Consider the following 56,655-nt stretch of genomic DNA (forward strand, 5'->3'; position numbering starts at 1 on the left):
TCCGGATGATGGTCCGATATTCCAGATGACATTCCGATATTCCGGATGATGGTCCGATATTCCAGATGACATTCCGATATTCCGGATGATGGTCCGATGTTCCAGATGACATTCCGATATTCCGGATGACTGATATTCCGATTATATTCCGATATTCCGGATGCATTGCGTGAGACGCACCCGGACGTACTGAATTTTTGCCGACTGTATCTATCCAGCCGCTACTTTTGTCATCGTGTGCTCTAACGAAAATCCGACAAGCTTGCCATTTGTTTCGAGGATACGCTTGCGAACTTCGTCACTGTTGGCTATGCCCATTTCAAGATCTCTGTAAATGCACAGCAATTGCATTGTAGTCATCAGTGCTAGATTTTTCTTGTGGGCAAAATCGGCTAGAGCATCCGAGTAGTCAGGCTCGCTGCGCTCGGAAGGTGGTTTGTCGGCCCATGTGCAGGAAACAAGGACTCCTTTCGGTTCCACTTCGTGTTCGCCCCAGAAAGTGATCACCGATTGCGCCAATTGAGCAATGTCAGAACTCTTAGGTTGAGAATTTGTTCTCAGAACTCTGACTATCGCTTCCGGCCGATCAGCTGATAACAGAAGTTCACTTGCAACGGGAGAATTAGGTCCTGCGCTCCAGCCTAAACGTTTGAAGACAAGCGCTGTAGCTTTCGTCAGCTCTTCACCCTCGGCGGCTAATAGTGCGTTTTTGAGCCCGTCTAGCTGCGAAATTTTGGTATCGATGGAGGATATTTTTTCTTGTGCTTGTTTGATCGAGTCAACTAATGCGGACTTTTCTCGACGCAGATCATCTAAATCTGAAAACGAGTATTCCGCACACCAACCAGACGGAGCCGTTTTTGTCATTTCTTCCATCTTCTTCATGAGATCCTTTGCTTCAGGTGTTTCTGTTTCGTGATTGTTGTTGCCAGATTCATAGCTGGCAGCCTTTACAGGTTGTGCTGGTTCCGGTTTGCTCACCTGCGGTGTTGCTGACGGTGCCGAAGTTTTCGCATCAGAACCGGGCCCTCTGGTATTCGTTACGCCAGCATTAGTTGCCGCAATTTTAGGGGGTTCAGCAGCGGCTGCCGGCGGCTCTGCGATACCGAATTTGTAACCGGGATCGCCAACGTTAGTGCTTTCAGCAGCGAATTTGTAGTTAGAGAAATCGGTGCTTGACTTGTCTGAAATCCCTTCCACGGCTGGGGGCTCAGATTTCGATTCGACTGGTCCGGCAAGATTTTCCATCTCCTGGAGAAGATTTCTTGAACCTTCCTCGGCTCCTTCATCGTCTTTGCTTTCTTCAGCTGAAGATCCTTTTGTGCCTACCGATTCCAATTCCTTGAGCAGGTCAGCAGCGCTCGGGACGCCAGCTGCGTCTACATTTTGCTGAGGCTGAGTGGTGAAATTCGGAGCGATATCGGCAGTCGTGCGCTCATTGAATGGTTGCCGCTCAGTTGCCTCGGCTACTTCTGCTTGGGCAGAAACAGACTCGAGAATCTCTTCTGCAGTCATTTTCTTTTTGGCACTGTCTGTGTCAGAAGGACCGTGCGGTTGACTGCGCGAAACTCTGGCATCGAATTTTTGAACTGGGGGCAGACCGGTGCGCGAGGTTGTGGGATTTTGGGATGGCAGTCCGGTTCTCGATGAGTTTGGTGAACCAACTGTGGCTTCCTGTATCTCCGTTCTAGGAGACGATGGTGAAAGAGTGGACGCTGGCATACCAGTTCTCGAAGTGCCCGGTGCTTCTACACCTGGAGCTGCTCCACTTCTGGCAGCTGTCGGCACTGCCGTGTCGATTGCCGAAGCTCCCGGCGATGCCGAGACTGCTTTTGCAGCAGAGACCTCTGGTTGAGTTATGGGCTGAGCTGTAGCAGCGGTTGCATTCGATACGACATGGCTCGGAGATGGCGTTGCGGCCGCTGTTCCGGCGCCTACATCAGCTGCAACGGCTGCGCTGCCGGCTGTCACCGCGCTGCCAGCTGCTTGAGCAGATCCGACTGAAGCCGGTGATGGAGCTGGTTTCGATGGTGTTTGCTTTTCGATTGTCGGCGTTTGCTCTGGCTTCAGGAATGAAGTGTCGGGTTGTGGAAACTTCTGCGCGCTGCCGGAATTTTCGGCTACTTCAGGCACAGATTCTCCATTGCGTTTGTTGTACCAGCTATTTACGCAATCCATTAAAGTACGATCGAAATCCGGGGAGTAAGGCGCCGGAAGAAATACGATCCTTCCTCCATTGTCGCCGGCTATCAGATGTGCCGCGATACACTTGCGCGGACCGGCAGTGGCAAGCACGATGTAGCCTTCGGTGAGGAAATCAGTTCGAATGATTGTGTTCCATTCCAAACCGGTCTGTTGGAAATAACTGGCAAACTCTGTTTTTTCGGCTTGTTCTGTCGGTTCGATCGTTCGCCCGTGCGAGACTGCGCTCATATGCCGAACATTGTTCTCTACTGGCGTGTCTGGTGCCAGGCTCTCCAACCAGAAGTAGTTGTCCATCGAAAGTGATGAGCCCTGCAATAGAAATGGTCTGCAGAGGTAGTAGACGAGCAGCCCGCCACGTTCTAGAAAGCTGACGAGTTCGAAAATTCGTTTCTTCAGGTCCGATTCCAGTGCTTGCAGCAGCGAATCGTTTTTTAACGTAAACGACGTCAGCCCTTCGTCGAGCTTGCCATTAATTTCCTTCAAGACCTCAGGATCGCGATCGAAGAGATGCAAGATGCTTACCGGATTGGCAATTATGACATCATAGTTGTCGAGCGGTTTCGCCTTACCGATGGTGAGATATGACTCCTCACCAAACCCGGGGCAGTTCAGCCTGAGAACCTGCTCCCTGTGAATACTCTTCATAGTCCGTACTTACCTTCTTGAATTATCAAATTAGTAATCTGCTCCGAAGTGGTTATACCCACAATCTTGCTGCAATTTAGTCGCTTGAATCAAATATTCGTTGTCAAGGCAACCGATGAGCTCGATTATTCAGAGTTATCAGAAGCTGGTTTGAGCCAGTCATCTAGATTCAGGGACTCCAGTGTACCTAAGATTTTGTCAGCTTTTGTGTGATCTTGATGTCGCGTGGTCGGACATGGAATCGCGATGCACTTCATACCAGCTGCTTTTGCAGCCAAAACTCCGTTGAAGGAGTCTTCCACAACTAAACAGTTTATCGGTAAAACTCCAATTCTTTTGGCAGCCAACAGATAAACATCTGGCGCTGGCTTTCCATGAGGCACTTCATCTCCGGAAGTTAACGTTTGGAAATATGCTGCGATGTCGAGCTTTTCAACAATCAGTTCGATCGTGGGTAAAGTGGCAGATGAAGCAACAGCGCAGGGAAGTGATAGTTCTCTCGCTTTTTTCAATACATTCAAAACGCCGGGCATGGGCTCGATGCTTGTTGAAAACAATCGAGCCAGGTTTTCTTCCTTCCGGGCAACAAGCTGCCAAGCGTCCATGGACAGTTGATGTTTACATATTAAATGTTCGGCAAGTTCCAGATCAGTGCGACCCAGGAATGGATGATTGTCGTCTTCAGTAAAAGTGATACCAAAAGTTTGGAGAAGCTCCTGATAAGCCTGCAAATGGAGTGGTTCAGAATCCAAAAGGACACCATCCATATCGAAAATCAGACCCTGAATCTGAAGCATTATCTAAGCCCCTATTTGTCTGCAGTGTTGGAGTCATTTATCGTTCATTCAATGGGAAGCGCCAACTCCTGTGAGAGGCGTTGGCGCTTGGAATGACTCGACTAACGATTGTATTTTCTTTAGTGCTCTTCGAGCTTTTCAGCGAGGCTGAGAGATTCTAGACTGAACGGCTTATCAACACCCTGCTGAATAGCGTTAGTGCCGCCCATGTAGACACCTTCAGCTGAGCCTACGATTAATCCGTAAGGCATTCCAACTACTGATGCAAAAATCACAGGTGGTGCACTTGTGTGTCCACCGATTTTGTCGGCGAAGCTGTTTGTATATTCGATCATGCGGTTGGATGCACGACGAGTGACGGCCATAGGAACGCCCACGACCAGTCCAGTTGCCACGCCGGCAGCTCGCAGAGGCAATCTGACAGTCTGACGTGCGGCGTCTCTCAGTCCATCCTCACCGGCTTGTGCAGCGGTCATCGGTGCCACGGTGAGAACCGCAAGTGAAAGCGCAATCGCTTGAAGTTTGTTCATTTGTTCCTCCAGGTGAACTTGGCGAACCGATGGTTTGCTCTGTTTTAGTTCTTGGTAACTAGGATCCATAGTAAGCTCAGCACCGCAATAATATCACCGAGTATTCAGGTATTGCCTTCGCAACTTGGTAAAATCGATTGATGCGGATGCAAAGTGAGTCGCAGGAAAAATGAACAATTCTAATTATCATCGCAAGGGCTTTGGTCTCAAGGACGAAGTGCAGGGAGATTTGAAGTCCGCCTATGAGTCAGATCTAATCGGCAATCTGCGAAGTAATGGCAATACGCTGACAAAAAACGACATCACGATAAAGTTAGCTGAAGCGTTTGGATTCTGTTGGGGCGTTGATCGAGCTGTGTCTATGGCTTATGAGACTCGCAAGCACTTTCCCGACAGGCAGATTTGGATTACCAACGAGATTATTCACAACCCGGTTGTGAACAGTAATTTGCGGGATATGAATATCGCCTTTGTACCAGTCCAAAGCGATGGAAGCAAAGATTTTAGCGGCATTAAGAAGGGCGAGGTAGTTATCTTGCCCGCTTTTGGTGCGAGCGTACAAGAAATGCAGTTGCTTGAGTCGAAAGAATGCGAGATCGTAGATACAACGTGTCCCTGGGTATCCCGAGTCTGGAATCGTGTCGTCAAGTACGAAAGAAGTGACTTTACGGCAATTATTCACGGTAAATACAATCACGAAGAAACTGTTGCTACATCTTCGCGCTCGAAGCATTACCTGATTGTCCAAAATCTGGCGGAAGCAGAATGGGTTTGCAATTTTATTCTCGAAGGCGGAGACCCGAAGCAGTTTTTGCAGAAGTTCAAACAGTCTTGTTCCAACGGTTTTGATCCTCTCCGTAACCTCGAGCGCGTCGGTATTGCCAATCAGACGACGATGCTCAAAGGCGAGACGGAGATGATTGGCAAACTCTTTGAAAAAACAATGCTGCGTAAGTATGGACCTGAAAAGATCGACGAGCATTTTCTCAGTCCTGGTGACACCATATGCGATGCCACTCAGGAGCGGCAGGATGCTATGCTCAAATTGGTTGACGACCCACTCAACTTGATCCTCGTGATCGGTGGTTTCAATTCGTCTAACACCGGACATCTTCAGGAGATTGCTCAGAGCCGCGGTTTGCGCTCGTATCACATTGACGGTCCTGATTGTCTCGGACCTGGCAATGTGATTCGACATCTCGAAGATGGCCAGATGCACGTTACGAGCGATTGGTTGCCATCTGGAGAGATCGTAATCGGTGTGACGGCCGGCGCCTCGACTCCCGATCAGGTTGTGGCTGAGGTGCTTGAGAAAGTATTTTCTAGTAGGCTTGCACCAAGCCAGATCGGACCTGCGTGATCCGCGAAGCGAAAGCGTCAGCAGTATAGGTTTTGAACGCCGTCCTCTGGATTTCAACTGATATCAGCTTAACTTCTACCTTTTAGTGTTGAAAAGCTATCAGTTTAGCTTTTTGACGGAGCCTTCAAACAATGTTCGAATATGGGCCGCTGCCATGGTCCCGTGTCCAGCCGCGACTGCTATGCGCGGATATCCCGGGTTCGTCAGATCGCCAACTGCAAATACTCCCGGCACATTAGTTTGGCAGTTTTGATCAATGAATATGTGACCGCTGCTATCCATGTTTACCTGTCCCCGGAATGGTTCTGTGTTCGGCATGTAACCAATCTTGATCAGTAAGCATTCAGCCTCGATATCTCTGACCTCACCGCTGCGACTGGATATTACTTGTAGACCAGCCAGCCTTTTCTGTCCAATTAACGAGTCGACTTCTGTCTCGAGCAAGAGGTTGATTTTGGGATTACTGCGCACGGCGGTGACCAGGTCCGGTCTTGCTTTTAATTTGCTAGTGCGATGGATTAGATGAACCTGCGGCGAGCGCTGTGATAGTTCAAGGCATTGAATAAGGGCCGAGTCACCGCCACCTATGACAGCAACTTTTTTTCCGGCGAACTCTGCTTCCTTTCCAGCAGTGCGATAGAAGACTGAGTCGCTGAAAATTGAAGTCCCGGGTAGCGGCAGTTCTTTTAGCCTGCAGCCCGTTGCGATGACGATGTATTTAGCCTTGTGCCGGTGCCCATTTACTACAACTGTTTTGAGTTTCAAATCTACCTGTTCGACATTGGCGTTGAATTCAACATTGGCCTTCATCACATCGGCGAGGTCGACCAGTCGTTGTGCTGTCAGTTCCCCACCGGGGCTGTAGCCGCCAACGAAATTACGAACAGAACTTTTCATGTCCCAGAGTTGTCCACCGACGCGGCTGCTTTTCTCGAAGACGATGTAACCAATCTTGCAGTCTTGCAGTTCTAATGCGCAACTAAGCCCAGCGGGCCCGGCGCCGATGATGATCGTTTCCAAGGAATCCATAGGTTTGCTTCAGGTGCGCACTTGAGGTTGCTGTCTGGGTTTTGTCTGGACCGTGATCGTAGCACGAGGTCGCTTCGCCCGTGGCTGAATTGCCCATACAGTGCTGCTTGGGGCCGCTTAGACCTGAAAAGTACTGAATTTAAACCGATATCAGTTTAAAAAACAGCCAATGCACTTAAAAGTGTATCTGGTGCAAGGATTCGCTTGTTACTGCCGACCGTAAGTAGCAAAGCAAGAGGTCGTTTCCCACAACGTTACTTTGGTGACAGGGAATCCATTCTCTGCAACAACGTCGAAAATTAACCTGGCAATGTTTTCAGCAGTTGGATTGGCTTTCATCACAAAGACAGGCTCGTTCTGTTGTCGAAGTAGTGGCAGCAAAGGATCCTCTTCCATGAGAATCATTCGGTGATCCAGGTTGTCATCTATCCACTGCGAGACTACGGCTTTTATATCTGAAAAGTCGATTACCATACCCAAACCATCGAGTTCTTCAGACTCTATTGTGATCACGGCCACGCCGTTGTGCCCATGCAGATTTTTGCACTTACCTGAGTAGTTGAGTAGTCTGTGACCGTAGCAGAAGTGTATTTCTCGAGTGACTTGATACATAGATTCGCAGATCCCTTTTAGTGTGCTTAAGCATACACTGCTCAAATTGCCCGAGCTTGCGCCAAAATTCGCAAAAGTTGTTCAAGACAAGCCAAATGTCGCAGAGCTAGTGATTTTCCGTGATAGGATTTCGTTTGCTGCCACCTTTTGGTTTTTTTGTTGATGCCTACTGAGCACAATAAATCATGTTCTACGGTTTCTGCTTCACTTCAACAGACCGACCCTTTGTTTTTACGTGCTTGTCGGCGTCAGACGGTCGACAGAACTCCGGTCTGGTTAATGCGTCAAGCCGGTCGCTTTCAGAGCGAATATAGAGCGATCAGGGAGAAAGTAAGCTTTCTAGAATTGTGCGGAACGCCCGAGCTGGCTGCACAGGTTACAGTTTTTGCAGTTGATCAGCTGAAAGTCGATGCCGCAATTATATTTGCCGACATACTTTTACCACTGGTTCCGCTTGGTGTTGGTCTCAAATTCGAACGTGGAGATGGGCCCGTCATTGAGCGGCCCATTGCTTGTTGTGCTGACGTTGATAACCTGAAAGAGTTTGATGTGCTAGATGAGCTTGGTTATGTAATGGAAGCAATCAGGTTAGTCGTAAAGGAGCTCAAGCCTGATATCCCGTTGATTGGCTTTGCTGGAGCCGCTTTTACGTTGGCTTCCTACATGATAGAAGGTGGTTCATCTCGAAACTTTGAGAAGACAAAGACCTTCATGTATACGCAGGAAACCGCCTGGCATAAGTTAATGGGCGTGCTTGCCACTATGACCGCAAATTATTTGAACGCTCAGATTGCTGCTGGCGCGCGCGCGGTTCAGTTGTTTGATAGTTGGGTCGGATGTCTGAGTCCTGATGATTATCGGCGCTTTGTTGCACCACATATGAAGGCAACAATTGGTGGCATAACACCTGGCGTGCCGGTCATTCATTTCGGTACGGGAACTGCAACGCTGCTTGACGCGATGAAAGATGCCGGTGGCGATGTGATTGGTCTCGATTGGCGTTGTGAACTCGGACGTACGTGGGAAGGTCTAGGAGATGTAGCTGTGCAAGGCAATCTGGATCCGGTTGTTTTACTTGCCGAGCCGAAACAAATTCGCCATCACGTCGAACGTATCGTAAACGAGGCAGCTGGTAGACCGGGGCATATATTCAATCTCGGTCACGGAATTTTGCCGATGACGCCAGTTGAAAATGTGAAATACCTCGTCGAGCTAGTTAAAGAACTTACCAGCACGCCCTCTGAGTAATGCAATAAGGATGTCTCATGCAACAAAGCCATGAACTCGAGCCGACCAGAATAGTGTTTTAAAAGCTTTAGCGAGGAGAGGGGCTTACCAAATGAAAGTTGTGATTGTCGGCAGTGGAATATCGGGATTAACTACCGCATTTTCCCTTCTGCGTAATAATCCTGACCTCGATGTGAAGATTCTCGAGGCCGACAATCGCATTGGTGGGACCATCTCAACGCGTCTTGAGAGTGGTTGTGTGATCGAGGAAGGTCCAGACTCTTTTTTAACTACGAAACCCTGGGCTCTCGAGCTTTGTAATTTGCTAAATCTGCAAGGTCAAATACTGCAAACTAATGATGCGAATCGTCGGGCCTTGATCGCTCTTAATGATGAGTTGTTGCCTCTTCCAGAGGGCTTTATGTTGCTGGCTCCAACTAAAATATACCCGTTTCTCGATTCGAAAATTCTCTCTTTGAACAGTAAGCTCAATGGCGCCATGGAAATCTTCAAGGCGCCCGCAAAGGACATCGGCGATGAGACGCTAAAGGAGTTTGCTGTGCGTCGATTCGGACAGGAGATGTTCGAGCGCATAATTCAGCCTATGGTGGCAGGTATTTATACCGGGGATCCCGATAAATTGAGTGCAGCTGCTACTATTCCTCAATTTGTCGAGATGGAAAAGAACTTCGGCAGTGTCGGGAAAGCATTTTTAAATAATGCTGTTTCAAAATCATCCGATAGTGGTGCCAGATACAGTGCATTTATTACTTTGAAGTCCGGCTTGCAGACCCTTGTAGAGGCTCTTACTGCAGCTATCGGTAGTGAAAGAATAGAATTGGGATGCCGGGTTGAAAAACTGACTCCTGCCGATGGAAAGTGGAAAGTCAATTGTAGTGATGGGCGTCATTTCGATGCTGATGCAGTTGTTTTGGCAGCCTCCGCCAGGGCGTTGAGCGCAATTATTCGATCAACAGATGATGCACTGGCTGAGGCCCTCGGTCGGGTTGAATATAGTTCGTGCGCGGTTCTCAACATGCTATTTGATGCATGTCATATCGGGCGAGCTCTCGACGGATTCGGTCTGGTCGTACCTGAGATCGAGAAGAAGAAAATAATTGCCTGTAGTTTCGCCAGTACAAAGTTTGCCGGGCGAGCGCCTGCTGGAATGGCGTTAGTGCGAGTTTTCTTGGGTGGCGAGCTGCATCCTGAAATATTTGCTTTGAGTGATGGCGATATGATTCAAGCCGCTTTGCATGACTTGAGGACTTACTTGAAGATCAGTCACTTCCCTCGCAAGATTTGGATAAAGCGATGGACTAAGGCCATGCCACAGTATACGGTGGGTCATCTAGCGCTGGTAGAGAGACTGAAGGCACGGTTTGGTCAACATCAAGGACTTGTCTGGACGGGCAGTGCCCTCAGTGGAGTAGGCATCCCTGATTGTGTGCGTGCAGGCTTCGACGCGGCCGTTTCTGTGCAAGAATTGACCAAGAATAGTCAGAAGTCGCCAGCTTTGGTCTAATACCGATAACTGCTCCGAGGAGACGTATGCCTAGAGATTTGCCGGTCGGAAACGGTACGGTGCTGGTGAATTTTGATGCCGATTATAATCTTCGAGATATCTACTTTCCATTTGTAGGTAAAGAAAATCAGACTGTTGGACATCTCAATCGTTTTGGTGTCTGGGTGGATGGTGTATTTTCCTGGATCGGGCGGGATTGGATCATCGATCGTAGGTACGTGGACGAATCACTGGTAACCAATGTTGTACTTAGAAACGACAATTTGGGGTTGGAGATTACCGTTAATGACGCAGTAGAATTTTTCCTCTATGTTTTCTTACGTCAGATTTCAGTCAGAGATCTGCGCGGAACAAACCGGGAAGTGCGGCTGTTTTTTCATCACGATTTTCATCTTTATGAACACGAGGTTGGAGACACCGCATTTTATGATCCTCGCACTCAGTCTGTAATCCACTATAAAGGAAGCCGCTATCTCTTGATCAATGGTGGCACCGAAGGTCGTTCGGCAGTAGATCAATGGGCTGTCGGGCAAAAAGAGATGCAGGGGATGGAAGGCACATGGCGTGATGCCGAGGACGGCATATTGAGCGGCAACTCTATCGCTCAGGGCTCTGTAGATTCAACAGTTGGCATATCAATTACTGTCCCCGCCCATGGTGCGCGGTCTGTATATGTGTGGATTTGTTTTGGATATGCATACGAGAAAGTCGTAAAGCTGAATCGCATAGTGAGCGAACGTTCCCCCGCTAAGTTGCTGCAGCGCACGCAGAACTATTGGAAGCTATGGGTTAATAAGGAGAGTTCAGATTTTCAAAATCTTCCTGAGTCTGTGGTTAAGCTGTACAAGCAAAGCCTTTTGATTATTCGCAGTCAAATTGACGATCATGGCGCGGTCATTGCGGCAAACGACCAGGACATTGCTCAGTTTGCGCGTGATACTTATTCCTATATGTGGCCGCGCGATGGTTCGCTTGTTACGTATGCGCTCGTAAAAGCAGGCTATCGTGAGGTGGGTCATTCGTTTTTCAAATTCTGTCTTGACGTAATTGGCGAAGACGGGTATTTCCTGCATAAGTACAATCCCGATAAAACTCTGGCATCGAGCTGGCATCCCTGGGTGCGGGACGGTAATTTTGATTTACCGATTCAGGAAGATGAAACGGCGCTTGTCCTCTGGGCGCTGTGGCAGTACTTTGCTAAATTCAGAGATGTTGAGTTCATTAGACCGTTATATCGTCGTTTGATTTCTAACGCCGGTGACTTTATGTGCCAGCATCGGGACCGTGAGACACACCTGCCTTTGCCTTCCTGGGACCTTTGGGAAGAGAGGTACGGCGTGCACCTGTTTACAGTTGGAGCGGTAGTGGGTGGATTGCAGGCCGCAGCCAACTTTGCCAGAGCCTTTGGCGAACAGGAACAAGCGTCCACCTATGAGAAGGCGGTTGATGAAATTAGAGTTGGCATGAAGCAACATTTGTGGAATGCTGACGAGAAACGTTTCTGTAGGATGGCCACACGCACAGAGACTGGCTATCATCTCGATATGACACTGGATGCGTCTATGTATGGTGTTTTCGCCTTTGGCGCGATGCCCGTAGATGATGACATGGTTGTCCAAACCATGAGTGCTATGAAGGAGCGGCTCTGGGTGCGGACCGAAGTCGGCGGTCTGGCTAGATACGAAAATGACTACTATCAGCAAGTATCCAGAGATATTGAGAACGTTCCTGGAAATCCCTGGTTTGTCTGCACTTTATGGCTGGCTCAATACTATATTGCTAAAGCTAAAAGTTTAGGAGAACTGGAGCAGGCACTGCAGATCCTCGTTTGGGTAACCGAGCATGCATTACCTTCGGGCGTGTTGGCTGAGCAGGTAGATCCATACAGCGATGCACCACTTTCGGTGTCGCCTTTGACGTGGAGCCATGCCTCATTTGTTGCGTGTGTATGTGAGTATCTCGAGGCTAGAACTCGATTGCTAGCCTGATTGCTTCTTTGCACTAGCCGGCGGGGCTATTCACAATTGTTTTGCATCTTTGTTTTGCGAGGTCTGGTTCAATAAGTATCAAATCCGATATTGCTAAAGTGTCGACTCGTTGCAATCTTTGCAATGCGGATGATTTTCAGTTGGTGACCTTCGGACAGGAACATGAATACGACAACACAACATCTGATCAGTTTCGCGTAGTGAAGTGCAATCAGTGTGGATTGGTTTACTTGAACCCCCGGCCTGATAGTTCCGAGTTATCTACCATTTATCCGCCAAATTACTACTCCTACAACCAGAAAGCATTGCGAGATCAGGCTAATCCCAACTCGATTCTCCACAAGCTCAGATATAAGGGGTTTACCGCAAAAATTCAAAAATCTTTGCAGCTGTGTGGTGCAGGAGCCAGTCAGTATGACGTGTTGGATATTGGCTGTGGAGACGGGCACACTCTCGACTTATATCAGCGGCACGTTGGTGTAAAAACTTACGGGGTTGATTTCAATTTAGAGGCTCTTAAAATTGCCAGAGCCAACGGACACATCTGTTATGAAGGCGCATTTGAGAGCGCCCAATTACCTGTCGAAAAATTCGATCTGGTGACGGCGACGCATGTTATCGAGCACGTTGCCGATCCTCGGCAGTTTCTTGTTAAGGTACACTCGGTGCTTCGTTCTGATGGTATTTTGTGGCTGGAAACGCCGAACATCGACTCAGTAGAGGCTCAGTGGTTTCGGCAGAAACATTGGGGCGCCTACCACTTCCCTCGCCATTGGTATTTCTTTTCTCGAGCGTCGTTGACGAAATTAGCCGCCGGTGCTGGCTTTACGCCTGTATTTGTTGATTTCGTTCCAAACGCTATTTTTTGGTTCTGGACGTTTCACTCGATGTTGATTGAAAAATTTCCTCGGTCCCGAAAATTTATCGATATGCTTCTTCCTCCTATAGATTTTCAAAGAGACACCTTTGCCAACTTTGTTCGAATCTGCTTCTTCTGCATTATCGATGTAATCATCAAGAAGGTGACGGGCGAAACCTCCAATATGATTATTGCGTTTAAAAAAGTTGAGATTCCAATTCCTACTCCTCAGTCAGACTTTGAAGAGTCATCCGCAGTCTGATTGCTTTATTTGATAGCGACCCGAAGCTATCACATCTGGCCCGGGAGATCCGGTCCGATGTTTGTTGGGGCATTGCGTCACCTGCCTCGGCGCCACTTCCACAATCTCTTGAGTGTCCAAAATGTGCCTGGCAGTGGTTCTAATTTGGAATTTCCTGTTCGTTCAAAATAATCGATTGCTATTTCTTTGAACTTGAAGCCCTGAGAAACTGGTCCTACGAGTAGTTCAACCGGAAGAGCCATACCATGGGGATCGTAGTTGAATGCATTCAGCAGCGACTTTCTGTAGGCTCGCATACCAGTGTGCACGTCTGTTGTTTTGACACCGCATATAATGTCGGCTAGTTTGGCAAAAATCGTGTTTGCCAGGTAATTCGGCCAGGGCATCGCCCTCGGTCTGTGGATCATCCTGGATGCAGAGACAATGTCATAGCCATCAGTAATTAATTGCCAGAGGATTGGGATAGCTTCAGTTGGATAGGTGTTATCGCAGTCAATTGTGACAATAACATCTCCGACTGCTTCTTTGAGAGCAAGAGCTAAGGCGGGTCCATAACCCTGAGGGGGAAATTGCCGTATGACTCGACATCCAAGCGCTGCAGCCCTGTCGGCTGTATTGTCTGTGCTGCTGTCGACGACGAGAATTTCCAGTGGTTTTGCTACGGCATTGATATTATTGACGACCGAACTTATTGACTCCTCTTCGTTGAGGGTAATCATCACCACTGATAGTGCAAAAGGTTTTGTCAACTGGCAAGTCCTGGCTTTGTTTAGTCATCATAAGTCAGTTTTGGAAGTAAAATAGCTGTGGTAAGACAGATCTATCAAAATTTAGTGAAATAATCGGCGGTGCTGACATGACTATGAAATGGGAAACCTTGAGTAAGCAGGCTGAGACCTCGTATCAACAAGGAAACTTTGCAGACGCTGAATCTATGTGGCTGGCAGCACTGGAAGAGACCAGAAATATGGCTGCTGACGATTTGAGAGTGGCTTTGACCGTTGATTGTCTAGCCGATGTCATGACACGTCAGTCAAAAATCGTCATAGCGGAGCTGTTTTATAAGCAGTCTGTGCACCTGAGAACGCAGATTCTTGGAGCTGATCACCTGGCAGTAGCTGCAAGTTTAAATAATCTTGCTAAATCCTATTATTTGCAGGGGAAGTTTAATTTGGCGGAGCCGCTTACACTCCGCTTTGTACAAATTTACGAAGAAAAACTCGGTGAGAAGCATACGGATGTCGCCACCGGATTGCATAATCTTGCCACGCTTTACCATATGCAGGGCAAGTATCGTGAGGCTGAGCCCGTCTACAAGAAAGCTCTGAAAATCAGACAGAAAGCTCTTGGTGAAGATCATCCGGACACGATAAAGTTGATGAAAAATCTTGCCAGTCTGATGCAATCAACTCGTCGTGCCGCTGAGGCCGAAGATTTAAACGCCAAAGCCGTCGGACTAATTTCGGGAAGTTGGAAGGCCCTTCCTCCTCCCGATGAGAGTGAAAATTTGATGCGTAATGAATAGTGGCGTCAAGCCGATCTCTGTTTCAGACAACTTTTGCAGAGGTCATTTCTGAGAGCGCCTTTTGAATAGCGGCTTTAGAGGTCAATTGCGGTTTCCAGCCGAGTTCTCTGAGTTTTGAAGTGTCCATCCTGATTGTCGGTACGTCGCCAATCCAACCGACTATTCCACCTGTGTAAGCCAGGCTCACATCCTTTAAATTCAGGAAATCTATCACTGTCTGAGCAATGCAGTTCACATCGATCAGGTCTGCGGATGCTACGTTGACGAGGCGTACTGATTCATTCTGATTGGTCAGTGCTACTTCAATCGCTTCAACTAAATCATCAATGTGTAAGTACGATTTCTTTTGTTGTCCGTTACCGAGTACTTCTAAGCGCTGATGATCACGTTTTAGCTTGCGTACAAAATCGAAAAGGACTCCATGAGTTTGTCCTCCACCCACAATGTTGGCGGGACGAAGTATAGTGGCATGCATGTTGAACATACTGGCAAAAGCGCTAATGAGTCCCTCTGCTGCAAGTTTGCTGGCCCCATAAAGACTAACGGGAAGAAGTGGACCTGAGTCTTCTCTGGCGATTTTGTTACCGATATTTCCGTAAACCCCTGAGCCAGAGAGAAAGAGAATCGATCGAATATCATTTACACGCATTGCTTCTAGAACGTTGTATGTGGACATCGTGGTCATCTGCAAATCGAGAGAGGTGTTTTGAAACCCCATTGAAATGTCAGCATTCGCTGCAAAATGATAAACAATATCGACGTCGACAATGGAAGCTTTTACTTTTTCCAGGTCAAGTAGATCACCTTCGATGTACTTGCATGATTTTATCGACTTATCGCAAGGCGGACGTTTATCGAAGATTGTCACGTCGAAATTCTTTTTTGAGAGACGCTGGGTTACAGCCGTACCAATGAACCCAGAACCTCCAGTAATTAGAGCTCTCATAGTGCCTCAAATCTTGACGCGCATACGATACGAGACGATAGCATGTTTTTTCCGGTTCAAACAAAATTGGGTTTGTAAATCATTAATTCTATGTGCCCGGGTGTTTGCTTGTCTGTATGCGATCCAATGCACTGCACGTGGTGCATCGCGTTTTGATTGATCTCCTTAAAGTCCTTGTATATGGGGCTTTTGAATTGCCTGTTCAGGTTTTGAACCGATATCAGTTTAACGTTTGCGTGCATGTTTTAAGGCGATATCAGTCAAAGATCTGTCTGGCTTCTCAAAATTGGCAATGCCTGGACGTTTCGTCAATAAACTTTCTATTTTTTCGTTCGATTGAACTTTTTCGCTACTAATTACGTTCTTAAAGTTAGGTGCGTCCAAGGAGGGTCAATTGAAAGTTCAAAAGCAAATCCAAAAGGCGCCGGTTCATTACTTGCTTGCACTTGCTGCGGTAGATGAGGTCGATCGGCTTTATCCAACTGAAAAAGCCTGTATGAGACAAATTTGGAGACGTATTCGTAAGGAGAAGCGCTGTCAATTTTGCAGTAGCAGAAAGTTGAAGCTTACTGATTGCCGCACTGGCAATTGCGGGTCCTGCGGAAAAATGTTTTGGCTTACCGCTGGTACAACATTTGATCGGATACGGTCTGCGCGACCCTATTTGATAGCGATCCACCTCGTTGAAAAATGTATTCCATTTAGTGCCCGTATGCTGAGCCGACTTTGTTCAATTGCCTATGCTTCGGCGCTGGCAATTTTCAAAAAGATAATGGGGGCGGTATGGCTGGCCATGCCGTCCTCTGTTGCTTTAGTTTCCTCGTTTGAGTTCGATGATGCGATTTGCAAGCGCAGCTTTGAGACTGAGGCGAGAAAACATCCAATCAGTGAACAGGAAAATCTGTTGGTTGATTCTTTGTCGTTGTCCGGCTTAAATGCGTCAATTCTCGAGTCGGGGCTGCCGTCTATGAGTCGCATTGCGACCGCCGAAGATGGTCTAGAGACTGATGTGACTGAAGAAGTGAAAGTCGACAGTGGACTTGTTCAGTTTGAAGCAGCTCAGTTTGCCCCATCAACTGGATGTGAAACTTCTGCTTTGCCGGCGAGCAGATCGCAAGACCACACAAATTCAGTTGAAGAGATAGTCTACAATGTGCTCACTTATGAAGCTCAAACAATTGATTCACTTGTGTCGGCGACGAGGCTGAATTCGTCTGTGGTTCTCGGTGCACTCTCAATACTTCGATTGACTGGGCTGGTCTGTATGGTCGATGGTAATAGAGTTGCACTCTCCCTTGAACATTTGAAGGCATCTCCCATGCCCCTACCTCCGGCTGTTCAAGAGTCAGTGAGGCGAACAATCAAGTTCATCAAAAAGATTTTCCACGGTGTTAGCAGGAGATACATACAGATCTATTTGGCAGCTTACTGGTGCTTCTTTGATAGAGACAGATGGACGTCAGAGGAGGTGTTCAGACAGTGCTGTCGGACTAAGTTTCAGCTCCGTAACTTTGTTTCTCCCTTGCAATTGAAGCTCTGGAGTATGTAGTGAAAATCTAAAGCTGTCGGGAGCAAATAGGTAAAAATAAAAGAAGGGCTCTGGAGGTCTGCTGTGCCAGCTGACCAACCTTCACCCTTTTGAGCCCCGACTATCAGGGGCAAAGCCACGCAAACCAGAAACCGATCTTGACTGCTATCTTTATGCCCGCCTCCAGTTATCCTAAACCGAATCAACATTAACCTCTGGTAATGAGCAGGGGTAGTCGGACTTTGAAACAGTACTTCTTCAGCTTGGATTCGGTTTACGCAGCAAAATAGACATGTTCGACGTTTTTCGAGTAAATGTCTGTTGCAGTATGTCCAGGAGAGTGAACAATGATACAGCACACAGATTTTTCAAATTGTTTTGCTGAAAATCGGCGGGAGGGAAAAGGTAGTCCACTAGCCCTTTATACGGTAATTTGTCCACTAGCAGTGAGTGGAATGACCAGTTCCAGAATGCAGGAGCCGGATGATAACGAATTTCGATGATGTCGAAGCCCAATTCCTTCATCAGATTTGTAATTGTATCGGCGTCGTAGAAAACCCAATGGCGAGGGAAGTGGTATCCGCCCCAGTGTCTATGGCGAAACAACATGGCATCAAAAGAATTGATGTTTGGAGTTTCCAAAAGTAAAATTCCGCCGGGCTTTATCACATCCAGGGCGCGTTTGGCGAAGGCTTTTGGGTTTGCGACGTGTTCAATTACGTGAGTTGCGACGGCCATATCAAAGAAGTTTTGTGGAATTTGTGCTTCTTCAAAAAGACCTTCGTATATCGTGTGGCCAGCCTCGCGTGCCTTTTGTACGGCGATGGGATCAAAATCGACACCAAAAGTTCTGACATTTTTTGATTCGATTTTTTTATACCAGTTAAGAGCGCGTCCATCGGCGCATCCTATGTCGAGTACTTTCAATTCCTCGTTTGCGAGGCAGTGAGAAAGAGCTTTTTCAAGACGATTGAGGTAAACAAATTTGCGTGCGCGATAAAGTAGAGAGTCTCGATTTTCGCTTTCAACATTTTTCGTTTGGAGGTGGTACGCGTAGTATTCGGCTGGGTAGATTGTCTCGAGTTCAGATACGTCTGGTCTGGGATTCAAGTAATGCAAATTGCAGTGCTTGCACTTGACCACAGTAAATTCGTCTTTGGTGGTGTTGTCATATTCATGTTCAACCCCGGTTGTGACAAATTCCGAGTCGGGTGAACCACAATTGTTGCAACATACTACAACTTTCTTGATGTCGTTTTTCATTACCTGAATCGCTTCCCAAGCTTCTGTTCTAAATTATATGCACGCTTGCCCTGCAAGCATCCTCGGCAGCTTACAATTTAGAAGTCGTCGAGATGCTCAAATGCAAAGTCGGAAGATCAATAAACCAAGAAGTAAGCGCACCGGGTCTTGGGTCCGTGTCAGAGGCGGTCCGGTTTTCGCCTGTATAGACATGGGAACGAACTCCTTTCATATGGTTGTGTGTCAGGCCACTCCGGAGCGAGACCACTTTGAAGTAATTATCAAAGTCAAGGAAGCTGTGCCCTTTTTCAGAAGGGCTTTATCGGCTCATTACATAGACGATGTGGCCATGCGTTCAGCGTTGCGTATTCTCAAGGATATGCTTAAGAAAGCGAACGAACATGATGCTACTAGCGTTGTTGCGGTAGCAACTTCTGCCGTTCGTGAATCTAAAAATGGCGAGGAGGTTCTGCAACGTATACGCCAGGAGCTGAAACTCGACGCCAAAATGATTTCCGGCAAAGAGGAAGCTCGTTTGATCTACTTGGGCGTACTCTGGAGCATGCCCGACCTGGACGATACTTTTGCCATAGTCGATATTGGCGGTGGTAGCACAGAAGTCATTGTTGGCAATCGCGCGCAAACGTTGTTCACTGAATCTTATAAATTGGGTGCCGCCCGTCTGACCCAGCGCTTTTTTAAGAAGGGCGAACCAACTGAAGACAGCGTCCGTGAGCTGCACGACGAAGTTCGCGGCGTGCTGCGACCAGCGGCAGCGAGGGTTGACTCAGTCGGAGGTTTTAAGACCCTGATCGGCACATCGGGAACTGTTCAGGCATTAGCCAAGATCGACCGAGAGCGTATGAAGAAACCCTATGCCGAGCTTCATGGATGGACTCTGAGTATTGAACGCCTGCAGAGTATCGTTCATTACCTGGAAGAAGCGTCGCTCCGAGGAGATCGAATCAAGGGCGTAAGCGCCGACCGCAATCAGACCGTTCTAGCAGGTGCGGTTGTGCTATTGGAAGCGATGCGTTCCTTGCAGGCGAAAGAGACGATCGTTTGCTCCGCAGCACTCAGAGAGGGCGTTATTGTCGACCGCTTTCTGCAGACAGGATGGCTAAATGCTGGGCTTGAGCAGCACAGGGATCCACGTTCGGCCAGCGTGCATGCGTTGCTTGATAAGTATCATGGGAGTTTTGACCACGCGGAGCAAGTTGCTCGACTTTCAAGCGAAATTTTCTTGCAAACAAGAGGCATATTGCACGACTATTCGGAGGATGTTGGACACTTGTTGTGGTCGGCTGCCATGCTCCACGACGTCGGAATGTTTATCGGCAGAAATGGACACCATAAGCATTCCTACTATCTAATTAGGCATGGTGGCATGCTTGGTCATTCGGAAGAGGAAGTGTCCGTAATCGCGAGCATAGCTCGCTATCATCGCGGCAGCGAACCCAAGGACTCTCACGAAGCCTATTTCACAATCGCCCCGGAAGAGCGCAAGATTATGTGGGATATGGCTGCCATTCTGCGTCTGGCTGAGTCTTTAGATCGTAGCCATCGGCAAGTCGTTAGGAATTTGCTTGTAACCTTTGACGATTCAAACGGTTCAGGACCCCCACAAACTATGCGCTTAAGCCTAAATATTGCACCGGGAGAAAATGCCCATTCTGAGGTCTGGGCACTTAATGAGAAGAAAAGCTTTTTTGAAGATTGCTTTCACGTAAAGCTTGAATTGAGTGTGGGGACTGAAAAAGTATCAGCCCGCTAGGGTGGCTGAATTCGCTACATTCTGACCGTTTTAAACTGATATCGTTTAAAACTCTCGACTGTAATTTAAAGCTGATATCAGTTTAAAACGTGATACCAGCAATTTGAGTTCTTCGTAGCTCAGTCCTATTCGGTCTTCGTGCCAGACGCAGCTACCTTGGAATGTACGCCTTCAGCCATCTCTTTGATGTGCGCAAGACGTTTATCTAATTTCTTTTGGGTCAAATTGTTGAAGATCAATTTTGGCACAGGCACACCCATATCTAGATGGGTCGATAACTCCAGGATTGTTGCTTTGCCATTTTCGGCTGGTGTGAAGGTCCAGCTGCCCTCCATGGCTTTGAAGTGGTCAGACTTGAGAAGCTTGTAGTCGATCCGCTGGTTTGGCACCTCTGTATGGTGCATGACGCAAGTGGCTGAGCCTATTACTGGAAGCAAACAGAACTTTTGCTCTAGTTTCTGTTCATTAACTCCTTGCTCGAGGACTTTGCTGTACGCGATATCAGGGTCGTGTTTTCGTTCTTCGTGCACCGAGTACCAAACTACTTCAGGTGGCGCCTTAATCAGAATTTTCGAAGCAATTCTCTTTTTCTCTGAGGCGGGTTTGTCCGGCACATCCAGCAGCTTCGGAGCTTCCTCTCCTTTAGCGCCAGTTTGCTGAGCTTGAACTGCGTCTGATTTCTGTCCTGGAAGTTTGAATGCTTGACCAGGAGTTTGAGCGCTCAGGGATACCAGAAGCACTAAGTACGAAAGCACGGTTGCTCGGATCTTTGCTGAACGAATGGGATGCTGGTTCAAGTTCTCTCCAATGCTGACAAAACTAGCTCGGCGTCAGCTTTTCCTTTTGCTTGATAACTAGACTACGATAGCGCAAGAATGCCCTGTTTTATTGACCGGACCATTAGAAAAAACTGAGGTTGGCAAGTGGTTGGCCGTAGAAATTCCGAATTCTCAGTCATCTGCGTTTTTGGTTCGTATAACAAAAAGGTAATCTTTTAAGTTGTGGTGCTCAAGTTGAACTGTCTGGATGCTGCTTGGATGCGGCAGCCTCACGTCTCATCAGCTGCCTCATGCCGGCAGCTAGCCTGTCGAACAGATGAGTGCGGCGAGTCTGCCGCCCACATCATATCCTTTCAGCCAGACAGCTGAGCGAAGGCACAAGCGTCTCAGAGCCAAACGTTTGAGACTTCTCTCGCTAGACTCCAATGGGGAAGAAGCGGGGAACCAAACGTCGCCACTTCATGTTTTCAGCATAATCTTTGTAGCTCTGTCCGAGATTTTCTATCAGTAGCTGCTCCTCGTACTTCGCTCGACGAAGCCACAGTGGAGCCACTACGAACAGTGTAAAGAGTGCTGCGGGCACTGAAGTTGCTGCAAGTGATGAACCTAGCAGCGACTGGATGATACCCGAGTATGCTGGATGCATTACCAGGCTTAATAGACCTGTGTCGCGTACGGAATGATTATCCATGACTTCCGCGTCTGTGGAGAACATCTCGCCCAATGAATACCAGCCGCCAATCATAAAGATCAAACCGCTCAGGAGTACAACGCAACCAGTCCAGGACATCACCGTCACAAGTCCGCTTGGCTCTCCAGACACCAGGGCGAAGAATGGCACCAGACTTGGCGGTAGCACACCCATGTAAGTTAAAAAGCCCACTGAAATTATGCCGATGTTGGCTAGTGACATCAGCTGCGGTGCTCGCTGAATGAGGAAGTTCTGTTCGTATTTGACGCCCGTTCCTCGGCGCGTAAATCCTTTGAATAACACCGGAGCGGAAATCAGCGCGCCTAGTCCCAGCAGGCTGAGTGCCACCAGCGAAGGTGTGTTAATTGCCACTTATTTGTCCCCCTTCATCATAAATACGTCATCTGATAGATTTGTTGCCTTGAAGTTGCTCCAAGTGCTGTGAGCCCACAAGTTTCCGTCTCTATAGTCCCACCATTCAACTGGTAGATTTGAGTCGGGGTCAAATAGCGCTCGTTTGAATATCGGTCCATTCGGACCACCCTTATAGAGTTCGAAAATGTGCAGTTTTTCTGCGTGACCAGGCACCTGGACAGGCGTCTCAGTCATTTTAGGCACATCGCCGTTTTTGATGTATCCTTCGACGGCCTCAGCCAGAGATACAAAGTCTGACTTGACCATTGGCCATCCGTTTGCAGAGAGCAACATGTTGCTATCTGGAGACAGCGTGGCTGTGAAGAACTTGAATGCGCCGCCTGGATGCGCTCGCACCTTGCCGTCGCTTTGCAGGACCGCTACCGAGCCCTTCTTAGGACCGCCTGTCTGTTCGATACGCAGCAGACGTTTTTTCTTGAAGAACAGATTGCCCGTGTCTGTGACCGTGCCGTCGCTCTTGTAGCAAGTCATTTGATAGTTGAATTGATAGCTGTTCAGCGAGTCCGATGACTTCAGCCAATTGTCGATAAGTTCTTTACCGTCTTTCGTGGCGTTAGCGAAATTCTCTCGCGATAAGCCGGCTGCGTTACCCAGCAATTCTTTCTTGGCGCGAGCAACTGCGCTCTGGGAAAGCGTTCCGGACAACGCCATCACGCATAGTGCCACTGTCAAGATTTTTGTGCTGACGGATTTACCGCTCATTTTCTAGTTCCTATCCTCGTTACTTCTTAGCCAGACTGAGATCTTTTTTCGTCGATATTTCTTGAGAAGGGCACCCTAAAAATGCGAAAACCGCATGCAGCACTACTTCTACTTGCTCGGGCAGCTGATCTGATTTTTGTTGCTCCAGATCCTCGAGCATTCGCTTCAGCCAGAGTGCATGCTTTGTATGCGGCTTGGTATGCAGGTGAAGCCACTCCAACCCTTCCTCAATTTCCTTTTCTGAATACGAGTTGCCGCAGGCTGCGAAATATTTCTCAAAAAGCGGTAATGCCGAGCGGCAGAAGGCCGTGGCTGCCAGTTCAGCAGTGACGATTGCCAGAATGCCATCTTGATAATTTCCACTTTGACAAAAGGTGCGCATTACTTCGCAGAGGTTCTGAGTAGAGGGACTTGGAACTTCTAACGCAAGTTCCTGGGGATTTAGGCGGGCTAATTGACATTGCTTAATGAACAATTTTTGATAAATGCGCTCGTCGTCTGCCAGTTCACTGAGCAAAAGCCGGGCCGCGTCCATGTGAGGGGGCAGAGCATCGCGCACCGAGGCAATGTTGGACGGGAGTTCTTGTATGAAATGCCATAACTGGCGGCAGCAAGCACGTCCCGATTGAAATGTCTCGATTGAGTCTTCTTGAGATTCGAAGATGGAGCTATTGGTGCAACCCCAGTTGATCTGGCGAAGTAAGCTCGGCATCCAGCCCGGCAGCCGCCGCATAGTGAATATCCTCTAATTTAGTCGCACAATCCAGATGAATACTTTACTACGTGTGCCGCTTGACGATGTTTCATGACGCTAATGTTCAGTGCATTTTCCTCATAATGCTAATGATTCGTAATCTACAGCCACCGCCGGAAGCAAAGAGGTGTTAAACTCAAGCGAGGCGCACCCGTTCGCGATTGTTGTGCTGTCCAGCTGGCAATAAATTTGCAGCTTTGCTGAACTCGGCAACATTCTCCGATATTGTGGACTTTACAGGTACAGGGTAGAGGGTAAGACGAAACGGTGGCCAACGATTCGCTGTCTATTCTCACGGATAAGAGCAGTCACCAGGTCAGATTCGTAGCCGGTAGTGATGGGCAGCCGCTCGCTTGTCGCGTCTGGTTGGGTCGGGAAGAACTGCCGGTGGCCGTCTATCTGCATGGCATCGAAGGGCACAGCCAGTGGTTTCAAAACACCGCTAACGTCCTTTCCCAACGGGGAATCGCCGTTTATGCGCCAGACCGACGCGGAGCTGGGTTGAACCAGGGTGAACGCGGACATCTCCAAAAGTGCCAAGAGCTGCTTGCCGACATTGAAATAATCTTACGACTGGTGGCAGCTGAGAATGTTGGAAGACCGATTGTGTTGGTCGGTAATTGCTGGGGCGGTAAGCTTGCTTCAGTTTTGGCTCGTGTTGATTATCGCTGCACTGACGCAAAATTCCTTCCTCCGCTAGCTGGCCTGATTCTCATTTGTCCGGCGATTCATACTAAAGTAGATTTTGATTGGCGCATTAAACTGGATATCGGTTTATCTGTGTTGAAAGGCGATGTTCCGTCACGTGCACAATTAGAAATTCCCATAGAACCCACGATGTTTACCCAAGATCCGATGTACCTGGACTTTATCAAAAACGACCCTTTGCGCTTGATCAGTGCCAGCAAGAAGTTTTTCTTCGAACAATTCTTTCTTACAGTTCGAGCCAAACGCTCGGCCGGCAAGTTGACTTTGCCGACTTTGTTGATTGAGTCTGGACGCGATGAGATTGTCGATGTGTCGCTGCTCGATCGCTGGTTTGCAAATGTGCCAGCGCCGGACAAAACCAAGAAGTTGTTTGCCGAGGCCGCTCACAGCATTGAATTTGATCCTCTCTGGTTCGAACAATACTGTCAGCTTCTGGTCGAATGGATCATTGCTCGTGCACCAGGAGCAGTGGCATGAAAATTAGTTCCATAGACTCTTTTTTGATTACATTGCCTTTTCGGTTCTCGTTTAAGCATAGTCTTGCTTCTCGAGATCGTTCAGAGAACCTGGTCGTCAGGGTGACGATTGAACACAACGGTAGAACGTATGTCGGGTTTGGTGAAGGCATACCGAGAGATTACGTGACTGGGGAAAATCCAGCCGGTGCACTAGCTGCGGTTGCTAACCAGTACGCTCCGCTGCTGCTTGGCCAACAGTTCCCCGGTGCGGACGAACTGATCGCAGGTTTAGGTGAAGTCTGGAACCAACTCCGTCTGAGCAGCCGACCGCAGGGTGCTTCGTTCTGTGCTCTTGAGTTGGCTCTTTTAGACGCTGCCGGAAAGTGTGTTGGTAAGACCGTTTCGGAGTTGGTCGCTTGTCCAACTGCGCCCCTCCCTGATGCTATTACATATGGTGCAGTAGTTCCGTTTGGCGGTTCGAAAGCTTTGTCTGCCGTGCTCTGGTTCTATAAAGCCTACGGATTTAAAACAGTAAAGCTCAAAGTTGGTAAGGACCTGGAATTTGATTTGCATCGACTTAAGGTGGCGCGCAATCTGCTCGGTCGAGACGTCAATATTAGAGTCGATGCTAACTGTGCCTGGACGTATGACGAAGCTGTAAGGGCTGCGGAACAGATGCGAGCTTTCGGCGTCAAATCTTACGAGCAGCCACTTCCTGCCGATCGCTTTGATGAGTTGGCTGCTCTTACGAAAGTGTTACCCGAGCAAATTCTGGCGGATGAATCATTGTGCACTGTAGATGATGCGCACCACCTGGCTGAAAATAAGATTTGCAGCGCCTTCAACATTCGTATCTCGAAGGTGGGTGGAATTATGGCCGCTCGCCAGATTGCGGCGATTGCTCGTCAGTTCGGAATTGCCTGTCATATGGGGGCGCAGGTTGGTGAAAGCGGTATCCTGAGCGCTGCCGGGCGAGCGTTTGCCGCTATTGAGCCGCCGTTCGATAATTACGAGGGCTCAAACAACTTCTTTCTGCTCAAGCAAGACATTACAGATGAGAATTTAAATGTCGGATGGGGAGGACAGGGAAAAATCCTAAAAAATCACGGACTGGGAGTTAACGTGAGAAATCAACGTTTACAGCAGTACCTTAATTCCGAAACTTTAAGTAATCTCCAGCCACCGCTAGTTCCCGAGCGTATTGTGTGAGGCAATAAGTTGTTAAAGAACCTCGATATTTCAGTTGGCCAGTTGTTCCGTGCCTCTACGCATGTCAGACGTTTCAAGTCAGCTATGAACGATCCGCGTTCGGCGCAGGAACAGAAACTTCTTCAGATTATCAGGGCTAACGAGAATACCGCCTTCGGCAAGAAACATCACTTCGATAAGATCAATTCCATTGCGGATTATCAGAACCGTGTCGGCGCCAACAAATATGAAAATTTGCATCCGTACATCGAGGCTTTAAAAAATGGTGAGAAGAATCAGTTAACCGCCGAATCTCCGTTCATGTTTGCCACTACTAGTGGTACTACGGCTCAGCCAAAGTTTATTCCGATCACAAACTCGCATCTGAAAGATTATACGCATGCTTTCCAGATTCATAATTATCAAATGATTGTCGATCACCCTGAGTGCTCGGTTGGAAAGTTTTTGATCATAACCAGCAATGACGAAGAGGGCTTCGTAGAAAGTGGTGCTCCGTATGGGGCTGTCTCTGGATTGCTCAACAAGCGTCAGTCAGCCATACTGAAGCATCACTTTTCCGTTCCCTACGAGCTTTGCAAGATCAAAGATGTAGATATGAAGTATTACTTGATGTTGCGCATCGCCATGGCGCAGAATGTGACGGCGGTCATTTGTTGCAATCCGTCAAGCCTTCTGCTTCTAGCTGATCAGCTGAAAGAACACGCAGCAGATCTCGTTGCTGATATATGCGATGGTACCGTCAAATCTGTGTATGCGCCGCCTCCGCATTTAGCCGCTGCTTTTGCCCGATATCTCAAACCCAATCGCCAGCGAGGCATGCAGCTTCAACGTCTGCTGGAACAGCGAGGCACGCTCAGTCCGCAACTGCTCTGGCCTAACCTGAGCGGACTAATCTGCTGGAAGGGTGGACCCATGTCCTTCTATCTCGAGCGCTTGCCTGAGTCATTCGGCGATGTTCCCGTGCGGGATTTCGGCTACATGGCAAGCGAAGGACGCGGCTCTATCCCGCTCAGTTCAGATGGTGCCGGTGGTGTTGTTGCTCTCACCAGTCACTTCTTTGAGTTCGTTGCCGAAGAAGATGCTGATTCTGCTTCTCCAAAATTTCTTACGGCCGATCAGTTGCTCGTCGGTGGACGCTACTACATTTACTTTACGACTAACTCAGGTCTGTACCGCTATGACATCAATGATCTGGTGGAAGTGGTTGGCATGCAATCCAACGCTCCAATCATTCAGTTCGTTCGCAAAGGGCTAGGCATTAGCTCGATTACGGGTGAAAAATTGACGGAAGAACAAGTTCTGGTTGCTCTGCAAATGGCCGTGCGACAGCTTAATCTTGCCGAGATCACTCACTTCACATCAGAGGTAGAGCTTGGCTTCCCCCCTCATTACGTGTGTTTCGCCGAACTAAATTCCGGGCTGCCTGAGTCAGTCAAAAATGAATTCATTAGAATCTTTGATCACTCGCTCAAAATGCAGAATCCCGAGTATGCTGACAAACGCTCGACCAAGCGACTGGGACTGCCTGAACTGCGGACACTTCCTTCCGGAACTTACATGCGTCTCAGACAGCAGCGCGTTGAGGAAGGCGCTCCCGAGGCGCAGGTGAAAATTCCTTTGCTCAGCTCGCCGAAATCCTTTTCGCAGAGGTTGGAACTGTTGAAAACGACCTGTTGAGCAAAGGAAGCGACCTGTTGAACCGGGGGAGACGACCTGTTGAGCAAGGGAAGCGACCTGTTGAGCCAGGCATGATCGGAGGACATTTATATGGCAGATCCAACGCGCGGTGCGACGGTAGCAGTTACCGGTGCCAGTGGGCTGGTTGGCAGTCACGTGGCGGAACATCTAGCTAATCGAGGTTTTCACGTTGTCGCCGTGTTACGCAAGCCCCCTGAATTTTTGGAGAAATTTATCTCTTCATACGACGGTCAGGGCTCGATCAGAGTGGCCATTGCGGACATCGAGGACGCAGACGCTCTCAAGACGGCTTTTACTGGAGTACAAGCGGTTGTCCATGCGGCTGGTAGCGTCGATCCTTTTGGTTCTCGTCAGTCTATCTTTGCCACTAATGTCGGTGGCACTCAAAATGCCCTGAAGGCTGCTGATGCCGCAGGTGTGCGACATTTTGTTTTTATCAGTTCTTTGTCTGTTATCACAGGGCAGGGAGATCAATATGATGTCGATGAATCGGCCCCTCTAAGACCTTGTGGGGAATCATATGCTGACTCCAAAATTGAGGCTGAAACTGCCGTCATGAATTTCAGGGGCTCCAGTTCCATGCAGGTAACTTCGCTGCGTCCTGGATTTATCTATGGTCCACGTGAACGATCATGGATGCCGCGGTTGATCAATTCCATCGGTACTGGTAAGGCAATGCTCATCGATGGTGGTACCAAACAGACAAATGTAATTTTTGTAGGCAATTTAGCCAGAGCTGTCGAGCTTACTCTGTTCAACGAACGAACCTACGGTCAGGTGTACAACTTGACTGACGGACAGAAAATCTCGAAAAAAGAATTGTTTGATGCCATCGCTGATGGTTTGAGCTTGCCCCGTGTCACTAAGAAAGTGCCAGGTGCCCTGGCAAAGCTGGTTTGTCTGACTGTATCCGCCATCGCCCCGTCTCTTTCAATAGAAAAGCAGAGAGGCCTGGCGAGATTTTCGAAGGCGGCATTTCGTCTGGCGGCCGTTAATCAAGGATTCAGTGTCGCTAAAGCGGAACAAGATCTTCCTTATACCGAGCGTGTTCCCTTTCAAGAAGGCATGCGCAGTACTCTCGCGACCTTTCGCACATCTGATCAGGCTTTGTCGATTAAGCCTACCAGTGGAGCGCTTTCAAGATGATATTGAATCCCGTTGTGGCATTTCTAATTGATTATTGTCAGCGTCACAAACACCCAGTCAACGCCGTTTTGCATGTATTCGGTGTGCCAGCCGCATTTTATGGTATCTATCTTCTTTTTGTTGGGCAAGCCGGACTGGGGTGTTTACTGATCTTTTTCGGCTATTTATTTCAATATCTTGGTCATCGGGCCCAGGGAAACGAAGTTGGCGAGGTCACCTTGATCAAGAGCATCTGGCGTAAGTTAAACAAGAGAGGATCATGATGACGGGCCTTAAAGAGCAACGTGTGCTGGTCGATGGTGCTACTGGTTATCTTGGCTGTCATCTGATCCACAAGCTTTGTCTCTCCGGCTCAGATGTGCGGGCACTTGTTCATCCAGGTGCCCGTAGTGCAGACGTTGACCTTTTGAAAAATTTTGGCGCAGAGATTTTTACGGCAGACCTCAGTGTTGCAAATCCGGAAATGACAGAATTGACCGGACAGGCGTTTTCTGGATGCACTTCGGTAGTGCACTTGATTGGTAGTGTGGCGCCGAAAAAGGGCGAGCGTCTGGAAGATTTGCACACAGGGCAAACGCGCAATTTAGTAGCTGCTTGTAAAAAGGCTGGTGTCAAGCGCATTGTCATGATTACATCGCTTGGCGCCAGGCAGGATGCCGATAACTCTTACCACGCAACAAAGTGGATGGCTGAAAACGAGATTCGCAAAAGTGGTCTGGAATTTGTGATTTTGCGTCCACCGTTGTTATTTGGTCGCTTAACTGGAAAGCGCGACAGCAAGCTGGTCAATCGCTACAGAGAGATAATCTTGAATAAGAAAGTCGTGCCTCTTATAAACGGTGGAAAGAATAAGATCCAACCCCTTTTTATAGGCGATTTAGTCGAAGCTATTTGTCTATCATTGGAATCCGATGAACAGGGCGTCGTCAATCAGACTCTTGAAGTTGGTGGACCGCAAGTTATGACGTTGCAGAAGTTTGTTGAAGAGTTCATGGATGCCCTCAACGTGCGCAAGCCTATCGTTGCTTTACATCCGGGAGTAGCGAGCCTTCTGGCTGTTGTCTGCGAAGCTGTGCAGACGGTGCCTACGGTTAACCGCGATCAAGTTAAGCTGGCATTGTCAGACAATGTATGTGCAGAAAATGCCTTACTGAGCGTTTTCAAGCTGGATCCGACGCCTGTAAAGAGAGCTTTTGAAAGTTACAATTCTGCAGATTCTGAAGTTGGTGCCGTTAAGTTATGAGTTTTAGCTGGTGAAGCGGGCACTAGTGCTTTTTTCTGGACTTTCTTGAGTTTTTAACTGATATCAGCTTAAGCTCGCTAAATCTTTCCAAAACTCCCTGATATTCAGGAAACTGCAAGATTTTTCGTCCTTGCTGACAAGGCCCCTAACTGGCTTGCCTCGGATACACTATCTTCAGGATAGTTCGTCGAACCTGTTTCCTTTGAGCATGGTCCGACAGAACGGAGCAATTGCCGTTGGTAGACCACGAAAAACAAGAGAAAAAGATTCTGGTGACCGGAGCCACAGGCTTTATTGGTTCCAAACTGGTTCGGCGTTTACACGAACTTGGTCATCATGTGAGAACTTTTGGGCGTAGCAGCGGACTCTCCAATCAGTTTGCCGGTATGAATATCGAGCACTACGGTGGAGATATCACCAATCCGGAGCAAGTATCGTCGGCGGTGCAAAATTGCGATGTGATTTTTCATTTGGCCGGGTTGGTTTCATATAAGAAGCGCGACATTCAGCGACAGTTCGGTGTAAACGTGCTCGGTACTCGCAACGTTCTTGAAGCGGCGCAGAAGCACCATGTCAAACGGGTTATTCATACAAGTTCCGTAGCCGCCATAGGCATACCGCCACGCGGAGAAATCGGCACTGAGGAACTCGAATACAATTTGCTTGGAAAAGGGCTGAATTACTGCGATTCGAAGTACGAAGCTGAATTGCAGGTCAGGCACTTCTATCAAGAGGGTGTCCCGGTTCTCATGCTCAATCCGGGCATTATTTTTGGAGAAGGTGATACACATCCTCATCATCACGCTATTTTCGAGTCGATGTCTAAGGGAAATCTATTTGGCGTTCCCCCTGGCGGCATTCCATTCTCTGATATCGACGACGTTGTCGATGCGCACATCACCGCAATGACTAAAGGACGGCTCGGCGAGAGGTATGTTCTGGTCAGTGCCAATTTGAGCTTCCGTGATGCAGCGCTAGTTTTCTGCAATCAGATGCACACGAAACCTCCTGCATTCGAATTTCCGGGATGGCTTCTGGTTGCAGCCGGTACGTTTTGTGAAAATGTCTTGCCAAATTTGCCCAAATTGAAAATTGGCAAACTGACTATCTCCAAGCCTATCAATGCTCCACTCACCAGGCAACAGACCTGGTTGAGCCAGCACAAGATCTTTTTCAGTTCTCAGAAAGCAATCGACGAATTGGATTTTCATCAGACTGCATTTGAAGAGACTGTTAGGCGAACGGCGCCTTATTATCTGGGCGTTCAAAGGAATCGATTGGGAATAAAAGATGCCGGTGCCACAAGCGGGCAGGCGTAGGGTGATTCTAAGTTGTTACCGGCATAAATGGCGGGTTGACGATGGCGCCGATTGCTATTTCAGAGCTTGCCTCACGATTTGAAATTTGAACTATCCGGGTAAGATGCGAAGTAGCTTCTCACCCAGGGCTTTCTACTTGAACAGTAACTCCGCGCAGACATCGCCGCAGTCACCAGTCAAACTTTATCCATGGATTGTTAATCGATTCGTAGATTTTTTCTTTGTCTACGGAGGACTGGTCTGGATTTTTTTGCTCGTAAATTTGCTTGTTCTTGGTTGGAGTGTTCCGTCCAGTGCAAATTCCGGAACTCCTTTTGCAAGAGCCTTGCTAGTTGCGGTGTTATTAGGGCAACATCTTTTTGCTGATTCTCACACGGCCGCGACTTATTTACGTATTTATCCCGGTGCCGACAGCAGGCAGCGTTTTGAATTTTTTACGAAGTATTTGCCACTCGCTCTGGTGCCGACTTTTTTTTATGGACTGATCGCTCCTGGTGGTGCGGGTGATCTTATTTATCTCTACCTGCTTTTAGTATTCTGGCACTATGCGGCCCAGAGTTTTGGAATCTCTCTGATCTATTGCTATAAGCGTGGTTATTTTCTGAAGAGCTGGGAGCGTGAGACTTTCAGGTGGTTTGTCTATACCATGATCATTTTTATTTTTATTCGCATGTTGACCTTTCGCGAATTCAGTCCACATGCGTTTCTCGGCATTAGATGCCCATTTTGGGGACCTCTTCCAGTTTGGCTATATCAAGTTTCTCAGCTCGTTTTTATTGTAGTATCAGCTCTATTCTCAATCACGCTCGTCAGGAAGACTCTCATAGAAAGAAAGCTGCCACCATTTCCATCGATTTTGCTGATTGCGACTGTAGCTTTGATTGGTTTTAGCCAGGGGGCGCTGAACTCAATGTGTTGGCTGTACGGACCTGCTTTCTTTCATGGCAGTCAGTACATTGCCGTTTCTATGGCGTACTACCTGAAAGAGCGTGGGTTGCCTGAGGGAGCGCCTCCAACGGCGGTAACTGCATTGTTCTGGAAGTCCTCTACATTCGAGTATATGGGACTGATAGTTTTGTCAGGCGTGTTCATTTACGTTGGTATACCGCATTTCTTCCAGCAAATCGGATTTGATTTCGCATCCGTAGCCGTCGTCTGTCTCGCTGTATTTAATTTCCATCACTTCGCTACTGACGCGGCAATCTGGAGACTGCGCGATCCAAATCAGCGCCGAATACTTCTCGCGTAGAAAAATGATTCGTCAGAAATTGGCCGCGTTAGACTTCTTTTCTAGCTTTGATTTGTTGGAGTTATTTGGGCGTGATTTGCTGCCAGGTGCTGGTGGACTCACCACCCGTCGTTTGAGTGGCTGTGTTGCCTACAGTAGCGGCAGTTTTCGCTGTGTAAATCAACTCAAGCAGAGTGCGGTAATACTTTTGCACTCGCGGATCGCGATTTTGCTGTCCGATTGTCAGTTGTGTCATCGCTTCAGGGAATTTTGAGTCATATGCATAGGCTTTGATTAAGTCGCCTCGTGCCGCATCGTTCCTTGGCTCTACCGCCACTACTGCTTTGAAAGCATCTTGAGCGGCGGTGTAGTTGCGTAAAGATAGGTAGGCTTCGCCTAAATTGAAGTTGTCGAATGTCGTTGGTGCATTAGGTTTGAGCATGTTGGTCAACAGTACGAGTTGATTGAGTGCTTCGGCTGGTCTGGCGATACGGATCAACGCATAGGCGAGATAACGCCTGGCAACTATGCTGTTAGCGTCAGCGCGTACGGCTTCGTTCAGCAATTGCACTGCGTTTGCAAACTGATTTTTACGCATCTGGTCGTAGGCTCTGTTCAGCAATGCCTGGGCGGCGGCGTTAGCGGGTCTGAAACTGACGTTGCCGCCTGGTGCAGACTTTGTGGCTGTGCTCGAGACGGTTGCTGAAGGGGTGGACTGCGTGACGGTGGTGCTGCTGGTCGTTGTGGTCGTTGTGGCCGCAGGCTGCGGCTGGGTAGTGACAGTAGTCGTTGTAGTCGTAGTGATCGCGCCAGGTTTCTTGACTGGATAAGTCTGTACGTACTTAGAGCGGTCGAATACAGGCTTCGGGGTGTCTTCATCAGGGGGCGGCGGCGGCAGCGTGTCACCGTCCGCCAGGGCCGCTAAACCACACGTGCCAGCTAGTAAGAATGCGGACCCGACCATCGTCAAGTAACGAATCGACTTGTTTACCGAAACCATCTAAAGCCTCCGCGAGGATGGACTGCAACACCAGTGTCATCTTAACACCTGTGCCAAAATTACCCCATTTACTATGTTCCTTGACAATCAATTTCGGTTTTAAGCTGATATCAGTTGAAAACTTGTCTTTATATCTAAAAGCTCGTCTCTGTAAGGCTTTTCGGAATCTGCTTGACTTCGAAAAGTGTCGAGATCTGGCGGTTTTATTTTCATCGTATGTCTGTAAATGAAATGCATTCGGGCTGAATTTTCACGAGGTTAAGCTGATATCGGTTGAAAATCGAAGCTACCTCTTTCACAACCCGGCTGAACGTACTTGAAAAGTCACTCTTCAGCCAATTCGACTCTTGAATTACTGGCCGCCAGAGTCTGGTTCAGCTTGTGTAAAATTCCAAGCAGTAGTTCCGATTCTCGTTTGGTGGGATTGGCGTTTTGGTAAAAACGTCGAATCTCCTTTGTGACAACCTTTTTGTTGAAAGTGCGCGAAAATTCAATACGTTCTAGCAATTTGTCGAGTGACTGAAATAGTTCATCGTTGTCTTTCCCGGTAGGCAAGGTCGTCTTTTGAGCCGCCTGAATTGACTGTGAAGGTGCTGAACTTGTCAGGGCACAGCTTTTTGAGAGCTCATAGGCGATGATGCACGCTGCTTGCGCAACATTCAATGAAGGGAACCGACTGGAGGTCTCTATCTTAACCAGGATATGACAGAGACTGATTTCATCGTTAGTAAGACCGTTTCGCTCGTCACCGAGTACGATAGCTAGTTTGTTGCCGCTGATCGCTTCAATCTTCTCGATCGAGTGGGAGAGTGACACCAGCGGTTGTGTTCGTTGTTGTCCTGCCGTCGTACCGATGACATAGGTGATATCCTGCAGCGCGTCACTGAGAGTTTCGAAATTTTCCGCTCTCTTGAGCACTTCAAAAGCTCCCACAGCCATTTTTCGAGCCTCGGCATCCTTGTAATTTTTGGGAGCCTGGACTAATCGTAAATTCTCAAAACCGAAGTTCATGCATGCTCTGGCCACCGCGCCAATGTTTCCTAAAAAGTTAGGTCGCACCAAAATGAAGTTTATGTCTTGCGGATCGAGAGAGTGATTCATCTTATATTAGGCTGTCTTTGAAGATAATTTTGATTTGCCTTTCCGCCGTGCTTTGTGCCATCTGGCTTTTAGACCCGTAGATGTTATCGCTGTAAATCCAACACAAAACAGCCATGCTCCACAAATGATTTTGATGATGGTGTGAGCAGAGTACTGGATCGTTATTTGCTCGATTCCTACAGCTGTGAGAGTGTATACAGCTGCTGTCAGGGACAGTATTGCTCCGTACACTTTACCTCTCACGTTAGCGCCGAATTCTTTTTGCATTAGTGAGTTTATGCTGATTAAGGTAGTGGCGCCCGCGGTGCCCACGCTGAGTAAGAAAAGCCTTAGCAAGGAGGAAGTGTTCCCAATAGCTATGAAAATTAGGCAAGCTAATGCGGTGCAGAGAGTGCTGTAGCCAATCAATCTACTGGGCTTTGTGCGTCTGAGAAATGTTAGTGACGCGATCGCACCGGCTATGAATCCTGTCGCCAGAGTCGCGAATATGTTTGAAATCTGGGCATTATTGAATTGGGTGTTTTGTATACAAAACACAAGGAAGAGGCTGAAGAAAATTCCATGTGCCAATTGCACTATGAATGACATTCTGAACAGAGCAATAGAGCCTTTCTTTACTCTAAAAAGCTTCGCCAAATCTTGTTGATCACCTCCGATCGGCGATAGCGCCGCAGTACTTGATCGACTCATGCTCCAGAAGAAGACCATGGCAAGAAAGTACATTAAGGCGACTACGCGCAAGGATTCATGAGGTAGCCAGATCTCTGCAAGAGCTGGAGCACAAACTACAGCGCTCAGTGTAGCGGACGTGTTGACCAGTAGTAAGGCGGCATTGGCCGAGCGAGATTGTTCGAACCGTGAAAGCAGTCGAGGCAGGAGCGCGAAATCGAGAATGCTCGAGCTGACAGTGCACATACAGAGCGCAAAGATGGTCGAAGGAATGATTATTCCGGTTGCACCAAATGACACAAGTACGGTCGGAATACCGATCATGAGTAATCCACGCAGAGCGCTAGTAAAGATCAGGAGTTTGCGATTGTCTCGACTGTCGACCAGGGCACCAAATCCATAGCTAAAAAGTACGAATGGCATCAAAAGCGCCAGGGTATTCGAGCCGAGCCCTTGTCCATCAGGACCTGACATTACGACTGTGGAGAGCAACTGCACCTGGGCTAAGCGGTCTGCAAAAGTCGCCACGCCGGTGCCAAAAAGATATCGAGCTAGTTGCCAATTCACCAGGCTTGTCTCAAGTAATAGCTTCCGGTCCACTGCGCCGGTCTATGATGTCTGAATCATACTCCCTATGCGCCTTTAGCGGCATAAAAAAATCAGTCAAGGCGTCCTGTTGGTGCATATTTCAATGTGGTACTAGAGCTATAGAATTACTATATAAGCGGTCGAGCATGCGACAATGTGCAAACTAATTGGAGAAAGTTCTTGTTGTTCTTGGCGTCAACCAGCTGTCAGCGCGCATCGTTTCTTGCTTTCATTCTTGCCCTCAATTGTCTTCAGGCGGAATCAGTCGAAGTCAAAGATAAAATGTTGCAGAGCTATGTTGCTTATCGTCAGGTATATTCAACTGAAACTGACAAGCATTTGAGTCTGGGGATGACCACCGGAGCCGCAGATGACTGTCCAGCCGTTGCAAATTCACAGACGACGGAGAATGCTTTGCTGAGAAGTTCGTCGACGACTGCACCTACGGCTGACCCTTCCTCTGGCGACCAGTCTGTGTCTGATGTTCTGAAGGCGGAACAAAAAAGAGAGAAGGAGCTGCTCGAACTTTCTAAAACCAAAAAAGGCGTCAAGGTCGGCAATGCGCCTTGCCTGACCTGGCTGCCTCCTGATGGCAATACAAGAGCGGTGATTCTTTGTGTGCATGGATTGGGACTTCACAACGGAACTTATGCCGATTTTGGTCAGGTCATGTCCAGTAAGGGATTTGCAGTTTATGCAATCGATGTTCGTGGATTCGGCTCCTTTATGGAAGCTAAAGGGCGCGAGAATGTGGATTTTGATGGTTGCCTGAACGATGTCCAGGCGACGCTAAAGGTGTTGCATCGTGCTCACAAGGGATTGCCGGTCTATTTGCTTGGAGAGTCTATGGGCGGGGCAATCGCACTGCGGGCTACGGCTATTTATCCCGAGCTTGTTGATGGGCTGATTTCTTCGGTGCCTGCCAACGATCGTTTCAGGCAAAATCACACGCGATTAAGTGTTGCCATTCATTTGCTGGAAAATCCAGATAAACCATTTGACGTCGGCAAAGACATTGTTTCGCAGGCGACAAATAAACAAGATCTGCGTGATCAGTGGTGCAAGGATCCTCTCAATAAGCTGAACTTGTCGCCGAAGGAACTTTTGCAATTTCAGCATTTCATGAATCAAAATCATAAGGCGGCCAGGCTAATCCAGGTGACACCGGTGTTGTTTGTTCAAGGCTGCAATGACAAATTAGTCAAGCCCATGGGAACAGTTGAGTTGTTTAATGAGCTGGCCACCAAAGACCGACGGTTGGACTTGCTTCCAAATACGGAACATCTGATCTTCGAAGAAAATCAATTTACGGCGGAGGGGATAAACAAAGTGATTGATTGGATTGACGCACATCTGGTACCTGATAATGCAACTGGAGTGGACGGCAAGTCTCGCACCGCATCTGGTGCGGAATCTAGTGTTGGATCAGTGAATAAGGTGCCCACATCACCTACAAATCGATCTGACGGCACTGCTGGTATCCAATCGTTTTAGTGGGAATGTCATCATTTGGGTGAGAGCAGGAGATTCTATTTGTGCGTAAACTAGTCCGAATTATTTTTTTTGTAATGCCATACCTCTTGTCACTGTTTCTGCCTCCGTTTAATGCCGCTGGTGCGGCTGTTGACTCACTTACTTGTGGGAAACAGTGCATGAAGCGAGGTCAGTACAAGCATGCGCTTAGCGATTTCCAAATGGCTGTAAAAAAATCGCCAAAGAGTTGCGAGGGACACCTGCTACTTGGACAGGTCTACTGCAAATTGAAGCAGTATAAAAATGGCAAAGAACAGTTACGTCTGGCAATTCGCTATGGGCACGGTTCGACAAATGCTCAACAGGCGAATGTTGAGATGATGAAATTGCCGCAGGAATTAATTGCACCTAAAACGGGACCTGAGACGCAGAAGCTTGCAACGATTTTAAGCACACAATCTGGCGGAGGCAATTCTCCCAGACCAACGGTGATTGATTTTTATGCTACCTGGTGCAATCCGTGTCAGCAATTGCACACGATTTTGGAAAAGGCGAAAGTCGAGTACGGCGATAAACTAGCTGTTATTCGTGTTGATGTGGATGATGAGAAGAACCAGAATCTGATTGATCAGTATGATGTCAGTCCGATACCGACGCTTGTATATTTAGACGCTCATGGCCAGGTCGTTTCCTTTTCAGTCGGATACCCCGGTGAGGCCGCCATTAACCAGGAATTGAAGAAAATTCTCGCATCAGGGCTGTAAAGAGTGTGCCATAACCCGCGATTAACTATTCGCCTGTTTGCTTGCAGCTGAGGGGTATTATATGAGCGGTTGTTTGAGGAATATGTAAAGCAGTCTGACCTGTACGATTGTTCTATTTATTCCATTTGTTCGATTCGATCTTTTGTTCTGTCCGTTTTGTTCTGTCCGTTCTGTCGCTCTATCCGTTCTATCTGTTCATCTGTTGACCTGTTTGACCGTGAGAGTGGTTGCTCGAATTCTGGAGAGTGCGCTTTGAAGCCTGTTGAAGTGGCCGCAGATTGGGAATCTGCCCGAAAATTACCGACCCGAGTCGAAGCAAAGAGGCAGCCTAATATCTTCGCTGGCGGGTCAATTGTTGAGAGTGCCATATTTTCTGGAGTTGAGGTTTTAAGGATAAGTGCCTGGCCCGAAGGGCACACAGCCCCTCCTCACTCGTTTGCTGTTATCCATGCGACGTCGTCCAGTCAGGCAGAGGAACTCGGAGACCCGCATGAAGAAGAACCATGGCCCGACGACATGGAGGACGAACTGGATGGACCAGATCGTCGGGTTGATCAAAAGGGAGATGAGTTCGCCAGGGAGTTCGCCGACGTAGTCGCAGAGGGACATTGGCAGGCAGTCCTTGAGCCGAGCTTGCCCCTGAAGCTTGAATGGCAGCAAACGTCTGAATCTAGCTGGCATTTCTTTTTCGACCTGGCTCCTGGTGCCCGCTGTCTCGGTCTGGGAGAGAGGAATTCATCGCTGAATTTACGCTCAAGCGCTCATACACTCTTCAATACTGACAACCATTTGCACATCGAGTCGATGGATTCGATGTACAAGTCAATTCCGTTTTTAATAGTCGAGCAAGGTCAGCAGTATATCGGCTTGTTTCTGGATTCGCCGGCGCGCCAACGTTGGGAGCTTGACACTCTCATGAACTCACAAGGTTCGGTCGAATTACTGTCTCGGCGTGGATGGCAGCTCTATTGCATTGGTCCGACCACGTTGCCGCAGATCGTAAAAACTTTTACAACTTTGACGGGACGCGCTAAATTGCCGCCTATGTGGGCTATTGGACATCAGCAGTGTCGCTGGAGTTATCCAGATCAAGACACCGTGATTCGAATCGCTCATGAGTTCAGGCAAAGACAGATTCCGTGCGATGGTATCGTCCTTGATATCGATTATATGGACGATTATCGCGTCTTCACTTCTTCGAAAGAGCGTTTCCCTGACTTCAAAGACCTTATCGCGGACTTGAATCGCAATAACTTTAAGGTGACTGCGATTATTGATCCAGGTGTCAAAGAAGACGAGAAATTTTTCGTTTTCACCGATGGTGTCAAGCATGACTATTTTTGCAAGAAATCAGATGGCAAGCCGTTTATCGGTGAGGTCTGGCCGGGAAGATCTGCGTTTCCTGATTTTCTCAAACAAGAAGTGAGGATGTGGTGGGCAGCGCAACACGGCTTCCATACCGAAAACGGAATTGCCGGAATCTGGAATGACATGAATGAGCCGGCCATTTTCAAAAATCAGGAGCCTTTAGATTGGTCAGCCGAAGCGCTTCCTGATGATAAAGATCAGCTGTTTTTGCAGGAAACGCCGGAAGGAAAGATTGGTCACTTCGAGGTGCGAAATTTATACGGAAGCATGATGAGTCGCTCCAGCTTTGAAGGCATGCTGGCTCTACGTCCAAACCAGCGGCCTTTCGTATTGACACGGTCCGGTTACGCCGGAGTGCAGCGCTATGCCGCAGTTTGGTTGGGTGATAACATGTCGTGGTGGCATCATCTGGCTCGCAGTATTCCCATGCTTTTGAACATGGGTCTTTCTGGTGTCGCATTTAGTGGCGTTGATATCGGTGGATTCGGACACAATTGCTCAGGTGAGCTTTTGACGCGGTGGTACGCCCTGGGGATGTTTTATCCGTTCTTTCGAAATCACTGTTGGATGAAAGGCGATGCCCAGGAACCATGGGCCTTTGGACCGATCGTAGAAGCGCACTGCAAGAAGTTTATTGAAACCAGATACAGATTATTGCCGTACATCTATTCACTTTTTTGGGAGAATTATCGCAGTGGAGCTCCGTTGATGAGACCCATGTCGTGGCATTATCCCGAAGATCAGTTTGCTTGCGAACTGGACGATCAATTTTTATTTGGCGAGAGTATGTTGGTCGCTCCGATCTTAGAGCGTGGGAGAACGTGGCGCAGTGTCTATTTGCCGGAAGGTCTCTGGCATCCTTTTGAAGGAGGCGAACCGCTCCAGGGAGGCAAGGTCCACAAAGTTCAGTGGACTCTAGATGCAATTCCGGTTTTCGTCAAAGATGGTTCGATTATTCCAATGGCAGATATTATCCAGAGCACTGCGGAATATGCTGAAGTTCCGGTTACCTTTCAGTGTTTTGGGAAATCTGGAAAAGGAATCTTCGTTGAAGACGATGGCCTGTCATTTGATTATGAGAACGGTGATTACAACGAGTGGAGACTTAAAGTCGACGAGGGGCAATTCACTGCCCAACCAGTTGAGTTGGGGTTTGATTCGATGAGAAGTAATTATCAGCTCCGCTGTAATGGAAAGACTGAATCTGTAACGCTCTCCATACATTAATGCAGGTGGAGCTGGTTAGTTCGCTTCAGTTTCGGTTTTCTTTGAAACTGATGCAGTAGTTGTCTATCAAACTAGCACTAGGTGTTGCCTGCTAAAATTGCGAAAGCGGTCGTCGCTCGACCGTCTAAATCTCTGGAGATTCTCGATGGATGGCATCGACGAGCCTAAGCTCAACATTTTTATCGCCGATGACCACGAGATAACTCGTGTCGGTCTGCGTTTGACTCTCGAGCAGGTGCCAGGATTTTCGGTCGTTGGCGAGGCGGCAGACGGCAAAATGACTGTCAAAAAAGTTGTCGAGCTAAAGCCTCAAATCGTTTTAATGGATATTGGTTTGCCTTTGATGGATGGGATTGATGCCACCACTAAGATCAAGCAGGATGTGCCCGGAACACGCGTTATTATGCTCACCTCGCATGATAGTGATCGAGATATTTTTGCCGCTCTAGGGGCGGGTGCCGACGGCTACTGTTTAAAAGAAGTATCTGGTCCGCAACTGATAATGGCTATTCGCGCTGTAGCAGATGGTGTGGCCTGGTTGGCACCCGGCGTTGCCAGCCGGGTCTTACGTGCCTGCGCTTCTGCTTCTCCCTCTCCCGGTGCTAATGGCGCCCGGGTTCACTCAATTACATCGCCTCTTTCTCAACGAGAGTTGGAGGTTCTTAAGTTGGTTGTAGAGGGGTTAACCAATCAAGAAATAGCTGGGAAATTGATTCTCAGTGTTGAGACCGTCAAGACGCATATGCGCCATATTATGGAGAAACTGGCTGTATCTGATCGTACGCAGGCGGCTGTCAAGGCGATGCGAGAAGGGCTTCTATAGTTTTTGGTTTTGCGATCAGCCCGTGGCCGGATCAATGTAGGGAGCAATGCAATAAAAAACCGCGCGTTTTCCGCGCGGTTTTTTATTGCATTGCTAGCGTTCTTTTTAGTGAGCGCGTGCTGCCGATGCCGCTGATGTGTTAGTTGGCAGCAATGGTGCGCAATTGATGTTGTAGATTGGATCAATAGCCTTAGGTACGTTGACATTGTTCAGAGCGAAATTGTTGAAAACTCCGTTCACATATGTTCCGTCCGTGCCAAGGTTCACCAGTGCTGTACCGATTCCAAGCAATTGGAAATTGGTTGCGTTTTTGCCTGGATCGCAACCAATCAAATTGACCAGGTAACCACCATTGTACAAGTCGGTCAGCGTTGTATTGGTGACTAGCGAGACGCTAATCGACTTGTTCTTGATGGCATGGTTCGTGAATGCGGTGGTGCCGGTAACGAAACTGCTTGGAACGAAGCTGATACCATATTTGGTGCAGCCCCAGTTGTTTACCCAGCTGTATGCAACTGCTTGATCGATGGCTGCATCACCTGTAAATGTGAACGGATAAACTGTGGCAGTATGGCTGAAGGTGCCTTGAGGCAATGGTGAGGTGAATGTTGACAAGTCAGTCAGATCGAGATTTGCAACTGGTGTGAATACGACACCGCCCGCATAGCCGCCTGTGAGTGAAGACACTTCATTGACTCTGAGGTTGAGTGGGAACCCAGGTCCTGCCTGGAAGCTGGCTTGTGTGAGCGAGTCAGTTCCGCATTCGGCAGGGAAAACATAAGTCTGACCGAGAGTTAGACCCTGATTGATAAACTTTGCCGGATTTTTGGCTTCCACATTGGACATGCCAAAACCAGCGACAACTGCTACAAGCGTTAGGCTCGCGGCTAGTAATTTGGACAACTTCATGCACTCCTCCTTTGCTCCTGATGATGTCAGGAATTGGATCTTGTATTTAGACAGAGACTCCAGTGTTTCCATAAGTCTTGAGGCTACAAATCACCTGCTGCACCAGTAAATATAACTTATTGCAGATGAATCAACCATAAACACTTACCCATTAGGGTAACATCGAAATCATCTTGGCATGTTGCTAAATAGCGATTGTTTCAAAATTCTGAGATATTCGCCGCATTATTCGCCGGTATCATATTTGGTGATAGATTTGCATTGTCGCCGGATCTCAAGTGGTGCTTGTTCACCACTAAGCCGACATGAACAGTAGCAAGAAAACTTAGGGCCGCAAATCCGCTGGGTCGAACCGGCTTGTGTTTCTTCATGTTTCTGCATCTGTGCAACCATATACGATGGGCGATTGCATATTCTCTAATCAGCTGTTGGAACCATTTGCGGTGCCCTTTTGGCTAGCAGAAATTAGATAGACCGACCAGTTCTTTGCCCCTAGGCAGAATCATGAGTGGCAGGAGTCTGCTTCTGACACGGCAAAACGCTCGCTAAGGCGAGCGTTTTACGTACTGATCATCTCGTCTGTTGTGTCGTTAAGCGTTCCGAATTTCCTCGGATACAACGCTCTGGTCCATTCAGGTTGCTCAGGCTAAATCGCGCCGCGGCGGTTGAATCCACGTGACAACAATGCTCCAAGGAAAACGCAGATGGCAGAACCTAAGATGCAGGGAATTAACGAAACACCTGCCAGGTCGGGACCGACGTGTCCAATCATACTTCCGCCTACCCAGGCTCCGATGATACCGACGATAGCCGAAGTGAGAAATCCGCCAGGAATTGCACCAGGTACCAATCTCTCAGCTATCCAAGCGCATGCCGCTGCGACAATCAAAAATAGGATGAAACTCAAAATTCCCATAAATCCTCCAGGCTATTCGCTCAAATCTTGTGACCCAGTGAATGAAGGTTTATCGGGACAAAAAGTTCCAAAAATACCGAGTGATTTTTCATCGACTTTTGCCGATCTCCAATTGAGCCGGGTTTCCAGTAAACCTGGACAGAGTTGTCCCAGGCAAAGGCGGTCGGTTGATCACGCGGTAGGTCTCACCGCAAGTACCTGCGCGGAGACTCTTTACGACCGTCTGATCGCACAGACCCGTCGCACAGAGAAACGTCAAGGTGGTTTGGTTTAATCCCGCATTGCTGTACTGTGCGCACCGTATTAGAGTCGACCTGTTTTACTTGCCATTTCTCTTAAGCGCTGTATGCGTTCAGCTGTGGGCGGATGCGTCGACATCAGTTGAACGAACCAGCTCTGAGGATCTGGCGGAATGATGTAGAGGGACGAGAGGGCCGGGTTAGCATCTTGAAAAGGAATGGCTCTGGCTGTCTGGTCAATTTTGGCGAGTGCATTTGCCAATGCCAGAGGGTGACCGCAAAGTTCGGCACCACTGGCATCAGCTTCGAATTCTCTCGACCTCGATATAGCAAGGTTTATTAGAGTTGCAGCGATTGGAGCCAAGATGGCCATCAACACAACAAAGATTGGATTTGAGCCTTCTCGCCTGTCATCTGAATAGCTACCGAGATAGTATCCGTAGTGAGCGACGGTGGTTACCACAGATGCCAGAACGGCAGCTATTGTTGTGATCAGTACGTCGCGATTTCGTACATGGGCTAGCTCATGAGCCAGCACGCCTTCCAACTCATCCCAGTTGAGAAGCCTCATGATGCCCTCTGTTACAGCTATCGAGGAGTGCTCTGGGTCCCGACCTGTGGCGAAAGCATTTGGCGAATCTGTTGGAATAACGTAGATGCTCGGCACGGGAATTTGTGCATGGCGAGCGATGCGTTCCACTATGTCGTACAACTCTGGCGCTTGCTGTCGTGAGACTGGTTGAGCGTTACTCATGCGCAGAGCAATTGGCGCTGAAAACCAGTAGCTGAATACATTGGTACAGACGGCAAAGAAAAATGCCACAGTGATGCCGTCTCGTCCGCCCAGCACGCCGCCTATGGCGACGATCAGTGCGGTTAAACAGCCCATCAGAACGAGAGTCTTAAGTGTGTTCATTTGATTTCCCTTCAAGAACTCTACTAGTTTTATGTAATCCAAACCAAACGGCAAGAGGTCGTTTTTTTCTGAACTCTTAATCTTGCAGCCTGGCAGCGTTTTGCCTCTTTTCTCAAATCTCAACCGAAATCCACATTAGCCTATAAATTCGCTCTGAGGGCAGGTATGCGTGCACGGGCGCAGGTAATCTTAAGTTGATATCGCTTGAAATTCGAAGGGGCGTCGGAAGTATTGATTGTGTTTGCGTTTCATCGATCAGAGAATGATTTGACGACTGTCACCTGTAGTCACCGAAAGTCTATAATTTCAGTCGTATCAGGGTGATGTTCTCGGCAACTGCAAGGAAAATATGTTTTGACTAAACCTACTCGCGTCGAGCGCGACTCTATGGGAAGCATGGATGTTCCAGCTGACGTCTATTACGGCGCCAGTACTCAGAGAGCGGTACTTAACTTCCCGATCAGTGATTTGCGATTGCAGCGTTCCTTCATCAAGGCGCTCGGTTTGATAAAGTACGCCGCTGCTGAAATAAACGAGGAATTCGAGGATATCGATGCAAAGATCTGCGGTGCTATCAAATTAGCTGCGCAGGAGGTTATTGACGGAGTGCTTGACAATCAGTTCGTTGTGGATGTTTTTCAGACCGGCTCCGGAACATCAACTAATATGAACGCTAACGAGGTTATTGCCAATCGTGCCATTGAAATTCTCGGTGGAAAGCGTGGGGAACGGACCCTGGTTCATCCCAATGACCATGTAAATCATGGTATGTCATCGAATGATGCAATTCCGACTGCAATTCACATCGCTGCTTTGATTGATATTAGAGAAAGACTTCGTCCTGCGCTTGCCCGGCTTGAAAGGACTTTGCGGCAAAAGTCGAATCAGTTTATGAATGTGATAAAGACTGGTCGCACACATTTGCAGGATGCCACGCCGATACGCCTTGGGCAGGAGTTCCTGGGTTATGCCGGGCAGTGTGAACGCGCTCTGGCGCGTCTTGATCATGCCGAGGAACGGCTATCGGAAGTCGCGCTTGGAGGAACTGCAGTCGGAACTGGAATCAATACACGACCGCAGTTTGCAGGCAAGGTTCTCGCGAGGGTCTCTGAAATATCTGGGGTTAGAGTGAAAGAGACAGAAAATCACTTCCAGGCGCAAAGCACTTTAGATGAAATCGTTGAGGTCTCGGGAGTTTTAAAAACTATCGCGGTCAGCTTATTGAAAATTGCCAATGATGTGAGATGGCTTAGTTGTGGACCGCGCGCCGGAATTGCCGAAATTGCGCTTCCGGAAGTGCAACCGGGAAGTTCCATAATGCCGGGCAAGGTCAATCCTGTGATTGCAGAAGCTTTGTGCATGGTGGCGGCTCAGGTAATCGGCAATGATACAACCATTGCCATCGCCGGTGGTTCTGGTAATTTTGAGCTGAATGTTATGCAGCCAGTGGCTGCTTACAATCTACTGCAGTCGATCAATTTGTTAGCGAGCGCCGTCGATAATTTCACGAGCAAGTGCGTTGACGGCATAGTTGCGACTGAGCGTGGTCCTGAACTGGTTGAACGCGGGTTAGCCCTGTGCACGGCACTTGTGCCTGAAATCGGTTATGACGCAGCGGCCGCAATATCGCACGATGCTTACGAATCTGGCGAGACTATTAGAGAAGTAGCGCGCCGAAAGACTGACTTGACTGAATCGACGCTGGAAAAGCTACTTGATCCGTTCAAAATGACCAGCGGTAATCAGTACTTGTAAACCGTTGCGGGGCACAATATCATTCAGACCAAGGTCTTCCTCCGAAAGGACGTTGCGAAGTGGACTATTATGCCGAATTATGCCTGGCAAAAGCGGCTTAGTAATGGTAATTTGGACCAATTAACAACGAGATGAAAGCATTTCGTGCATAGGCATTATGACGGACCGCAGGGCTCACACAAGATATAACAAATTTCGGCGTTGGTTTTTTCAGGGCATCAGAGAAAGCCACAAAAAGCCAACTGCCGTTCACCAGGATGTCTGGTGGAAAGTCATGTGCTTGACCGGTGTCGATTACTTCTCGACACTGGGTTATCAGCCTGGAATCGCGTTTCTTGCTGCAAGCTACCTGGCACCATTTGCGACACTAATACTTGTCCTGGTAACTGTCTTTTGCGCTCTACCAGCGTATTTTATAGTGGCAAAGGAAAGTCCACATGGACAGGGCAGTATTTCCATGCTGGGTAATTTGCTTCCCGGCTGGTACGGTAAGGCTGTGGTCTTGCTTCTATTGGGATTTGCTGCAACTGCTTTTATTATCACAATCACTTTGTCAGCTGCTGACGCTACGGCGCACTTAATCGAGAACCCACTAATACCTCCGTGGATTCACAATCATGATCGAATCGGTGTAACGTTGGTGCTGCTCACCATACTTGGTGGCGTTTTCTTAATTGGTTTTCGTGAGGCGATTGGTGTTTCATCTGTCATCGTCGCCGTGTACTTATCCTTGAACGCAGTCGTTCTGGTCAAGTGTCTTACCCTGATATCCGAAAATCCTCAATTTTGGGATGGCTGGCACCAGAATCTTCTCGCCATCCCAGAATCGCACGGTAACCCGTGGTTGATTTTGACCACATCACTGCTGCTCTTTCCGAAACTGGCTTTAGGCCTGTCCGGATTTGAAACGGGTGTGGCTGTAATGCCTCTGGTTAAGGGAGACCCAACAGATACGCCTGAAAATCCGGTTGGGCGTATTCGTAATACGAAATTTCTCTTGTCCTCCGCCGCTCTGATTATGTGTGTTTATCTGGTGGCCAGTAGCATCGTCACAACGCTGATGATTAAAGCTGTCGACTTTAAAGAAGGTGGTTCGGCAAATGGACGCGCGCTGGCTTATCTTGCGCATAAGCATTTGGGCGAGGGCTTCGGCACCATATATGACCTGAGCTCAATTTTGATTCTCTGGTTTGCGGGCGCGTCTGCCATTGCAGGTTTGCTCAGTCTGGTGCCGCGCTACCTGCCTCGATTTGGTATGGCACCTGAGTGGGCTGCTGCAACGCGGCCACTGGTTGTATTTTTCACGGCCGTTGCCTTCATAGTCACCTTCATATTTAAGGCAGATGTAGATGCTCAAGCTGGAGCATACGCTACAGGTGTTCTAGTGCTGATAACATCAGCTGCGGTGGCAGGTACACTCACCGTCTGGGAAAAGAAGCCACGACTAAGATACGGATATCTGTCAATCGCCCTCATTTTCGTATACACAACAATAGTCAATTGCGTCGAAAGACCTGAAGGCGTACACATTGCGCTTTCTTTTATTGCCACTATATTTTTTGCATCGGTGATTTCGCGTGCCTTGCGATCTGTAGAATTGCGCGTGCATAAAATCGATCTGGATCCTTTGGCTAAGCAGTTCGTCGAGTCTGCTGCGAAAACCGGAAGTATCAGAATATTGGCTCATCGTCCTGGCGGCACGGACTATGCCGAAAAGGAAGCTGAATCACGCGAAATACATAGCATTGGCAAAGACGAAGGTGATTTTATTTTCTTAGAAGTCAGCCTTGGCGATGCATCAGACTTTATTGAAGATTGTCTGGAAATCTCCGGGCACGAGATCGACGGTTTTCACGTGTTGCGCTGTACCAGCCCTGCTATACCAAACGCCATTGCAGCATTCTTGTTGCATTTGCGAGATAAGACGGGAGTGATCCCGCACGCCTATTTCGGATGGACGGAAGGCAATCCGATTGGCTACATCTTTAAGTATATTTTCCTCGGAGAAGGTGAAACTGCGCCCGTGTGCAGAGAAATTTTGAGAGAGCTGGATAGCGAACCATCACGCCGTCCAAAGATTCATGTTGGATGATGGTATCTGTTGATGGTATCGGTTGATGGTATCGGTTGTAGTGCCAGTGCTGCGTGACGACAGTCGGAGATCATAGCGATGGACCCACTTTATATTGCCTTTTTCGTTGTTCTACTCTTGATTTCGGCTGTAATTATTCCCAAAGTCTTGAAAGCTCCTGCAAGCGAGGCTGATAGTCTTTTGACGACGGCACTTTTGAAAAAGCAGAGTGGTAGCTTCAGCGAAGCAGCGTATTATCTCGAGCGAGCTCTAGCAGAATTCGAAAGTGAAGCTGTACCAGACTTCGGCAAGATGTGTACATGTATAGTCCAATTGGCTGAGTGTCAAACACGTTCTAGCAACTATGCCGAGGCCAGGAAACTCTATGAGCGATTGATTGAGCTGTGGATGACGGCAATTTCTAAAGATAATCCCGAGGCTTATCTTGACATAGATTATTTGGCTTCAACTGCCAGTTTTGGAGCTGGAACATCTGATGTGGTCGATGCCTATGAAAAGGTAATTGAGGCAAAACGGAAGGTTTTCGGTCAGAACCATCCCGATGTGGCAAACTCTCTGCGGATTCGCGCTCTATTGTTGAGGACGCTGGGCCGCGAGGACGATGCTAAGCAGTCTGAGGCGGCAGCCGAGAGCATCGGAGCTGCACGAGAGAAACCTGGCAGCTCCTCAGACTAGCGTTTGAGGCAGGCAGTATCTCGGACTAGTGTTTGTCAAAGGACGGGGCACGCTAATTCTGTGTTTTTTATTCGAGAGCCTTTACTAGTCAGGCTTACAAGTCTTTTCCCGATTTTAAGCTGATATCAGTTTAAAATCGGATTTGGTTCCTTTCGGGCTATAGAATTCAAGCAGGCAAGGCGTTTTCGAACTAATTCGTTTTCAGCCTATGGTACTTGGTAGAATGGTCAATTTGCAGCTCTTTCGCGACAGCGCGGAGTCTGTTTATCCAGTTGAGGGTTCTTAATGAAGTGGGCGTCAGCGCTAGCCGGCAACGACTTGCCGGGAAAACGCAAATATGGAGGAGCCAGGCAGTTACTGGCCGAGTGTGCAGAAAGCATTAACTTTCAGCTGACTGACGCGGAGCCGGATCTGGTCATCGGATTTTTCTCCTCTGATTTCATGACTGAGTTTGATGATATACCTCAGCTCGTTCAGGATCACTTTCGTGCAAAGCACTTTATTGGTTGCTCTGCTGGCGGTTTGATCGGTGGCGGATTCGAGCTTGAGAAGGAAAAAGGAATAGCAATTACGGCAGCAGTTTTGCCTGACGTCGAGATTAAAACCTTTCATCTCGAGGATTCTGATTTGCCCGATCTCGATTCTGCGCCTGCTGCCTGGGAAAAAGCTATCGGTGTAGAAAACAGCTCTGCTCCGCAGTTCATACTGCTTCCCGACCCATTCAGTTTCAAACTCGATCTGTTAATGCAAGGGTTGGACTATGCTTTCGCTAAGTCTGTGAAATTGGGCGGATTGGCTAGTGGTGGCAACCGTAGTGGCATGAATGCTCTTTTCTGTGACCAGAAAGTTTTTCGAAGTGGCGCAGTAGGTGCGGCACTCTGTGGAAACGTCCAGGTTGATTCGGTGGTAGCTCAAGGATGCCGACCAATCGGGCATCCGATGCGGGTCACTAAATGTCTGGACAATTTTTTGATTGAGCTTGATGGTGAGCCGGCCGTTCATGTTCTCAAAGAAGCAATCATGAAACTCAGCCCTTCTGATCAAAAGCTCGCTTACAACTCCTTATTTCTTGGCGTAGTGATGGACGAGTTCAAGGACGATTTTCGCGCAGGCGATTTTCTCATACGCAACATTATCGGGATTGAACAAAAGTCAGGTGCGTTGATGGTTGGTGAGATTCTCAGGAATGAACGAACAGTCCAATTTCATTTGAGAGATGCAGCAACGTCATCTGAAGATTTGCGTTTGATGCTCAAAAATTATAGAGAAAAACAATCTGGCACTGACGCTGCAGGCGCGCTGCTTTTTTCTTGTTTGGGACGTGGTAAGCATCTCTACGGCGAGTCCAATCACGATAGCGAGTGTTTTCGTGAGTTCCTGGGTGACATTCCCCTGGGCGGATTCTTTTGCAACGGTGAGATCGGACCAGTTGGTGGCACGACTTTTTTGCACGGGTATACGTCGTCGTTTGGCATCTTTCGAGAGAAGTCTGCGGTTAAATAGCATTGCCTCAACAGCCGTATAATGTTTAGTGCAGCCTCATGGAGGAACTATGGACAAAAAAATGTGGCTTCCGATATTTGTAGCCGGCTTTGCTTTATTGCCAGTTGCCGTCGAGAGTCGACCAGCTGCTCGGCCTCCTGCCAGACCCGCTCGCGCCGGTGCAAGTTCCGGAGCCTCAAATACCGCCGCTTACACTGCCTATCTTGCCAGATTGCGAGGCAAGCTTCTGAACAATTGGGACGTTCCCAACGGCAAGAACAAAGTGACACTTACAACTACTGTGGCTGCAGACGGTTCTGTCGGCGATGTTGCACTGAGCAGCTCACCGAAGAGTGCCGATGCTGAGATTGCTGGTAGCGAAGCGTTTGCCAAGTCTCAACCTCTGGAGACCATCCCTGGTGGTGCGCAGGTGAAGTTGATTCTGACGTTCGAATCAAGCGCTGATCCTCACGGCGATAGCAGCTCCAACGTCTACACGCAAATTGTTCCCATACCTGCTGCAAAAGCAGCTTCTGCTGCCAGCAACACTGCGTCGGATCCTTCATCTGCAGGCGCTGCACAGACTAAATGAAAGAAATCGAAGAGAATGAATAATTTCATCAGCAGAGCCGGGTTAAACTTCTCGCAAAAGCGACAAGCCGCCTTTGCTGGTACCTGGTACGAATCGGATCCCAAAAAACTGCGTGCTCAGATTGATTCATTTCTTTCCAGCGCCCAGGCGGCATTGGTGACCAGACCTGTCGAGACCGGATTCAGCCAGAATCTTGAGCCAACTGCACCGATTCTGGCGATAGTCTCTCCCCATGCTGGATACATGTTCTCCGGCAGTACTGCCGCTTTTGCCTATGAGCAAGCAAGACGACAGCGACCGAAACGCATTTTCTTGTTGGGTCCCAGTCATTACGTTGGTTTTGAAGGGGCCGTTTTACCCACCGATTCGATATTTGCTACCCCTTTAGGTGATTTGCTCGTCGACAAAGACGTTACTGAGGAACTCTCCGATTTCCCCTTGTTCCGTCAATCGAGCCAGGTACACAAAAGAGAACATTCACTGGAGATGCAGCTGCCCTTTATACGGGCAACATTTGGAGATGTGAAGATTGTCCCGATAATTATCGGATCACTTCCTGACGAAATGGATGTGCAACTGATGGGACAGATTTTGCGACGTTATTTGCAGCCGGATGATCTGGTTGTCGTTAGCTCTGATTTTACTCACTACGGACCACGTTATGAGTATCAGCCATTTGAGAGTGATTGGAAAGAAGGCGTGCGACGACTCGACGCAGAAGCTTTTGCACACTTGAGCAAACACGATGTGCATGGATTTCTCGATTTTAAAGAGCGTACAGCTGATACTATATGTGGTTTCTATCCGTGTGCGGTTCTCTCCGCGATGCTGCCAGAAACTGCCTATGGAAGCGCGTTGCAGTATCGAACATCTCAGGATGCCATCGTTGAGGACGACAATAATTCAGTTTCGTATCTCGCTCTTGCCTTTTCTGACTCTCGTAAACTAGGCTGGGAGCCCCTTCAGCACATTGGTAGTGAAAGGGACAGTAGCTTGCCAGATTCAGTCAAAGACAATTTGCTTGCTCTGGCTCGTTTGACTCTGGAGCGGGCGGTCACGGAAAACAGGCGACCATCCGAGAGTGAAATTCAGTTCGCCGTTAATGATTTTACAAAAACAAAGATGGGTGCGTTCGTAACGCTGTACAGAGTCGATCCTGAGAAAACCGATCAAAAGGAGCTGCGCGGTTGTATTGGATACATATGGCCAGTCAAACCGCTATTTCAAACCGTTATTGATAATACAATCGGTTCCTCATCTAGAGATTATCGATTTCAGCCCGTCTCAAAATCAGAATTGAAAGAGTTGGAAATTGACATAAACGTTCTTACTGCCCCTCATCGCGTCAATAGCTACAAAGATATTGTAGTCGGGAGAGATGGAGTGGTGCTTTACAAAAACGGCAGGCAGTCTGTTTTCCTGCCGTCTGTTGCGACTGAGTTCGGCTGGGATTTATCCGAGTTGTTGACGCAGCTATCTCTCAAAGCTGGATTGCCTGCCGATGCGTGGCAGCATGGGGCTCGATTCGATGTCTTTCAATCGCAGTCGATATCCGAAAGAGAATGACAGTCTGCTCGCTGACGACGGGCAGCAGTGGCAGGACTTACGTCGCCTCATCGAGATGACTTACGTCGCTGCATCGAGATGACTTACGTCGCTGCATCGAGATGACTTCTTCGAGATTCTCTTCGGAAACTAGTGCAGGTAGGCGATCAGAAGATGTTGCAGCATCACCTGTAATACCGTGAACACTAAAAATACAAATGTATGATCTTGACTGGCAAATTTTGTCAGTTCTGCTTCGATACTAGGAATGGTGTGAGATTTTTGCTCTCTTGTGAGAAAACTCGTGGGCAAGACCATTCTTGGATTTGAACGCCACAAACCATAGCTGAAGACATCTTCGCTGTTCGTTTCGATTACGGCAAATCTCAGTCCCGGAATTGATAGCTTCTCGCATTGCTCGGTTATTACAGCCGCCAGTTCAGGATTTTCCTGGGCGACCTCTTCAAGCTGCATAAAGCGTGCTTTGAAATACCGAGATTCTGCCCAATCCATGACCAGGGGCAGGACCATGATGAACAGAACGTTCCAACATAGAGTCAGTATGGCTGCTCCCCGTGCGCCTAGTTCGTTATGTTGAACTGCCTGGGCGACAGGTACTGTAAATACCAGACCGGCTATCAAGGTCGCGAGGTAATAAACTTTCAAAATGCGCGAAGGTCGCATGGATATTTGTCCCACGGAATCGGCTCTTTGTACGGATCAGACCTGTGCTGTACTGTTATTGTTCCCCGCGGTTAGCTCGTCAAACCAGTTGACAACCTGTATTGAACAGTTCCTTTTGAAAGTGTTGTCGAGCACACATCTTCCATATCGTGAAACACGCTATTGTTACTATGTCGACTGGATTGTTACTTTGTCGACTGGCTGGGTAAACTGAAAACTCTGGTAATTTTATCGGCAACAATCATGTCACCGAATCTTTCACTAGCCGAGTATCAGGTTTTCATTACGACGCGTTTGCGCGCATTCGAAGAGCGTCGGGCTGCCGGTGACCCGGAAAAACTTCGATTGCTGGCTTCAATGCCTGATTCGATGCTTCTACGAAAGTGGCTCTTAATCGTTTCGGGTGTAGGCTTTCCTATAAGCTTCGTCGTGCTCTTTCTTCTTGGCATAATTTCGCCACACCTTCCGGCTTTTCTGAGCACTATTCTCTGGGTGTTGGCCAAAGGTGCTATGGGGATTACTTTTCTAATTTTCTTGCTCGGTATCTATTTGACGCTAAACAAAAGCGATGGGGACGGTCGGTGACATTAATGGCTCAAAAAAGTGTGGATGAAATTGTTACTCTGGCGCAAAAGTCTGCTATTTCACTCGTGCGTTTCATATTCTGTGACAGCGCGAGCATTATTCGTGGAAAGTGCACCCGCACTGATAAGTTAAAAGAACGGATTGAGTCCGGAATTGGATTGGTGAAGGGCACGATGGCAATGAATCTCCTGGATCAGCTCCAGGCTGATACCGGTCTTGGTGCTACCGGCGAAATTAGATTGATTCCTGATTTGGAAACCTGGGCGGTGTTGCCTTACGCAGAGCGTTCAGCTTCGTTAATCTGTGACATGCAGGAGCTGAACCATAAACCCTGGGATCACTGTCCGCGAAATATTCTTAAGAGTGTTGTTGCCGAGGCGAAATCACTGGGTTACAGTTTTCAGGTGTCTTTCGAGCCGGAATTTACACTTGGCACTTTCGCGGACGGCGAATATAAGCCAATTGATAGAAGTTTGTGTTTTTCCACGGATGGCATGAATCGGGCCGCGAAATTCATAAATCGATTTGTCGATTCTCTGGAGAGGCAAGGCATAGAGGTCGAGCAATACTATCCGGAACTGGGACCTGCACAGCACGAGCTCAGTATCAGGCATACGGCTCCATTGAAAGCATGCGATCGCCAGATTTATTACAGAGAAACATTGCGAGGGGTGGCATTGGAGCATGATTTAGATGCAATGATCGCTCCGAAACCATTTGATGATCAGCCTGGCAACGGTTGCCATTTGCATTTGTCAGCGTGGGACGTTTATCAGGAGCGCAATCTTTTCTGGGCTGAAAATGGATTGAGTGATTTTGGCAGATTTTTTGTTGCCGGTATTCTCAATCATTTGCCTGCGTTGGTGGCATTGACCTGTCCTTCGGTCAACTCATATCGGCGCCTTCGTCCTCGTTCGTGGAGTTCTGCATACACATGCTGGGGATTTGAAAATCGAGAAGCTGCGGTGCGCGTACCCTCTGTCTACTGGGGGCAGGAGATGGCGACTACGAATATAGAATTGAAATGCGTTGACAGTTCTTGCAATCCGTACATCGCCCTTGCCGCTGTGCTGGCATGCGGGCTAGACGGTGTAAAACGTCATTTGCCGTTGCCACCGCCCGTAGAGGTTGACCCAAGCACCTTTTCTGCAGATGAAATGATCGATCGAAAAATTCACAGATTGCCGTCAACATTGCAAGAGGCTCTTATCGAGCTGGAAGAGAATGAAATTTTGATGAAACTGTTGGGGAATTTCGGCAATACTTTCATCGCTGTAAAAACGTCAGAGTGTGGTGCATTTGCCGGTGCGAATACTGAGTTTGAACTGAGCCAACACCGCACCAGGTTCTAAGGATGATTAATCTAAGCCGCATCATCCTGATAGACCATCATGCTCACTCCGTTTTGAAAGACTTTTCGCAATTAGATGCTATCGGTTTTCGACAGGCGTTTAGCGAAACCAATTCTCTTTCTATGTTGCAGTCTCATGCCCAGCATTCTCTGCATTACATGCATATGTTGCACGAACTGAGTGAATATCTGGATGTTGAAGAGGAAGAGGCGAATATTTTGGAGATGCGATGCCGTCTGGGCAAAACTGACTATGTGCAAATGCTTTTTGATGATGCCTCAATTGGAGCTGTTATTGTTGATGCCGGATTTCGTAATGATGACATGGCTTCCCTGGAAAGTTTTGCGGCTCTCGCTGCACGGCCCATTTATCAGTGCGTTCGGATAGAGGCGGTAATTGAGTCCGTCCTTCATGCAGCAAATTCCTACGAAGAAGCTCATGATGAATTCGTAAACAGACTTACGCATCCTTCAGGTTCAAGGACAGTTTCCTTTAAGACGATCGCTGCCTATCGAGGCGGTCTGTCAATAGATCAAGTAGATAAAGGGTCCGCTCAAAAGAATTTTTCACAGTTGAAGTCCAACGATGTATCGAACAAACCTGCGCGAATCAGTCGTGGTGCCCTGTACCATTACTGGTTGCGGCTTGCCTTCGAGGTCGCGCAGGAGCTCAGTATTCCAGTACAGATCCACTGCGGACTGGGCGATGCCGACGCTGACCTTAGAGACGCGAACCCCTGGTGTTTTCGCAGTATTCTTGAAGACCGCAAATTCGCTAAGACCAATTTCGTCTTTTTGCATTGCTATCCATATGTTCGCGAGGCGGCTTTGCTTGCATCGTTGTATAACAACGTATACATGGATCTGTCACTGGCTCTCTCATTGATTTCCACACAAGCCGGAAGTTTGTTTGCAGATGCGCTGGCTGCTGCGCCATCCAGCAAGGTTTTGATTGCGACTGACGGGCATAGCGTTCCTGAGACTTATTGGTACGCGTCTCACTCGGCGCGGCGAGGACTGGCAGCTGTACTTTCATATCTGATCGGCAATGGCTTTGTAAATGAGGTGCAAGCCATGTCAATCGCAGAGCGACTTTTTCATAAGAATGCTCAAGACTTGTATTTGAGTGGCAACTTCTGAGCTCGCATGCAGTCTTGAATTTGGATGTAAAAATTTCAGGAGAGTAATTATGGTAATTCTCTGGCTCCCCAGTATTTTGTTGAGCATACTGTTAAGCGTTGGATTGACTGTGCTTTTGAACGCATTGTTTCGACGGTCATAAGATGCGCGGAACATCCTGGAAGGATGTTTTACGATATCGAGAGCATGAACCCTCAACACGGGACAATTGAGAAAAGCAGAGTAGCTACTCTGCTTCTTCTCTTGTGCGCTGGGCATGTTCAACAACTCGGAGGTGAAAGTCTTCTACACAGTTTGATGGCAACGAAGTGTTAGTGAACCGCAAGGGCGTAACCGC

General features: G+C 48.3%; 49 protein-coding genes. 29 read left to right on the forward strand and 20 right to left on the reverse strand.

Features of this window, described 5'->3' with window-relative positions; translation table 11 throughout:
- Positions 1-210: 210 nt before the first annotated feature.
- From EKK48_26540 to EKK48_26550, 3 genes are all read right to left on the reverse strand, one after another.
- Complete coding sequence (locus EKK48_26540) at positions 211-2,850, reverse strand: hypothetical protein (protein ID RTL36245.1); 2,640 nt, start codon at positions 2,848-2,850, stop codon at positions 211-213.
- Between the two features lie 125 nt (positions 2,851-2,975).
- Positions 2,976-3,647 (reverse strand): HAD family phosphatase, encoded by a 672-nt coding sequence (locus EKK48_26545; GenBank protein RTL36246.1) that lies wholly within the window; start codon positions 3,645-3,647, stop codon positions 2,976-2,978.
- 119 nt (positions 3,648-3,766) lie between these two features.
- Complete coding sequence (locus EKK48_26550; GenBank protein ID RTL36247.1) at positions 3,767-4,177, reverse strand: hypothetical protein; 411 nt, start codon at positions 4,175-4,177, stop codon at positions 3,767-3,769.
- Positions 4,178-4,346: 169 nt separating this feature from the next.
- On the opposite strand from EKK48_26550, the gene EKK48_26555 reads away from it, so the two are divergent.
- Positions 4,347-5,537 (forward strand): 4-hydroxy-3-methylbut-2-enyl diphosphate reductase, encoded by a 1,191-nt coding sequence (locus tag EKK48_26555; GenBank protein ID RTL36248.1) that lies wholly within the window; start codon positions 4,347-4,349, stop codon positions 5,535-5,537.
- 99 nt (positions 5,538-5,636) lie between these two features.
- On the opposite strand, the gene EKK48_26560 is transcribed toward EKK48_26555, so the two are convergent.
- Both EKK48_26560 and queD read right to left on the reverse strand, forming a co-directional pair.
- Positions 5,637-6,566 (reverse strand): NAD(P)/FAD-dependent oxidoreductase, encoded by a 930-nt coding sequence (locus tag EKK48_26560; GenBank protein ID RTL36249.1) that lies wholly within the window; start codon positions 6,564-6,566, stop codon positions 5,637-5,639.
- Between the two features lie 207 nt (positions 6,567-6,773).
- Complete coding sequence (gene queD / locus EKK48_26565) at positions 6,774-7,178, reverse strand: 6-carboxytetrahydropterin synthase QueD (GenBank protein RTL36250.1); 405 nt, start codon at positions 7,176-7,178, stop codon at positions 6,774-6,776.
- 162 nt (positions 7,179-7,340) lie between these two features.
- Between queD and hemE the strand changes: the two genes are divergently transcribed.
- From hemE to EKK48_26585, 4 genes are all read left to right on the forward strand, one after another.
- Entirely contained in the window at positions 7,341-8,426 is a 1,086-nt protein-coding gene (gene hemE / locus EKK48_26570; protein RTL36251.1) for a uroporphyrinogen decarboxylase, read from the forward strand.
- Between the two features lie 91 nt (positions 8,427-8,517).
- A complete protein-coding gene (hemG, locus tag EKK48_26575; GenBank protein RTL36252.1) occupies positions 8,518-9,930 on the forward strand; it encodes a protoporphyrinogen oxidase in 1,413 nt (470 codons plus the stop codon).
- A 26-nt stretch (positions 9,931-9,956) separates the two neighbouring features.
- Entirely contained in the window at positions 9,957-11,918 is a 1,962-nt protein-coding gene (locus EKK48_26580) for a glycoside hydrolase family 15 protein (GenBank protein RTL36253.1), read from the forward strand.
- Between the two features lie 35 nt (positions 11,919-11,953).
- Entirely contained in the window at positions 11,954-13,039 is a 1,086-nt protein-coding gene (locus tag EKK48_26585; GenBank protein ID RTL36254.1) for a class I SAM-dependent methyltransferase, read from the forward strand.
- 77 nt (positions 13,040-13,116) lie between these two features.
- Here EKK48_26585 and EKK48_26590 read toward each other — a convergent pair whose 3' ends face one another.
- Positions 13,117-13,788: a glycosyltransferase family 2 protein gene (locus EKK48_26590; GenBank protein RTL36255.1), complete on the reverse strand. Its 672-nt coding sequence runs from the start codon at positions 13,786-13,788 to the stop codon at positions 13,117-13,119.
- A 107-nt stretch (positions 13,789-13,895) separates the two neighbouring features.
- Between EKK48_26590 and EKK48_26595 the strand changes: the two genes are divergently transcribed.
- Positions 13,896-14,564, forward strand: coding sequence for a tetratricopeptide repeat protein (locus EKK48_26595; GenBank protein ID RTL36256.1), 669 nt, complete (start codon positions 13,896-13,898; stop codon positions 14,562-14,564).
- A 22-nt stretch (positions 14,565-14,586) separates the two neighbouring features.
- Here the strand turns inward: EKK48_26595 and EKK48_26600 are convergent, their stop codons facing one another.
- Both EKK48_26600 and EKK48_26605 read right to left on the reverse strand, forming a co-directional pair.
- Positions 14,587-15,510, reverse strand: a complete 924-nt coding sequence (locus tag EKK48_26600; GenBank protein ID RTL36257.1) for an NAD-dependent epimerase/dehydratase family protein — start codon at positions 15,508-15,510, stop codon at positions 14,587-14,589.
- A gap of 738 nt (positions 15,511-16,248) precedes the next feature.
- The gene (locus EKK48_26605; GenBank protein ID RTL36258.1) at positions 16,249-16,488 is read right to left on the reverse strand and encodes a hypothetical protein; all 240 of its coding nucleotides are present in this window, start codon (positions 16,486-16,488) and stop codon (positions 16,249-16,251) included.
- On the opposite strand from EKK48_26605, the gene EKK48_26610 reads away from it, so the two are divergent.
- Positions 16,478-17,059: a hypothetical protein gene (locus tag EKK48_26610; protein ID RTL36259.1), complete on the forward strand. Its 582-nt coding sequence runs from the start codon at positions 16,478-16,480 to the stop codon at positions 17,057-17,059. The two genes, EKK48_26605 and EKK48_26610, sit on opposite strands and share 11 nt — an antisense overlap.
- 237 nt (positions 17,060-17,296) lie before the next feature.
- On the opposite strand, the gene EKK48_26615 is transcribed toward EKK48_26610, so the two are convergent.
- Positions 17,297-18,301, reverse strand: coding sequence for a class I SAM-dependent methyltransferase (locus tag EKK48_26615; GenBank protein ID RTL36260.1), 1,005 nt, complete (start codon positions 18,299-18,301; stop codon positions 17,297-17,299).
- Positions 18,302-18,338: 37 nt separating this feature from the next.
- Between EKK48_26615 and EKK48_26620 the strand changes: the two genes are divergently transcribed.
- The gene (locus tag EKK48_26620; protein RTL36261.1) at positions 18,339-20,054 is read left to right on the forward strand and encodes a Ppx/GppA family phosphatase; all 1,716 of its coding nucleotides are present in this window, start codon (positions 18,339-18,341) and stop codon (positions 20,052-20,054) included.
- Between the two features lie 125 nt (positions 20,055-20,179).
- On the opposite strand, the gene EKK48_26625 is transcribed toward EKK48_26620, so the two are convergent.
- The 4 genes from EKK48_26625 to EKK48_26640 form a co-directional block, all read right to left on the reverse strand.
- A complete protein-coding gene (locus EKK48_26625) occupies positions 20,180-20,863 on the reverse strand; it encodes a hypothetical protein (GenBank protein ID RTL36262.1) in 684 nt (227 codons plus the stop codon).
- A 385-nt stretch (positions 20,864-21,248) separates the two neighbouring features.
- Positions 21,249-21,896 carry an isoprenylcysteine carboxylmethyltransferase family protein gene (locus EKK48_26630; GenBank protein RTL36263.1) on the reverse strand — a complete coding sequence of 216 codons (648 nt, stop codon included), beginning with the start codon at positions 21,894-21,896 and terminating at the stop codon, positions 21,249-21,251.
- Positions 21,897-22,661 carry a hypothetical protein gene (locus tag EKK48_26635; GenBank protein ID RTL36264.1) on the reverse strand — a complete coding sequence of 255 codons (765 nt, stop codon included), beginning with the start codon at positions 22,659-22,661 and terminating at the stop codon, positions 21,897-21,899.
- Positions 22,662-22,680: 19 nt separating this feature from the next.
- The gene (locus tag EKK48_26640) at positions 22,681-23,394 is read right to left on the reverse strand and encodes a hypothetical protein (protein RTL36265.1); all 714 of its coding nucleotides are present in this window, start codon (positions 23,392-23,394) and stop codon (positions 22,681-22,683) included.
- A 288-nt stretch (positions 23,395-23,682) separates the two neighbouring features.
- Between EKK48_26640 and EKK48_26645 the strand changes: the two genes are divergently transcribed.
- The 8 genes from EKK48_26645 (at position 23,683) to EKK48_26680 (ending at position 32,445) form a co-directional block, all read left to right on the forward strand.
- Positions 23,683-24,600: an alpha/beta fold hydrolase gene (locus tag EKK48_26645; protein RTL36266.1), complete on the forward strand. Its 918-nt coding sequence runs from the start codon at positions 23,683-23,685 to the stop codon at positions 24,598-24,600.
- Positions 24,564-25,790 (forward strand): hypothetical protein, encoded by a 1,227-nt coding sequence (locus tag EKK48_26650; GenBank protein ID RTL36267.1) that lies wholly within the window; start codon positions 24,564-24,566, stop codon positions 25,788-25,790. Before EKK48_26645 ends, EKK48_26650 begins: the two co-directional genes overlap by 37 nt.
- Before the next feature lie 9 nt (positions 25,791-25,799).
- A complete protein-coding gene (locus EKK48_26655) occupies positions 25,800-27,467 on the forward strand; it encodes a GH3 auxin-responsive promoter family protein (GenBank protein RTL36268.1) in 1,668 nt (555 codons plus the stop codon).
- A gap of 90 nt (positions 27,468-27,557) precedes the next feature.
- Positions 27,558-28,634, forward strand: coding sequence for an NAD-dependent epimerase/dehydratase family protein (locus tag EKK48_26660; protein RTL36269.1), 1,077 nt, complete (start codon positions 27,558-27,560; stop codon positions 28,632-28,634).
- Positions 28,631-28,897, forward strand: a complete 267-nt coding sequence (locus tag EKK48_26665) for a DUF962 domain-containing protein (protein RTL36270.1) — start codon at positions 28,631-28,633, stop codon at positions 28,895-28,897. The genes EKK48_26660 and EKK48_26665 overlap by 4 nt, the downstream gene beginning before the upstream one ends.
- The gene (locus EKK48_26670; GenBank protein RTL36271.1) at positions 28,894-29,877 is read left to right on the forward strand and encodes an NAD-dependent epimerase/dehydratase family protein; all 984 of its coding nucleotides are present in this window, start codon (positions 28,894-28,896) and stop codon (positions 29,875-29,877) included. Before EKK48_26665 ends, EKK48_26670 begins: the two co-directional genes overlap by 4 nt.
- 230 nt (positions 29,878-30,107) lie before the next feature.
- Positions 30,108-31,196, forward strand: a complete 1,089-nt coding sequence (locus EKK48_26675) for an SDR family NAD(P)-dependent oxidoreductase (protein ID RTL36272.1) — start codon at positions 30,108-30,110, stop codon at positions 31,194-31,196.
- Positions 31,197-31,332: 136 nt separating this feature from the next.
- The gene (locus tag EKK48_26680) at positions 31,333-32,445 is read left to right on the forward strand and encodes a hypothetical protein (protein ID RTL36273.1); all 1,113 of its coding nucleotides are present in this window, start codon (positions 31,333-31,335) and stop codon (positions 32,443-32,445) included.
- 61 nt (positions 32,446-32,506) lie between these two features.
- On the opposite strand, the gene EKK48_26685 is transcribed toward EKK48_26680, so the two are convergent.
- From EKK48_26685 to EKK48_26695, 3 genes are all read right to left on the reverse strand, one after another.
- Positions 32,507-33,424 (reverse strand): hypothetical protein, encoded by a 918-nt coding sequence (locus tag EKK48_26685; protein ID RTL36274.1) that lies wholly within the window; start codon positions 33,422-33,424, stop codon positions 32,507-32,509.
- A gap of 324 nt (positions 33,425-33,748) precedes the next feature.
- On the reverse strand, positions 33,749-34,525 hold the full coding sequence (locus EKK48_26690; protein ID RTL36275.1) for a TrmJ/YjtD family RNA methyltransferase: 777 nt from the start codon (positions 34,523-34,525) through the stop codon (positions 33,749-33,751).
- Positions 34,526-34,531: 6 nt separating this feature from the next.
- A complete protein-coding gene (locus EKK48_26695; protein RTL36276.1) occupies positions 34,532-35,761 on the reverse strand; it encodes an MFS transporter in 1,230 nt (409 codons plus the stop codon).
- A 201-nt stretch (positions 35,762-35,962) separates the two neighbouring features.
- Between EKK48_26695 and EKK48_26700 the strand changes: the two genes are divergently transcribed.
- The 4 genes from EKK48_26700 to EKK48_26715 all read left to right on the forward strand — a co-directional run bounded on the left by EKK48_26700 (position 35,963) and on the right by EKK48_26715 (position 41,437).
- Positions 35,963-37,276, forward strand: a complete 1,314-nt coding sequence (locus EKK48_26700; GenBank protein RTL36277.1) for an alpha/beta fold hydrolase — start codon at positions 35,963-35,965, stop codon at positions 37,274-37,276.
- Positions 37,277-37,317: 41 nt separating this feature from the next.
- The gene (locus tag EKK48_26705; GenBank protein RTL36278.1) at positions 37,318-38,019 is read left to right on the forward strand and encodes a hypothetical protein; all 702 of its coding nucleotides are present in this window, start codon (positions 37,318-37,320) and stop codon (positions 38,017-38,019) included.
- 252 nt (positions 38,020-38,271) lie between these two features.
- Complete coding sequence (locus EKK48_26710) at positions 38,272-40,614, forward strand: DUF5110 domain-containing protein (GenBank protein RTL36279.1); 2,343 nt, start codon at positions 38,272-38,274, stop codon at positions 40,612-40,614.
- 145 nt (positions 40,615-40,759) lie between these two features.
- Positions 40,760-41,437, forward strand: coding sequence for a response regulator transcription factor (locus EKK48_26715; protein ID RTL36280.1), 678 nt, complete (start codon positions 40,760-40,762; stop codon positions 41,435-41,437).
- 105 nt (positions 41,438-41,542) lie between these two features.
- Here EKK48_26715 and EKK48_26720 read toward each other — a convergent pair whose 3' ends face one another.
- From EKK48_26720 to EKK48_26730, 3 genes are all read right to left on the reverse strand, one after another.
- Positions 41,543-42,346, reverse strand: coding sequence for a hypothetical protein (locus EKK48_26720; protein RTL36281.1), 804 nt, complete (start codon positions 42,344-42,346; stop codon positions 41,543-41,545).
- 646 nt (positions 42,347-42,992) lie between these two features.
- Complete coding sequence (locus tag EKK48_26725; GenBank protein RTL36282.1) at positions 42,993-43,262, reverse strand: GlsB/YeaQ/YmgE family stress response membrane protein; 270 nt, start codon at positions 43,260-43,262, stop codon at positions 42,993-42,995.
- 303 nt (positions 43,263-43,565) lie between these two features.
- Positions 43,566-44,417, reverse strand: coding sequence for a protease HtpX (locus tag EKK48_26730; protein ID RTL36283.1), 852 nt, complete (start codon positions 44,415-44,417; stop codon positions 43,566-43,568).
- A gap of 354 nt (positions 44,418-44,771) precedes the next feature.
- On the opposite strand from EKK48_26730, the gene EKK48_26735 reads away from it, so the two are divergent.
- The 6 genes from EKK48_26735 (at position 44,772) to amrB (ending at position 52,579) form a co-directional block, all read left to right on the forward strand.
- Positions 44,772-46,172, forward strand: coding sequence for a class II fumarate hydratase (locus EKK48_26735; protein ID RTL36284.1), 1,401 nt, complete (start codon positions 44,772-44,774; stop codon positions 46,170-46,172).
- Between the two features lie 274 nt (positions 46,173-46,446).
- Complete coding sequence (locus tag EKK48_26740) at positions 46,447-48,264, forward strand: amino acid transporter (protein ID RTL36293.1); 1,818 nt, start codon at positions 46,447-46,449, stop codon at positions 48,262-48,264.
- A gap of 78 nt (positions 48,265-48,342) precedes the next feature.
- Positions 48,343-48,939, forward strand: coding sequence for a tetratricopeptide repeat protein (locus EKK48_26745; protein ID RTL36285.1), 597 nt, complete (start codon positions 48,343-48,345; stop codon positions 48,937-48,939).
- Between the two features lie 285 nt (positions 48,940-49,224).
- Positions 49,225-50,442 carry a hypothetical protein gene (locus EKK48_26750; GenBank protein RTL36286.1) on the forward strand — a complete coding sequence of 406 codons (1,218 nt, stop codon included), beginning with the start codon at positions 49,225-49,227 and terminating at the stop codon, positions 50,440-50,442.
- A 49-nt stretch (positions 50,443-50,491) separates the two neighbouring features.
- On the forward strand, positions 50,492-51,013 hold the full coding sequence (locus EKK48_26755; GenBank protein RTL36287.1) for a hypothetical protein: 522 nt from the start codon (positions 50,492-50,494) through the stop codon (positions 51,011-51,013).
- A gap of 15 nt (positions 51,014-51,028) precedes the next feature.
- The gene (gene amrB / locus EKK48_26760) at positions 51,029-52,579 is read left to right on the forward strand and encodes an AmmeMemoRadiSam system protein B (GenBank protein ID RTL36288.1); all 1,551 of its coding nucleotides are present in this window, start codon (positions 51,029-51,031) and stop codon (positions 52,577-52,579) included.
- A gap of 129 nt (positions 52,580-52,708) precedes the next feature.
- Here the strand turns inward: amrB and EKK48_26765 are convergent, their stop codons facing one another.
- Positions 52,709-53,242, reverse strand: coding sequence for a hypothetical protein (locus EKK48_26765; protein ID RTL36289.1), 534 nt, complete (start codon positions 53,240-53,242; stop codon positions 52,709-52,711).
- Between the two features lie 243 nt (positions 53,243-53,485).
- On the opposite strand from EKK48_26765, the gene EKK48_26770 reads away from it, so the two are divergent.
- Genes EKK48_26770 through EKK48_26780 form a run of 3 tightly spaced genes read left to right on the forward strand, consistent with a single transcriptional unit; the run spans position 53,486 to position 56,318 of the window.
- The gene (locus EKK48_26770; GenBank protein ID RTL36290.1) at positions 53,486-53,827 is read left to right on the forward strand and encodes a hypothetical protein; all 342 of its coding nucleotides are present in this window, start codon (positions 53,486-53,488) and stop codon (positions 53,825-53,827) included.
- 5 nt (positions 53,828-53,832) lie between these two features.
- Positions 53,833-55,179, forward strand: coding sequence for a glutamine synthetase (locus EKK48_26775; GenBank protein RTL36291.1), 1,347 nt, complete (start codon positions 53,833-53,835; stop codon positions 55,177-55,179).
- A 2-nt stretch (positions 55,180-55,181) separates the two neighbouring features.
- The gene (locus tag EKK48_26780) at positions 55,182-56,318 is read left to right on the forward strand and encodes a hypothetical protein (protein ID RTL36292.1); all 1,137 of its coding nucleotides are present in this window, start codon (positions 55,182-55,184) and stop codon (positions 56,316-56,318) included.
- The last annotated feature ends 337 nt before the right edge of the window (positions 56,319-56,655 follow it).

The sequence above is a fragment of the Candidatus Melainabacteria bacterium genome, from assembly GCA_003963305.1.
In the GTDB taxonomy this organism is placed as follows: Bacteria; Cyanobacteriota; Vampirovibrionia; order Obscuribacterales; family Obscuribacteraceae; genus PALSA-1081.

Excerpts from the sequence above, each read along its gene's own strand:
- EKK48_26540 (RTL36245.1), bottom strand. The coding sequence starts at position 2,850 with ATGAAGAGTATTCACAGGGAGCAGGTTCTCAGGCTGAACTGCCCCGGG.
- EKK48_26545 (RTL36246.1), bottom strand. The coding sequence starts at position 3,647 with ATGCTTCAGATTCAGGGTCTGATTTTCGATATGGATGGTGTCCTTTTG.
- EKK48_26550 (RTL36247.1), bottom strand. The coding sequence starts at position 4,177 with ATGAACAAACTTCAAGCGATTGCGCTTTCACTTGCGGTTCTCACCGTG.
- EKK48_26555 (RTL36248.1), top strand. The coding sequence starts at position 4,347 with ATGAACAATTCTAATTATCATCGCAAGGGCTTTGGTCTCAAGGACGAA.
- EKK48_26560 (RTL36249.1), bottom strand. The coding sequence starts at position 6,566 with ATGGATTCCTTGGAAACGATCATCATCGGCGCCGGGCCCGCTGGGCTT.
- queD (RTL36250.1), bottom strand. The coding sequence starts at position 7,178 with ATGTATCAAGTCACTCGAGAAATACACTTCTGCTACGGTCACAGACTA.
- hemE (RTL36251.1), top strand. The coding sequence starts at position 7,341 with ATGCCTACTGAGCACAATAAATCATGTTCTACGGTTTCTGCTTCACTT.
- hemG (RTL36252.1), top strand. The coding sequence starts at position 8,518 with ATGAAAGTTGTGATTGTCGGCAGTGGAATATCGGGATTAACTACCGCA.
- EKK48_26580 (RTL36253.1), top strand. The coding sequence starts at position 9,957 with ATGCCTAGAGATTTGCCGGTCGGAAACGGTACGGTGCTGGTGAATTTT.
- EKK48_26595 (RTL36256.1), top strand. The coding sequence starts at position 13,896 with ATGACTATGAAATGGGAAACCTTGAGTAAGCAGGCTGAGACCTCGTAT.
- EKK48_26600 (RTL36257.1), bottom strand. The coding sequence starts at position 15,510 with ATGAGAGCTCTAATTACTGGAGGTTCTGGGTTCATTGGTACGGCTGTA.
- EKK48_26610 (RTL36259.1), top strand. The coding sequence starts at position 16,478 with ATGAGTCGCATTGCGACCGCCGAAGATGGTCTAGAGACTGATGTGACT.
- EKK48_26605 (RTL36258.1), bottom strand. The coding sequence starts at position 16,488 with ATGCGACTCATAGACGGCAGCCCCGACTCGAGAATTGACGCATTTAAG.
- EKK48_26615 (RTL36260.1), bottom strand. The coding sequence starts at position 18,301 with ATGAAAAACGACATCAAGAAAGTTGTAGTATGTTGCAACAATTGTGGT.
- EKK48_26620 (RTL36261.1), top strand. The coding sequence starts at position 18,339 with ATGCACGCTTGCCCTGCAAGCATCCTCGGCAGCTTACAATTTAGAAGT.
- EKK48_26635 (RTL36264.1), bottom strand. The coding sequence starts at position 22,661 with ATGAGCGGTAAATCCGTCAGCACAAAAATCTTGACAGTGGCACTATGC.
- EKK48_26640 (RTL36265.1), bottom strand. The coding sequence starts at position 23,394 with ATGCGGCGGCTGCCGGGCTGGATGCCGAGCTTACTTCGCCAGATCAAC.
- EKK48_26650 (RTL36267.1), top strand. The coding sequence starts at position 24,564 with ATGGATCATTGCTCGTGCACCAGGAGCAGTGGCATGAAAATTAGTTCC.
- EKK48_26660 (RTL36269.1), top strand. The coding sequence starts at position 27,558 with ATGGCAGATCCAACGCGCGGTGCGACGGTAGCAGTTACCGGTGCCAGT.
- EKK48_26665 (RTL36270.1), top strand. The coding sequence starts at position 28,631 with ATGATATTGAATCCCGTTGTGGCATTTCTAATTGATTATTGTCAGCGT.
- EKK48_26670 (RTL36271.1), top strand. The coding sequence starts at position 28,894 with ATGATGACGGGCCTTAAAGAGCAACGTGTGCTGGTCGATGGTGCTACT.
- EKK48_26685 (RTL36274.1), bottom strand. The coding sequence starts at position 33,424 with ATGGTTTCGGTAAACAAGTCGATTCGTTACTTGACGATGGTCGGGTCC.
- EKK48_26690 (RTL36275.1), bottom strand. The coding sequence starts at position 34,525 with ATGAATCACTCTCTCGATCCGCAAGACATAAACTTCATTTTGGTGCGA.
- EKK48_26715 (RTL36280.1), top strand. The coding sequence starts at position 40,760 with ATGGATGGCATCGACGAGCCTAAGCTCAACATTTTTATCGCCGATGAC.
- EKK48_26720 (RTL36281.1), bottom strand. The coding sequence starts at position 42,346 with ATGAAGTTGTCCAAATTACTAGCCGCGAGCCTAACGCTTGTAGCAGTT.
- EKK48_26725 (RTL36282.1), bottom strand. The coding sequence starts at position 43,262 with ATGGGAATTTTGAGTTTCATCCTATTTTTGATTGTCGCAGCGGCATGC.
- EKK48_26730 (RTL36283.1), bottom strand. The coding sequence starts at position 44,417 with ATGAACACACTTAAGACTCTCGTTCTGATGGGCTGTTTAACCGCACTG.
- EKK48_26740 (RTL36293.1), top strand. The coding sequence starts at position 46,447 with ATGTGCTTGACCGGTGTCGATTACTTCTCGACACTGGGTTATCAGCCT.
- EKK48_26745 (RTL36285.1), top strand. The coding sequence starts at position 48,343 with ATGGACCCACTTTATATTGCCTTTTTCGTTGTTCTACTCTTGATTTCG.
- EKK48_26750 (RTL36286.1), top strand. The coding sequence starts at position 49,225 with ATGAAGTGGGCGTCAGCGCTAGCCGGCAACGACTTGCCGGGAAAACGC.
- EKK48_26755 (RTL36287.1), top strand. The coding sequence starts at position 50,492 with ATGGACAAAAAAATGTGGCTTCCGATATTTGTAGCCGGCTTTGCTTTA.
- amrB (RTL36288.1), top strand. The coding sequence starts at position 51,029 with ATGAATAATTTCATCAGCAGAGCCGGGTTAAACTTCTCGCAAAAGCGA.
- EKK48_26765 (RTL36289.1), bottom strand. The coding sequence starts at position 53,242 with ATGCGACCTTCGCGCATTTTGAAAGTTTATTACCTCGCGACCTTGATA.
- EKK48_26770 (RTL36290.1), top strand. The coding sequence starts at position 53,486 with ATGTCACCGAATCTTTCACTAGCCGAGTATCAGGTTTTCATTACGACG.
- EKK48_26775 (RTL36291.1), top strand. The coding sequence starts at position 53,833 with ATGGCTCAAAAAAGTGTGGATGAAATTGTTACTCTGGCGCAAAAGTCT.
- EKK48_26780 (RTL36292.1), top strand. The coding sequence starts at position 55,182 with ATGATTAATCTAAGCCGCATCATCCTGATAGACCATCATGCTCACTCC.